A 57,516-nucleotide genomic window follows, 5' to 3' on the forward strand; every position below is an offset into this window, starting at 1 on the left:
GTCTACCATTTCGTCCCCTTCCTCGCCATCCACCATCGTTGCCATCGAGACGTCGTCCGAGGCGGCGTCGGTTGCCCTGTTGCATGGCGGTATCTTGACCAGCCGCGTGTCGGCGGGCGTGCGCACCCATTCGCAGTCGGTCTTGCCGATGATTCAGGAATTGCTGGCCGAAGCCGGCATCACGCTCAGGCAGTGCAGCGCGATTGCCTTCGGCGCCGGTCCCGGCTCGTTTACGGGCGTGCGCACTGCCTGCGGCGTGGCCCAGGGCCTCGCTTTCGGCGCCAGCCTGCCGGTGGTGCCGGTGGTGACGCTCGAGGCCATGGCGCTGGCCTGCCACCAGCATGGCGGCGCGGCCGACGTGCTGGCCGTGCTCGACGCCCGCATGGGCGAGGTGTACTGGGCGCAGTACCGGTTTGCTGCCGGCGCCGGGCTGGCCGCACCGCAACTGCTGCAAGCGGCCACCTTGTCGGCCCCGGCCGACGTGGCGGCGCAGGGCGCGCCTGTATTCTGCGGCAACGGTCTGACCGCGTATCCTGCGGCGTTTGCCGGCGTCGGCGAGCAATATGGCACGATCATGCCGCACGCCGAGCAGGTCGCCCAGCTGGCCAGCCTGGCGCTGGCCGCCGGCCGCACCGTGACCGCCGCCGAAGCGCAGCCGCTGTACCTGCGCAACAAGGTCGCCTACACCCAGGCCGAGCGGCGCGACATCAACGCTGCCAAGACGGCGGGGGGCGCATGAAGCAGGCCTGGGACCTGGCGCGCCTGCAGTACGGGCCGATGCAGCCGTCCGATCTCGACGACGTGGTGGCGCTCGAACAGCGCGTCTATCCGCATCCGTGGAGCATGGCCAATTTCGCCGACTCGCTGGCCGAACAGTATCCGGCCTGGGTGCTGCGCGACCAGGCCGGCGTGCTGCTCGGCTATTTTCTGTTGATGCCGGCCGTGCACGAGGCGCACCTGCTCAACGTGGCGGTGGCGGCCGAGCGCCAGGGACAGGGGCTCGGCTATCTGCTGCTGAACCAGTCGGTTGCCTGCGCGCGCGGGCTGGGCATGGAATCGGTGCTGCTCGAAGTGCGCCCTTCCAATACGCGGGCCTTGCAGATCTATGAACGCTATGGCTTCCAACACATCGGTCGCCGCAAGGGTTACTACCCGGCTGCGAACCAGTCACGCGAGGACGCCATCGTGATGCGTTACGACTTATGAGCGTCTCTGCCCGCCATGCGGCGTTTCTGCAGGAGATGGGCGTCGGCGTGCTGTGGCAGTTGCGCCATGCCGGCCCCGGCGCGACGTCTGCCGCACCGGAAGACCTCGCGGCGGACGCAGCGCTTGCTGCCGAGCCCTCTGGCGCGCAGCCCTTCGCTGCCCAACAAGCTGCTGCCGTGTACGACGTGCAGACGCCGGCGCCGGCATCGGCGGCAACGGTACCTGCATCAGCACCTGCACCAGCAGGCGCTGCAGTACCAGCAACAGCGGCAGCACCGGCACCGGCGCCACTCTCGGCGACAGCGGCAGCGGCAGCTGCAGCAGCCCCGGCGGCGGCCCCCGCAGCCCGGCCCCCCGAGCCGGCCCGGCCATCCGATCCTGCGCCGTCCCCGCTACCGGCCCGGCATCCGGCTACCGCGCCGGTGGTGGCTTCCGACGACGAATCGACAGCCTGGTTCGACGACGTGCCGGCTGCGCCGACCGCACGCGCGCGTCCGCTGCAGCCGGGGCACGCAGTGGCGGCGAACCTGGCAAGCCCGGTGAACCAAGCGAACCCGGGCAGCCCGGCGAACACGGCGAACTACGCGAACCATGCGAACCATGCGAACCCGGCCAGCCCGGCGAACGACGCGAACCATGCGAGCTCGGCGATCCCGGCAACGCCAGCTTCCCCGGCAACGCCGGCCATCAGCGACGACGCCATCGCCGCGATGGACTGGCCGGCCCTGCAGGAGGCTGTCTCGCACTGCACGCGCTGCCCGCTGGCTGCCACCCGCCGCCATGCGGTCAACGGTCGCGGTCCCGGGCAGGCGGCCTGGCTGGCGATTGCTGCCGCGCCATCGGCACTGGACGAGGCCGAGCAGCGCGCGCTGGCGGGCGAGGCCGGCCAGTTGCTCGACAATATGTTCAGGGCCATCGCGCTCAAGCCCGAGGCCGACGTGTATGTCACGCACCTGGTCAAGTGCCGGCCTCCGAGCAGCGACGGCGATGACGGCCGCCAGCGCAACCCGACCGCCGACGAGCTGACCGCCTGCCGGCCGTTCCTCGCGCGCGAACTGGCCTTGACCGGCGCCACCATGGCCATGACCTTCGGCCAGTTCGCCGCCAGGGGGCTGATGCTGGGGCCGGCCGCGCGCGGCAAGGTGATGCACTACGGCGACGCCGGCCTGCCGGTGGTGGCGACTTACCACCCGGACGACCTGCTGGCCCGTCCCGAAGACAAGGCCAAGGCCTGGGCCGACCTGTGCCTGGCCAGGACTGCCCGTGACTGACAGCCGCGCCCGCCCCAGCGCCGGCGCCGATGCCTATCAGCTGGGCTACGCGCAGCGCTGGGGCCATCTGCACCACCCGCCGGTACGTGCGCTGGCCTGGCTGCTCGACGCACCCGACCTGCTCGATCCGGCTGCGCCGCACTGGCAGGGCCGCATCGCCACGCTCGGTCCCGTAAAAGCGGACGTGGCCGACTGGCTGGCCGCGCTCGACCGCGATCCGGCGCCGCTCGATGCGGCGCTCGGCGCGCGCCATTATTCGCGCCTCGGCCTGTATGCGGAGAAGCTGCTGGCCTTTTATTTTTCGCAGCAGCACATCCTGGTCGCGCATGGCCTGCAGGTGCGCGCCAGCCGCAACGATACGGTGGGCGAATTCGATTTCCTGGTGCGCGCCGGTGCGGCGCTGCTGCACCTCGAGTTTGCCACCAAGTTCTACCTGCTGGACGCCGCCACGGCCGGTGCCGACTTCAACGGCCTGATCGGCCCCAACCTGGCCGATACGCTGGGCGCCAAGATGCGCAAGATCTTCGACAAGCAACTGGCGCTGGCCGCTCACCCGGCTGCCCAGCCGCTGCTGCCGCAGCCGGTGGACCGGGCCCAGGCGCTGGTCAAGGGCTGGCTGTTCTACCCGTTCGACCAGGCGCCGGCCGTGACCGAAGGCATTTCGCGCGAACACTGCCAGGGCTTCTGGACGCCGCTGGCGCAGCTGGACGCGTTGCCGGGCGAGCGCTTTTGCCTGATGCCGCGCCTGCAATGGCTGGCGCCCTTGAAAACCCCCGCGGGCACGGCCATGGACCGCCAGGAATTGCAAGCGGCATTGACCGAGCAGATGGCGCAGGTGGCGGCCCCGGTGATGGTGGCCGTGGTGCGGCAGGAGGGGGCGTGGTGGCTGGAACAGCGGCGCGGCTTCATCGTCCCGGACGACTGGCGCACGCGCGCCGCCCAGCATCGCCGGGACGGCACGCTGCCTGCGCTTTCCTAGTGCTTGGCTTCGCCGATCAGCGCGACCGAATCGAATTCGCGCTGGTTGGCATGATGGCGGCGCAGGATCATCAGCATGGTGCCGGCCAGGAACAGGCCGAAGATCAGGATGATGGCATTGAGGTTCAGGTGGCCGCGCAACATCAGCGAGTACGCCGCCAGCATGGTCAGGATCGACAGGTTTTCATTGAAGTTCTGCACGGCGATCGAGTGGCCGGCGCTCATCAGCACGTGGCCCCGGTGTTGCAGCAAGGCATTCATCGGCACCAGGAAGAAGCCGCCGAGCAGGCCGACCAGCACCAGCAGCGGATAGGCCAGTGCCACCGACGTCACCATGGTCATGCCCATCACGATCACGCCCATGGCGATGCCGACCGGGATGACCGTGAGCGACTTGCGCAGGCTGATGCAGCGCGCCGACAGCACCGCGCCGACCGCCACGCCGATCGCCACCACGCCCACCAGGCTGGTGGCTTGCTCGTAGGACAGCTTGAGCGTGCGGTTGGCCCATTCGAGCACGATGAATTGCAGCGTTTGCGCAGCGCCCCAGAACAGCGTGGTCACGGCCAGCGAGATCTGGCCCAGCTTGTCGCGCCAGAGCAGGCCGCAGCAGGTGGCGAATTCGCTGATCAGCTTGATCGGGTTGTGTTGCTGGTGCCCATACACACAGCCGGTGTCCGGGATGCGGGTATTGAACAGGGCTGCCAGCGCATAGATGCCTGTCACCACGCACAGCGCCGCTTCGGTCGGGGTCTTGATGCCGGTATCGATGAACGGGAAGTCGAAGCCGAGCAGCACCGACGACAGCCGGTCGCCGACCAGCGCGCCGCCGAGCACGGTGCCGAAGATGATCGACATCACGGTCAGGCCCTCGACCCAGCCGTTGGCGGCCACCAGCTTTTCAGCCGGCAGCAGTTCGGTCAGGATGCCGTACTTGGCCGGCGAATACACGGCTGCGCCGAAGCCGACGACCGCGTACGCCACCAGCGGGTGGACGTGGGCGAACAACAGCAGGCAGCCGCCAACCTTGATGAGGTTGGAGACGAACATGACTTTGCCTTTTGGCATGGAATCAGCGAAAGCGCCGACAAATGCCGCCAGCAGGACGTAGAACAGCGTAAAGGACAGTTTCAGCAGCGGCGTGATCCAGCCGGGCGAATTCATGTTGATTAACAGGTCAATCGCGACGAAGAGCAATGCGTTGTCGGCCAGCGAAGAAAAAAACTGCGCCGACATGATGGTATAAAAACCACGATTCATTCTGGACTGCCTGAAAGCTTGTATTGGCTTGCTTTATACCACGCTTTGTTCGTAAGCCCAAGAATTGAGCCGTGCGCCGGGAGCCGCTCCAGCCCCCGGTTTGCCCGCAGTTGGTAAAATACCGGTTTCACCGACAGAGCAGAGAATACCCCATGCCCAGGCCGATCCTTGCCACCATCCATATCGCCGCCATGCAGCACAATCTGGCCGTGGTCAGGGCGCGTACGCCCGGCGCCCGCGTCTGGGGCGTGGTCAAGGCGTTCGGTTACGGTCACGGCCTGGAGCGCGCCATGCGCGGTTTTGCCGAGGCCGACGGCCTGGCGCTGGTCGAACTCGACAACGCGATCCGCCTGCGCGAACTGGGCTGGAAGAAGCCGATCATGTTATTGGAGGGTTTCTTCGGTTTCGACGATCTCCACACCATGGCCGGTTACCGCCTGCAGTCGGCCGTCCATTGCGAAGAGCAGCTGGCCTGGCTCGAAGCGGCCGACGCCGACCTGGGCCAGCGCGGCATCAGGTTCGACCTGCACCTGAAAATGAACACCGGCATGAACCGGCTCGGCTTCAAGCCCGAGGCCTACGCTGGCGCCCACGCACGGCTGGTCGCCCTCGCATGCGTCGGCAACATCACGCTGATGACGCACTTCGCCAACGCCGACGAGGCCGCGCATCCGCTGCTGCCGGTTGCCGAGCAGATCCGCCGCTTCGAGGCGGGCGCGGCCGGCCTGCCCGGCATGCGCAGCCTGTCCAACTCGGCCGGCGTGCTGCGCCAGGATGAACTGGACGGCGTGTTGCGCAACGACTGGGTGCGTCCCGGCATCATGCTCTACGGCGCCACGCCCGGCACAACGCCGGCAGCCGACTACGGCCTGCGGCCGGCGATGACGCTGTCGAGCGAGATCATCGGCGTGCAGGACATCGCCGCCGGCGAGGCGGTCGGCTACGGCAGCCGCTTCACGGCCGACGGCCCGATGCGCATCGGCGTGGTGGCGTGCGGCTATGCCGACGGCTATCCGCGCCACGCGCCGCTGGGCACGCCGGTGCTGGTCGATGGCGTGCGCACGCGCGTGGTCGGCCGGGTCTCGATGGACATGCTGACGGTGGACCTCACGCAGATCGCCACGGCCAGGGTCGGCAGCCGCGTGGTGCTGTGGGGCGAGGGCTTGCCGATCGACGAGGTGGCGCAGGCCGCCGGCACCATCGGCTACGAGCTGATGTGCGCGCTGGCGCCGCGCGTGGCCGTGGTGGAAGGCTGACCGGATGGCCAAGGCAAAAACCCATTACGTCTGCACCGAGTGCGGCAACACGGCCACCAAGTGGACCGGCCAGTGCTCGGCCTGCCACCAGTGGAATACCATGGTGGAAACCGTGGTCGAGCAGGGCGGCAACAACCGCTATTCGCAACCGCAGCACCTGGCGCTGGCGCAGACGGCGCCGGTGCTGTCGCTGGCCGATATCGACGCCATCGACGTGCCGCGTTTCGGCACCGGCATCGAGGAATTCGACCGCGTGCTCGGCGGCGGCCTGGTCAGCGGTGGCGTGGTGCTGATCGGCGGCGATCCCGGCATCGGCAAATCGACGCTGCTGCTGCAGGCGCTGGCTAATGTCTCGCACCTGAAAAAAGTGTTGTATGTCAGTGGCGAAGAGTCGGGCGCGCAGATCGCGCTGCGCGCCAAGCGCCTGATGATCGACGCCCGCGACCTCAAGCTGCAGGCCGAGATCCAGCTGGAAAAAATCCTCGGCACGCTGGCCGACCTGAAACCCGAGGTGGCGGTGATCGACTCGATCCAGACCGTGTATTCCGATGCGCTCAGTTCGGCGCCGGGCTCGGTGGCCCAGGTGCGCGAGTGCGCGGCGCAGCTCACCCGCGCCGCCAAGCAGACCGGTGTCACCATCATCCTGGTCGGCCACGTGACCAAGGAGGGCGCGCTGGCCGGCCCGCGCGTGCTCGAACACATCGTCGATACGGTGCTGTATTTCGAAGGCGATAACCACTCGAGCTTCCGGCTGGTGCGGGCGATCAAGAACCGCTTCGGCGCCGTCAACGAACTCGGCGTGTTTGCCATGACGGAAAAAGGCCTGAAGGGCGTGTCGAACCCGTCGGCCCTGTTTTTATCGCAGCACGACAACCAGGTGCCCGGCTCGTGCGTGATGGTGACGCAGGAAGGCACGCGGCCGCTGCTGGTGGAAATCCAGGCGCTGGTGGACGCCAGCCACCTGCCCAATGCGCGCCGGCTGTCGGTCGGCCTCGAGCAAAACCGCCTGGCCATGCTGCTGGCCGTGCTGCACCGCCACGCCGGCATTGCCGCCTTCGACCAGGACGTGTTCATCAACGCCGTCGGCGGCGTGAAAATCACCGAACCGGCAGCCGACCTGGCCGTGCTGCTGGCGATTAATTCGTCGATGCGCAACAAGCCGCTGCCGCGCGGTTTCGTGGTGTTCGGCGAAGTGGGGCTGGCCGGCGAAATCCGGCCCGCGCCGCGCGGCCAGGAGCGCTTGCGCGAAGCGGCCAAGCTCGGCTTCTCGATTGCCATGATCCCGAGCGGCAATGCGCCCAAGCAGCCGATCGAGGGCATGACGATCATTGCGGTAGATCGCATCGACGACGCTTTCAACAAGCTGCGCGAAATCCAATAACGTTGTATTGTTACGTGTTTGAAAGAGCAACCATGCTCTTTACGTAATAAAGGACAACAAATTGTTAGTCGATCAACGCTCCGGCGCACGCAAGATCGTGCGCGCCAAGGCCGTCGTGGCTATGGACGGTTTGCCGCCTCAGCAGGGTCGAACCATCGATCTCAGCAGCACCGGCGTCTCGCTGACCTTCGACCACAAGCTGGCGGTCGGCCACATGGGCCAGGTCACGTTCGAGCTGTTCGTCGATGGCCGCGGCCAGCTGGTAAGCAGCCGCAGCAAGGTCAATTACTGCATCTTCAGCGGCGACCAGTTCAAGATCGGTTTCACCTTCGTCAACCCCGACGCTGCGACCATGGCGATCGTCAACAAGTTCGTGCGCTGAGGAAGGAACGGGCGACTTTCCGATGAGAAGTTTCGCGCAACCGCACACCGTTTTCATCTAGAATGATGAAACTGGTTTCATATTTAGGCCAGTGGAGTATCCCAGGTATGTTTTCACCAACCATCACCAGGAGAAGCCATTGTTTAAAACATTCCTCGCCGGTGTCGCCATCGGCTGCGCCGCACCCGCGGCGCTGGCAGCGAGCGCCACGCCGCTGACCACCGTCAACGCGGTCGAAAATGCGCTGCTCGGCGGCGCCGACGTCACGGTGACCCTCGATTTGGCCAAGTGCCGCAACAACGATCCTGCCGCAGCGCCTTCCAGCACCCGCGGCGGCTTGCAGATCTCGGCATTTCGCATCACGGCGGACGGCGTGATCGCCTTCTCGGACCAGCGCCAGACCGTGGACCGCAACGGCCTGCCCATCCTGCAGGTACTGCGCTACCAGGTGAAAAAGGACGGCAGCGTGGCGTTCACCTCGCATATGTTTTCGCTGCCTGCCTACACCGCAGCGCCGGTGGTCAGCTACGCGTGCGCGGTCAACCAGGGTGTGTATTTCTTCGAGAACGGCGCCCGCTATGGAGGGCGCTAACTGACCGGCGTGAGGGGGCTCTGGCCGGCCTCGCTTTCTGTGATTGACGTCTGCCCTGCAGGCGGTCTAAGCTCGGGCATCGCTACCAGGAGCCTGCCATGTCCACCATTGCCCATCAACTGCTCGGCGCCGCCTGGTCTGCGCTGGACATGCCGTCCGCGGCGCTGGAGAAGCTGACGTTCGGCGGCGCCGGCGCGCTGCCGTCGTGCTATGCCGTGACCGACCTGGCCGCCGCCTCGGTCGGTGCAGCAGCGCTGGCGGTGCGCGAACTAGCGCTGGCGCAGGGGACCGGTACGGCACCGGCACCGGTCCAGGTGGACCGGCGGCTGGCGTCGCTGTGGTTCGGCTGGTCGCTCGATCCGGTGGGCTGGCAGGCGCCGGCGCCCTGGGACGCCATCGCGGGCGACTACGCCTGCGCCGATGGCTGGATACGCCTGCACACCAACGCCAGCCACCACCGCGACGCAGCGCTGGCGCTGCTCGGCTGCGCGGCCGACCGCGCGGCGGTGGCGCGCGCGGTGGCGCAGTGGGACGGCGCCGCGCTGGAGACGGCGCTGGTGGCCGCCGGCGGTTGTGCCGCGCAGATGCGCTCGAGCGAACAGTGGCGCGTCCATCCGCAAGGGCGGTCGGTGGCAGCCGAGCCGCTGATCGCGCTGGCGCTGCAGCCGGCGCCCGCGCGGGGCGACTGGCGCCGCGACCGCGCAGTGGCGCAGCGCCCGCTGGCGGGACTGAAAGTGCTCGATCTGACGCGCGTGCTGGCCGGCCCGGTCGCCACGCGCTTTTTGGCCGGCTACGGCGCCGACGTGCTGCGTATCGATGCGCCGCACTGGGAGGAACCGGGCGTGATTCCCGAAGTCACGCCCGGCAAGCGCTGCGCCCGGCTGGATCTGCACCAGGCGCCCGATCGCGCCATCTTCGAGCAACTGCTGGCCGAGGCCGACGTGCTGGTGCACGGCTACCGGCCGCAGGCGCTGGTCCGGCTCGGCTATGACGACGCGTCCCGGCGCCAGATCAATCCCGGTCTGGTCGATGTCTGCCTCGACGCCTATGGCTGGACCGGGCCATGGGCTGGCCGGCGCGGCTTCGACAGCCTGGTGCAGATGAGTTGCGGCATCGCCGAGCACGGCATGCGCGCCAGCGGCGCCGACAAGCCGGTGCCGCTGCCGGTGCAGGCGCTCGACCATGCCACCGGCTACCTGATGGCCGCTGCCGTGGTGCGCGGCCTGATCGCCAGGGTGACCGGCCAACAGGCAGTGCAGGCACGGCTGTCGCTGGCGCGCACGGCGGCATTGCTGATGACGACGGTTGCCGAGCACGACGCACTGCGGCTGGCGCCGGTGGGCGCGGACGACTATGGGCCGGTACTGGAAAACACGGACTGGGGACCGGCGCGGCGCCTGCGCCCGCCGGTGACGATCGGCGACATGGCCATGGCATGGCAGCACGGCGCCAGCGCGCTCGGTTCTGCGCCGGCGCGCTGGCACGCGCCATGAAAAAAGCCGGCGCACCAGGCGCCGGCTCGTGATCGTCAGGCTGGTCGGCGCACTGCCGCAGCCTGCGCGCGGTGAAGCCGGGTCAGGTCATCCGGACGCTGCGCCTGGTGGTTCAGACCCTCAGAACCGGTACTTGAGGGTACCGCTGATGCTGCGCGGCGCCTGGAAGTTCAGCTGGTTGAACGCAGCGGACATGCCGAAGTGGCGCTTGTCGGTCACGTTGTCGAGGTTGAGCTGCGCCGACCAGTTCGGGTTGATCTCGTAACGCGCCATCAGGTTGACCAGCGCATAGGAGTCCTGCTGCAGGCGGTTGCCGGTGGTGTTGCCGGCCGGCGCGCTCGACGTGATCGTGTAGGTCTGGCCTTGCCAGTTGACGCCGCCGCCCACCGTCAGCCCTGCCAGTGCCCCGCCCAGCTTGTACGTGGTGAACACGCGGAACAGGTCGCGCGGGTAGTTGCTGTTGAACGGATCGCCGCTGGCGGTCTTGGCGCTGTAATGGGTGTAGCCGGCGTTGGCGTTCCAGCCGCGCGCCAGTTCGCCTGCCACTTCCATCTCAAAGCCCTCGCTGGTGGCGCCCTTGACCGCTTCGGAATAGGTATCGGCAGTGCCGGGGATGACGCCGACCGCCTGCGCCAGGTTGTCCTGGCGAATCTTGAACAGCGCGAACGAGCCATTGACGCGGCCGTCGAGGAACTCGCCTTTGACACCGGCTTCGACATTCTTGCCACGGATCGGATCGAGCGTGACGCGGTTGATGTCGACCGCGTTTTGCGGCTGGAAGATTTCCGTGTAGCTGGTGTAGACCGAGTAATTCTTGCTGATGTCGTAGATCAGGCCGGCATATGGCGTGACTTCGTCGTCGAACTTGAGGCGGTATGGCGTGACGCCGGCCAGGTTGCCGGTTTTTTCATAGCGGGTCACGCGGGCGCCGACGATCAGCTTGAGCGGATCGGCCAGCGAGAAGCGGCCCACGCCGTACAGGCCGTCCTGCGTGGTTTCCGCGCGCTGGTAGAAGGTGCGCGCGCCCCAGGTCGGCGGTGCGTAGGCGGACGGATTCCAGTTGTTGAAGTCGGCAGGTGCTGGCGCGACGAACTGGCCCAGACCATAGTCGGCCGGCCGCGTATCCGAGTTGAATTTCTGCTTGGCATGCATGTAGCCGAACGCCGCCTCGTGCTGGCGGCCGCCGAGTTCGAAGGCGCCGTCGAGGTGCAGGCCCGCGTCTTCCTGTTTGGTCTCGGTGATGTACCAGCCGGCCGAGGCGCCCATGCCGGCGCCGGTGGCGCGGTCCGGGTTGCCGTACAGGTAGAGCAGGACCGAGTCCGCCTTGCGCCGGCCGTTGGCGTAGGTGGCGCGCACCTTCCAGCCGTTGTCGAACGTGTGTTCGAGGTTGGCAAAGGCGTTGTTATACGAGGTATTCCAGCGCGACCAGTCGACGCTCGAGGTTTTCGACTCGTCCCAGTCGGTGCGCGAACCATCGGCGTACCAGTAGGGCAGGCCGCCCCACATCGGGTGGTCGGTGTCGGACTTCTGGCGGCTGAAGCCGACGGCCAGCAGCGTGCGCGGGGTCAGGTCCGCTTCGACGGTGCCGTAGAAGGTGCTGTTGTCCTTGCTGAGGCGGTCGGTGAAGCTGTCGCTTTTCTCGACTTCGCCGACCACGCGCGCGCGCACATTGCCGGCCTGGGTCAGCGGGGTCGAGACATCGACGGTGGCGCGGCGATCGCTCCAGCTGCCGAGCGCCACTTCGGCCGAACCGGTCAGCTGCTTGCTGGTGGCGCGCTTGCGCACCAGGTTGATCGCGGCGGACGGGTTGCCGGCGCCGGTCATCAGGCCGGTGGCGCCGCGCACGATTTCCACGCGGTCGTACATGGCCAGGCTGCTGAGGATTTCACCGCCGCTCCATTGCTGTTCCCAGGTGGTGGGAATGCCGTCGATCTGCAGGTTGTCGATGTCGAAACCGCGTGCGTTGAAGTCGGCGCGGTTGGTTTCGTACTGGTTGACCGCCACGCCGGTGGCGTTGTTGATCACGTCCGACACGGTTTTCAGGCCCTGGTCTTCGATGCGCTGCTGGGTGATCACTGTCACCGATTGCGGCGTTTCGCGCAGCGACAGGTCGAGCGGGGTGGCAGTGCGGGCATTGCGCACGGTGTAGGTACCGTTGGTATCGTCGGACTTGATGCCGGACACGGTCACCTGCGGCAGTACCGCGTCCGCGCTGGCCGATCCGACTTCGGCGTTGGCCTGCGCCAGCACCGGTAGGGCAAGCGCAACAGCGACCGCGAGACGATTGAGGGTGAGCGCCTTGCGGGCGGTTGCTTGTTGATTCATGGTTATGCCGGTTCCGGTGGGATGAAAACCATAATGATAACGATTCTCATTACAAAGTCAATGATACTACTTTAACCGGGCCATGAAGTGCCATGCCGCGTGCGCGGATAAAGACGGGTTTGTCAGTCTGTTCATGACTTTGACATATCGTTTCTGTAGCATACTATTGGGATTACCATTGATATCTCACAGCCGGGACCCCGCTATGGCCATCAATCCGCTTGCCAGCTCAACCACCAACCTTGCCAGCCTTGGCACTGCCGCCACCGCTGCCGGCAGCAGCGCCGGCAATACCGGCGCCTCCGGCATCAGCGCCGACGTCTACAAGCGCGTCGAGCAGACCATGATGTCGCAGAACAATGGCGCCACCAGGCTCAACGCTGCGCTGGCCAGCAGCCAGACCAAGCTGTCGGGCCTGGGCCAACTGCAAAGCGCGCTGGCCAGCTTCCAGGCGACCGCCACCGCACTGACCGGCAGCGGCCTGTCCACGGCAGCTGCCAGTTCCGACAAAACCGTGCTGACCGCCAGCGCCACCGGCGCGGCCAAGGCCGGCACCTACGCGCTCAACGTCCAGCAGCTGGCGCAGGGCCAGTTCCTGACCAGCGCCGCGTTCAGCGCCGCCACCACCAGCATCGGCAGCGGCGTGCCGACCACGGTCAAGATCGATTTCGGCACCGCCGGCGACAAAGGTTTTACCACCAACGGCACGGCCACCAGCAAGACCATCACGCTCGACAGCAGCAACAACACGCTCGACGGCATTGCCGCCGCCTTCAAGGCAGCCGGGGTGGACGTCAAGGTGGAGAAGGGCGACGATGGCAAGGTGTCACTGGCGATCGCCGGCCAGAGCGGCGCGGCCAACAGCATGCGCATCAGCGTCAGCGGCGACGCCGCCCTGAAAAGCCTGCTCGGCTTCGACCCCGACAGCAAACAGAACGGGCTGAAACAGACGGCCGCCGCCCAGGACGCCATCCTCACGGTCGACGGCAAGACGGTCACCAGCGCCAGCAACACCCTGGACAAGGACAAGGCCATTCCCGGCGCGGCGTTGACGCTGACCGGCAAGGGCAAGGCCGACGTCACGATCACGCAAGATGCCAGCAAGATCGGCGACAACCTGAAAACCTTCGTGGCCGCCTACAACGACCTGAACGCCAAGCTCAAGACCCTGTCGGCCGGCGCCCTGAAAGGCGATACGGCGCTGGGCCAGGTCACCATGCAGATGGACATGCTGCTCAAGACCGGCGGCGGCAGCGTCTCGGTCTCGGCGCTGGCGGCAGCGGGCGTCAGCCAGGGCAAGGATGGCAACCTGGTCATCGACGACAAGAAGCTGCAGGCGGCCCTTGGCGCCGATTCGTCGCAGGTGGCCAGGCTGTTTACCGGCGACGGCAAGGGCCTGGCAGACCTGATGAACGCCAAGGCCACGGCGTTTACCGACAAGAACAGCGTGATCGGCCGCGAAACCAGCCAGGTCAACCGCGAACTCGACACCACCAATACCAAGCGGGCGGCGCTGACCAAGGCGCTCACCGCCCAGGCCACGGCGCTGGCAGCGCTGTATTCTGCCCAGGCGCAGACCGGCAGCGGCGGCGGTCTCTTCGGTACCGGTGCCGGCGGCAGCAGTGGCACCGGTACGCTGTTCGATTTGCTCGGTTAAGGGCACCTCGAAAAGCCGGAGCAGGCGGCCCGATACCGTCTGGCGTAGCGCAAGCGTAGGAGGCACGCCGAGCAATGGAGCGGCGCTGGCCGGTCGCGCAGCAGGTGTGACGGGCTTCCCTTTGTGCACACTCGGTCAAACGAAGCGCTTGCACGCGAGCCGCCGATGCCCGATCATCACGGGTTATGAACGAAAACCCACTCGGAGGTGTTATGGCAGGAAAGTTCGTTGGCGTGCTGGCGGTGACCGGTCTGATGGTTGCTGGCCTGGGGCAGGTCCACGCCCAGGCGCAGGAGGAAAAAGTCCTCAACATCTATAACTGGTCCGACTACATCGCGGAAGATACGGTCAAGAATTTCGAGAAAGAGACCGGCATCAAGGTGCGTTATGATGTATTCGATAACAACGAAATCCTGAACTCCAAGCTCGTGGCCGGCAAATCGGGCTACGACATCGTGGTGCCCACCGCGCAATGGGCGCGCCTGCAGATCGACGGCAAGCTGCTGCGCAAGCTCGACAAGTCCAAGCTGCCCAACCTGAAAAACCTCGACCCGGCGATCCAGGCCAAGCTGGCCAGCATCGATCCCAATAACGACTACCTGGTGGACTGGTTGTGGGGATACACCACGGTCGGCATCAACGTCAACAAGGTGAAAGCGGCGCTGGGCGGCATGCCGATGCCGGCCAATGCCTGGGACCTGGTGTTCGATCCCAAGTATGCGGCCAAGGTCAAGTCGTGCGGCGTATCGTTCCTCGACTCGCCGTCCGAAGTGCTGCCGGCGGCACTGATGTACCTGGGCAAACCGGCATACTCGAAGAACGCTGCCGACTATGCCGAGGCGGGCAAGCTGCTGCAGACCATCCGCCCCAATGTCACCCTGTTCAGTTCGTCGGGCTACATCAACGACATGGCCAACGGCGCCGTCTGCGTGGCGCTGGGCTGGTCCGGCGACATCAACATCGCCCGCCAGCGCGCCATCGACGCCAAGAACGGCAACGTGATCGAAGTGCTGGTGCCCAAGACCCCGGCCGCGCTGGTGTTCGACACCATGGCCATCCCGGCCGACGCCCCGCACCCGAACAACGCCCACCTGTGGATCAACTACATCCTGCGCCCGGAAGTGCACGCCAGCCTGACCAACAAGGTGTTTTACGCCAACCCGAACACGGCCAGCGTGAAATTCGTGCGCAAGGATATCGCCGGCAACAAGACCGTGTTCCTGTCCGACGCCGACAAGCAGCGCATGGCGGCGCCTGAAGCGGTGCCGGCCGATATCCGGCGCCTGGTGACGCGCACTTACACCAAGTTCAAGACCGGACGCTAAGGGCACCTCGAAAAACCTGTTGCGCGACGCAAGACGATATCGGGCCGCTCGCTACGGTTTTCGCGGTCCCCCTACGCTGGGCCGAGCCGCCGCCTGGCGGCGCTACTTGGCCAGGTCCGCGCTCATCACCGCTTTCAGGTACACGCTGCCCGGATCGCCCGGCGTGCGCTGGCAGAACCACCATGCGCTGGCCTTGCGGATGTCCCAGTCCAGGTCTTCGCCGGCCAGCAGCAGGGCGGCGACCTGGCCCAGCGTCGGCTGGTGGCCGACCACCAGCACCGTATCCTTGTTGCCGGGCCAGTTGACCGCCTTGAGCACGTCGGCCGGATCGACGCCGGGCGCCAGGTCGTTGTGCAGCTTGAACTTGCGGCCCAGCGCTTCCACCGTCTGCAGCGTGCGCAGGGCCGGGCTGCTGAGGATGCGGCAGCTGTCGGGCAGCTGCGAGTCGAGCCACTGGCCCATGCGGCGTGCCTGCTTGAGGCCCTTGCCGGTCAGTGCGCGTTCCAGGTCGGTCATGCCGGGCGCCGGGTCTTCGGCTTCCGCGTGCCGCCACAAGATGAGATCCATGCGTTTCTCCTATCCTCACTATCGGTTGATCACATCGGATCCCGCTGGTGCGCCTTCCGGCGCACGCCGTCAGTCGAGCCGTGCGCCGGGCGTGCCCAGCGTGTCCATCAAATGCTGCTGGGCTGAAAAACCGCCCTGCTTGCCGCGCACTTTGCGGCGCTGGTAGTGGCCGTCCGGCTCCAGTTCCCAGGCGTTGCGGTTGTCTTTCAGGTAGGGATTGAGTCCCTCCGAGATCACGCGCCGCTTGAGCGACTTGTCCAGCACCGGGAACGCCACTTCGATGCGGCGGAACAGGTTGCGGCTCATCCAGTCCGCGCTCGACAGCATGACATCGTGCGCCAGGTCGTTGCGGAAATAATAGATCCGGCTGTGTTCGAGGAAACGGCCGATGATCGAGCGCACCTTGATGTTGTCCGACAGTCCCGGCACGCCCGGCTTCAGGGTGCAGGCGCCGCGCACGATCAGGTCGATCTTGACGCCATCCTTGGACGCCGCGTACAGCGCGCGGATCACCGATTCGTCCACCAGGGCGTTCATCTTGCAGATGATACGCCCGGGACGCCCGGCGCGCGCAATCCGCGCCTCGTTGCGGATCGCCTTGATCACCTCGTTCTGCAGCGCGAACGGCGCCAGCCATAGATGGGTGAGGCGGTTCGGCTTGGTCAGGCTGGTCAGGTGGATGAACACCTCGTTGACCTCCTGGCTGATGCCGGGATGGCAGGTCAGCAGGCCGAAGTCGGTGTAGAACTTGGTGGTGGTCGGATGGTAGTTGCCGGTGCCCAGGTGGGCGTAGTAGCGCAGCTTGCCTTCTTCGCGGCGGATCACCAGCGCCACCTTGGCATGGGTTTTCAGGCCGACCACGCCGTACACGACCTGCGCCCCGGCCTGCTCGAGCTTGTCGGCCCAGTTGATATTGGCTTCCTCGTCGAAGCGCGCCTTGAGCTCGACGATCACCGTCACTTCCTTGCCGGCGCGGGCTGCCGCGATCAGCGCTTCCATCAGGTCCGAATTCATGCCGGTGCGGTAGATCGTCTGCTTGATCGCCACCACGGCCGGGTCATGGGCGGCGCTGCGGATGAAATCGATGACGGTCTGGAACGACTGGTACGGGTGGTGCAGCAGGATGTCGTGGGCGCGCAGGGCGGCAAAGATGTCGGCGCTGCCCGGCTTTTGCGCGCTGCCGGGGAAGAACGGCGTGAAGCGCAGTGCCGGGTTGTCCACGTGGTCCATGATTTCGGTGAGCCGCACCAGGTTGACCGGGCCGTTGACCGCGTACAGCCGGCTTTGCTGCAGGCCGAACTGGTCGAGCAGGAACTGCGACAGCTCGGGCGGGCAGTTGATCGCCACTTCCAGCCGCACCGAGGTGCCGAACTGGCGGCCCTGCAGCTCGCCCTTGAGCGCCTGGCGCAGGTTTTTCACTTCGTCCTCGTCCACCCACAGGTCGCTGTCGCGCGTGACGCGGAACTGCGAGTAGGCGATCACCTCGCGCCCGGCAAACAGGTCCGAGATGTGGGCGTGAATGATCGACGACAGCAGGCAGAACGAGATGCCGCCGCGCTCGGACAGCTCGTCCGGCAGGCGGATCACGCGCGGCAGCACGCGCGGCGCTTTCAGAATGGCGATCGCCGTACCGCGCCCGAACGCATCCTTGCCCGACAGCGAGACGATGAAATTGAGGCTCTTGTTGACCACCTGCGGAAACGGGTGCGCGGGGTCCAGCCCGATCGGCGTGAGCAGCGGTCGCACCTCGGTATCGAAATAGTTCTTGACCCAGGCGCGCTCGGCCTCGGTGCGCTCGTTGTGGCGCACCAGGTGCACGCCGTTGGCGGCCAGCTGCGGCAGGACTTCTTCGTTGAGAATATTGTATTGGTGGGTGACCAGTGCATGGCATTCGTCGCTGATGCGCGAGAGCGTGGCCAGCAGGGCGGGGTGGGTGGCCAGCACGCCGTCGGTGCCGGCGGCAGCCAGCAGGCTGGCAACGCGCACTTCAAAAAACTCGTCGAGGTTGCTGCTGGCGATACATAAATAGCGCAAGCGCTCGAGCAGCGGAATACTCTTGTCTTCGGCTTGCGCCAGCACCCGGCGGTTGAACATCAGTTGCGACAGTTCGCGGTCGAGGAACGCGGAATTCTTGCCGGCTTCGGTATGCACATCAGGCTTCATGTCTCTTTGATCACTTTGCAATTGAAATAATTCTAGCCTGTAATTCCACAGAAGAACGATGCAACAGTGTAAAGACCAATTATGACAAGTCCGTGACGCACGTTGTCATAATCGGTCCGTGGGCCCTGTCATATATGACATGAGGCCGTCATAATCGGTATATTACCCGATGATATACAACTGTTTTCATAGGGGAGAGTGGTGTCACGGCGCTCAACAATTCTTTTTGGACATTTTTTTGCCATGTCATAAACCTGTCATATTCGGCCGGTAGACTGCGCAGCATCCTAACCTGTCATAACAAAGGACTTTGAAATGCGAATCAAACATCTGATCTCTTCCCTGGTCGTCGGTGCCTGCGCCATGATGGCCTTGTCCTCCGCTGCCAATGCCGCCGATATGACGGGCGCCGGCGCCACGTTCCCCTATCCGATCTATGCGAAATGGGCGGAGACCTACAAAGCCGCCACCGGCAACGGCCTGAACTACCAGTCGGTCGGCTCGGGCGCCGGCATCAAGCAAATCAAAGCCAAGACCGTCGATTTCGGCGCCTCGGACGCGCCGCTGAAAGCGGAAGACCTGGACGCCGAAGGCCTGATGCAGTTCCCGGCCATCATGGGCGGCGTGGTCACCGTGGTCAACGTGCCCGGCCTGGCCCCCGGCCAGCTAAAACTGACCGGCCCGATCGTGGCTGACATCTACCTGGGCAAGATCACCAAGTGGAACGACGCCGGCATCGCCGCCATCAACCCGGGCGTCAAGCTGCCGGCCGAAGACATCACCGTGGTGCACCGCGCCGACGGTTCGGGCACCTCGTTCCTGTTCACCGACTACCTGTCGAAAACCAGCCCGGACTTCAAGGCCAAGATCGGCGCCGGCACGGCCGTGAAATGGATCGTCGGCGTGGGCGGCAAGGGTAACGAAGGCGTTGCCGCCAACGTCCAGCGCATCAAGGGCGCGATCGGCTACGTCGAGTGGGCTTACGCCAAGAAAAACAAGATGCAGCACACCCAGCTGAAGAACAAGGACGGCAACTTCCTGCAACCTGACGACGAGTTCTTCAAGGCCGCTGCCGCCAGCGCCGAGTGGACCAAGACCCCGGGCTTCGGCGTGGTGCTGACCGACCAGGCCGGCAAGAACTCGTGGCCGATCACCGGCGTGTCCTTCATCCTGATGCACAAGGTGCAGCCGAACGCAGAGAAGGGCAAGGAAGTCATCAAGTTCTTCGACTGGGCCTTCAAGAACGGCGGCAAGGCTGCGGTGGAACTGGACTACGTGCCACTGCCTGACTCGGTCGTGAAACTGGTGCAGGATTCCTGGAAAACCAACCTGAAAGATGCTTCGGGCAAGGCGCTCTACTAAGACCTGACGCCCTTCACCGCGCCGCGCACGACCGGCGGCGCGGTGAGGGGGTTAGCCTGCGAAGTTATCCGACCTCGCAGGCTAGCTTACTTTTCCGAGACAACAATATGAGCGCTGACATCACTTCCACGCCAATTCCCACCCCGGAGCCGGCCTCGCAATTTTCTACTGCGCAAGCCACTGCCGCCGAGCAAGCCGCCATGCAATCGATGCTGCGCACCATGCGCAAGCAGCGCATCCAGGATTTCTTCTTCCACAAGACCACGATGCTGTTCGCCCTGTCGGTGCTGCTGGTACTGCTGGGTATTATCATTTCGCTCATGGTCGGCGCCTGGCCGGCGTTCAAGGAATTCGGCCCCGCCTTCATCACCCGCGTCGAATGGGATCCGGTCAACGACCAGTATGGCGCCATGATCGCCATCGTCGGCACCCTGGCCACGTCCGGCATCGCGCTGCTGATCGCGTTTCCGATCAGCTTTGGCATCGCCCTGTTCCTGACCGAGATCTGCCCGGCCGCGCTGCGCCGCCCGCTGGGCACGGCAGTCGAGCTGCTGGCCGGCGTGCCGTCGATCATCTACGGCATGTGGGGCCTGTTCGTGTTCGCACCGCTGTTCGGCGACTACGTCCAGCCGCTGCTGAAAAGCACGCTGGGCGTGCTGCCGATCATCGGACCGTTCTTCAGCGGCCCCACCATGGGCATCGGGGTGCTGACCGCCGCCCTGATCCTGGCCGTGATGATCATCCCGTTCATCTCGTCGGTGATGCGCGACGTGTTCGAAATCGTGCCGGCCGTGCTCAAGGAATCGGCCTACGGCCTCGGCTGCACGCGCTGGGAAGTGGTGCGCAAGATCGTGCTGCCTTACACCAAGACCGGCGTGGTCGGCGGCGTGATGCTGGGCCTGGGCCGCGCGCTCGGCGAAACCATGGCCGTCACCTTCGTCATCGGTAACGCCAACAAGCTGTCGTTCTCGCTGTTCGCTGCCGGTAACTCGATCGCCTCGACCCTGGCCAACGAATTTGCCGAATCGGATACCGTGCTGCACACATCGTCGCTGTTCGCGCTGGCGCTGATCCTGTTCGTCATCACCTTTATCGTCCTGTCCGCCGCCAAACTGATGTTGGTCGGCATGTCCCGCAAGGAAGGCCTCAAATGAACCAAGCTGCCATCAACCCGCCGGAAGCCCTCGCGCCGGTGAACAAGGTGTACCGCAAGCGCCTGCTGCGGCACCGCGTGGGCATTGCCCTGTCGGTGCTGGCCATGTCGCTGGGCCTGGCCGTGCTGGCCTGGATTTTGATCACGCTGGTGATCAACGGTTTCTCCGCGCTGTCGGTCAACATGTTCACCGAAAGCACGCCGGCGCCGGGCAGCGACGGCGGCGGCCTGGCCAACGCCATCCTCGGCACCGTGATGATCGTCGGCCTGTCCACCCTGGTCAGCACGCCGATCGGCATCCTGGCCGGCATGTACCTGGCCGAGTACGGCAACGAGAACAAGCTGGCGGCCGTCACCCGGTTCGTCACCGACATCATGCTGTCGGCGCCGTCGATCGTGATCGGCATGTTCGTCTGGGCCGCCTACGTGGCCACCACCAAGCACTATTCCGGCTATGCCGGGTCGATTGCGCTGGCGCTGATCGCGGTGCCGGTCGTGGTGCGCACCACCGACAACATGCTGCGCCTGGTGCCGAGCAGCCTGCTCGAAGCGGCGTTCGCGCTCGGCGCGCCGCGCTGGAAGGTGGCGATGACGGTGCGCCTGCGCGCGGTCAAGGCCGGCGTGATCACCGGCGTGCTGCTGGCCGTGGCCCGCATCTCGGGCGAGACCGCGCCGCTGCTGTTTACCGCCCTGAACAACCAGTTCTTCAGCAAGGACATGAACGGCCCGATGGCCAACCTGCCGGTGGTGATCTACGGCTTCGCCATGAGCCCGTACGACAACTGGCGCGAACTGGCCTGGGGCGGCGCGCTGCTGGTCACCTTCAGTGTGCTGGCGCTGAACATCATTTCGCGCACCATGTTCTCCCAGAAAATTCCGAATTGACTGACCGTTTAGACCAAACAACTAGCGACCACCGACATAAAGCGATCCTATGAACACCCCATTGACCCCGGAATTGACGGCCGCGCCCGCTGGCAGCGGCAAGCGCACGACCATCGCCATCTCGAACCTGAATTTTTTCTACGGCAAAACCCAGAGCCTGACCAACGTCAACCTCAACATCCACGAGCGCCAGGTGACGGCCTTCATCGGTCCGTCGGGCTGCGGCAAGTCGACGCTGCTGCGCACGCTCAACCGCATGTACGACCTGTACCCGGGCCAGCGCGCCGAGGGTTCGATCATGTACCGCGGCCGTAACATCCTCGAGGCCGGCCAGGACCTGAACATGTTGCGCGCCAAGATAGGCATGGTGTTCCAGAAGCCGACGCCGTTTCCGATGTCGATCTACGACAACATCGCCTTCGGCGTGCGCCTGTACGAAGACCTGTCCAAAGGCGAGATGGACGAGCGCGTGGAATGGGCGCTGAAAAAGGCCGCGCTGTGGGGCGAAGTGAAGGACAAGCTGAGCAAGAGCGGCCTGTCGCTGTCGGGCGGCCAGCAGCAGCGCCTGTGCATCGCGCGCGGCGTGGCGGTGAAGCCGGACGTGCTGCTGCTCGATGAGCCGACCTCGGCGCTGGACCCGATCTCGACTTCGAAGGTGGAAGAGCTGATCAGCGAACTGAAGCAGGACTACACGATCGCCATCGTCACCCACAACATGCAGCAGGCGGCGCGCTGCTCGGACTACACCGCCTATATGTACCTGGGCGAGCTGGTCGAGTTCGGCGAGACCGACCAGATCTTCATGAATCCTGCGCGCAAGGAAACCCAGGATTACATCACCGGCCGTTTCGGCTGATCGCACCTGTCGCACCTATAATACGCATTACGGAGAATCAGCATGATCGGTGAACACTCATCCAAACAATACGATAACGAACTCGAAGCGATCCGCTCCAAGGTGCTGCTGATGGGCGGCATCGTCGAGACCCAGTTCCTCGACGCCATGACGTGTTTTCGCATCGGTAATCCCGAGCGCGCCGACCGCGTGATGCGCGAGGACGACACCGTCAACCAGCTCGAAGTGTCGCTCGACGACGCCTGCAGCCACCTGATCGTGCGGCGCCAGCCGGCCGCCAACGACCTGCGCACCATCATGGCGACCATCAAGGTGATCACCGACCTCGAGCGCATCGGCGACGAGGCCACCAAGATCGCCCGCACCGCCAAGGCGCTGCATTCGCGCGGCACGGTCACGGTCAACCACTACGAGATGGTGCGCAATATCGCCAACAACACCAGCGACATGCTGCACGACGCGCTCGACGCGTTTGCCCGCAACGACGGCGTGCAGGCGCTCAAGCTGATCGCCCAGGACGCCGTGATCGACCATGAGTTCCGCTCGATCATGCGCAACCTGATCACCTTCATGATGGAAGATCCGCGCACGATTTCGGCCGCCCTGGACACGCTGTGGGTGGCCAAGGCCATCGAGCGCATCGGCGACCATGCCAAGAACATCGCCGAGTACGTGATCTACGTGGTCGAAGGCAAGGATATCCGCCACACCCGGGCTGCGCCGCTGGCCGACGACAACCTCGACGCTGAATAAAGAACGACGAATACTATGGCATCCGATAAAACCACCGTACTGATCGTGGAGGACGAACCGGCGATTGTCGAGCTGGTGACTTTTTCGCTGCGCGAGGCAGGCTGGAACTGCTGCGCGGTACAAAGCGTGGGCGAGGCCTGGGACTTCATCCAGACCCGCACCCCGCAGCTGATCTTGCTCGACTGGATGTTGCCCGACCAGACCGGCCTGCGCCTGCTGGCGCGCATCCGTTCCGACCGCCAGTTCAACGAAATTCCGGTCATCATGCTCACCGCTAAGAGCATGGAAGAAGACAAGCTGGCGGGCCTGAACACGGGCGCCGACGACTACGTCACCAAGCCGTTCTCGCCGCGCGAACTGCTGGCCCGCTCGCGCGCGCTGCTGCGCCGCAAGAGCCCCGAGCACGCGCAATCGACCATGCGCGCCGCCAATATCGCGCTCGACCCGGTCAGCTGCACGGTGTCGATGGACGACCAGAAGATCGACATTGGCCACGCCGAATACAAACTGCTGAAATTCCTGCTGGCCCACCCCGAGCGCGTGTTTTCGCGCAGCCAGCTGCTCGACAAGGTGTGGGGCGACCATGTGGTGATCGAGGAGCGCACGGTGGACGTGCACGTGCTGCGCCTGCGCAAGGCGCTGAAGGAAGCCGAACACCTGATCAAGACCGTGCGCAGCGTCGGTTATATGTTGTCGGAGAAAACCTAGTCACATGAATCCAAAACTGCTGTTCTGGGTGCCTGCCGCCTTGCGCACCGCGCTGGTGGCGGCCGGCTGTGCCTTGCTGGGCTGGATGTTCGGCTGGATGACCGGCGTGGTCGTGGCCTTGCTGGCGACCATCGTGATGGTGTTCGTGCAGCTGTCGTACCTGTACCAGCTGAGCAACTGGATGGACGACCCGCAGAGCGCCAAGCTGCCCGATGGCTGGGGCGCCTGGACCAATATCTTCTCGCGCCTGTACCGCATGCGCCGCGACGACGAAAAGAACCAGGCCGAGCTGACCGAGTGGCTGGCGCGCTTCCGCCAGGCCATGCACCTGCTGCCCGACGGCGTGGTGATCATGGACGACGTGCTGTTCCTCGAATGGTGCAACCCGGCTGCCGAAAAACACCTGGGTCTCACCCACGAGCGCGACAAGGGCATGCGCGTGACCAACCTGGTGCGCAACCCGGACTTCATGGATTACATCATCCTCGGCCGCTACGAGCAGCCGCTGACGATCAGCTTCCGCGAGCGCAAGCTGATCGTGCACATCATCCCGTTCGAGAACCGGCGCCAGATCCTGGTCACCCACGACGCCACCGAGACCGAGCGCATCGAGGAAATGCGGCGCGACTTCATCGCCAACGCCTCGCACGAGCTGCGCACGCCGCTGACGGTGATCGTCGGCTTCCTGGAGATCGCCGCCACCGAGGGGCTGGACGCGGCCACCCGCAACGCCCACCTCAAGCTGATGACCGAGCAGGGCCACCGCATGCAGCACCTGATCGAGGACATGCTGACGCTGTCGCGGCTGGAATCGGTCGATTATCCGATGCGGCCCGAGACGGTCGATGTGCGGCGCCTGATGGAGCAGGTGGCCAGCGACGCCCGCGCGCTGTCGGCCGGCAAGCACGACATCACGCTGCAGATCGACGGCCCGGACGTGGTCGGCAGCTACGAGGAATTGCACAGCGCCTTCGGCAACCTGGCCTCGAACGCGGTGCGCTACACGCCGGCCGGCGGGCGCATCAACCTGGTCTGGCGCGAATTCGAGGCGGGCGTGAAATTCAAGGTCGAGGATACCGGCATCGGCATCAGCCCCGAGCACATCTCGCGCCTGACCGAGCGCTTCTACCGGGTCGATAAGAGCCGGTCGCGCGAAACCCAGGGCACGGGCCTGGGCCTGGCCATCGTCAAGCACGTGCTGCTGCGCCACGGCGGCACGCTGCAGATCAAGTCGGAAGCAGGCAAGGGCAGCACCTTCATCGTCTGCCTGCCGAAGAGCGCGATCGTGCCGAAGCAGGCCGAACTGCTGCTGGGCGCCACCCCGGCCTGATCATCGTGCCGGCGCCGGCAGGCGCTAGCCCTTGCGCGGCATGGCCCGCAGGCAGGTGGTGAGCGCATCCTCGAACGAATCGGACACGTGGTCGGCCTGCGGAAAATCGCAGTCATGCAGGCTGCGGTTCTGGAACGGGCTCGGCAGCAGCACCACCAGCTGCTTGGCGTGCGGCAGCCGCACCCGCAGCTCGGCCATCAGCTCGCGCATCTGCGGCGTGTCGTTGACCGGATCGACCGTCACCAGGCACACGATGGACACCAGCTCGGCGGTCGCTTCGGGCGGCAGCGGCTCGTCGATGTCTTCGCTGCTCATGCTGCGCGCATCGAGCTTGCGGTCGCGCATGATGCGCACCAGGATTTCGGTGGCCAGCTCGTCGTAGGACGAGGTCAGGCCCACGCTCAGGATCAGGCTGCCGGGCGGGATGTCGAATGAACCCTGCCATTCGCCGGTGGCCGAGATGCGGCGCTCGCGCAGCTGGCGGCCGATGCCCATGCTGGCCAGCGCCGAATTGGCTTGCATGGCCTTGGCCACGCGGCGCCGGTGCCACCAGTTGCGGCTGCCGCTGAGCGCTTCGATCACCGTGATGATGGCGCTCCTGACCTTGGCCTGTTCCTCGGGCGTGATGGTCTGGCCGCGCAAATCGAAGCTGGCCAGGTGCAGCGCCGGCACCAGCACGCTGTCGCAATACTGGACCAGGGTTTTCTTGCGCATGTAGCGGCGCGCGGCGGCAATGATCTCGTGGGCGTCGCCCGACAGCGCGCGCTGGTAGAAATTCTGCGGCAGGGTCAGCGCCGGCAATTCGCCGAACATGATTTCCAGCACCTTCAGGGCGCGGATGTAACGGCCCGCCACCACCAGGCACAGCGTGAGCGGCGTGGACAGCACCAGCCCGACCGGGCCCCAGATCCAGCTCCAGAAAATCGCCGCCACCACCACCGACAACGGCGACAGCCCCGCCGTGTGACCGTACAGCTTGGGTTCCACGGTCTGCGCCACGACGATGTCCACGATCAGAAAGGTTCCCAGGGTCATCAATGCCAGCGACCAGCCCGGGTCGATGGCGGCCGCCAGCAGGGTCGCGCACAGTGCCGCGATCCAGAAACCCACGTACGGCACGTAGCGCAGCACGGCGGTCATGGTAGCCCACAGCAGCGCCTGCGACAGGCCGATGATCGACAGCCCGATCCAGATCACCAGCCCGGTGCAGGCATTGACCGCGAACTGCGAGATGAAAAAGCGCGACAGCCGCTCGCCCGCATCGTTGACGGCGATGGTGGTGGCGCGCAAGTCCTCGCCGCCGGCGAGCCGGATGAAGCGGTCGCGCAGCGATTCGTGCTCGAGCAACACGAAGATCAGCACGATGAAGACGATGCCGGCCGTCTCCAGCGGCGGCCACACCGAGGCGATCACCTTGCTCAGGATTTGCAGCGGTTTCAGCTCCGGTTCGTGGATTTCGACCAGTACCGGGGCATCGCTGCGGTTGTTATGCAGGCGCGGCCGGGGCGCGGTGCCGAATTCATCCACCGTGCCCTGGGTCAGGTGCTCGATCAGCTGTCCGGCCGGGCCGCCGATGCTGCCGACGGCGCCGCGCGTCATGTCGTTGAGTACCTCGAGCTTGGTGGCAATGGTGTCCTGGTACTGCGGCAGGCTGGCGCCCAGGCGCGTGACCTGGGTGACGATGACCGCACCGACCATCAGCACGGCGGCGGCGACCACCGCCACCCCGGTCAGCACCGAGGCGGTCGGCCCCAGCCCCACACGGCGCAGGGCCCGCACGAACGGGGCGATCAGGAAGCTGAGGATGAAGGCCAGCGTGATCGGAATCAGGACATCGCGGCCGAAGTACAGCAGCACCAGGACAGTGGCGGTGCCCACCAGGCCGATGACGGCGTTGGGCAGCGTGCGGGCGGGAGGGGAATCAGGCACCGTGAGCTTTCAGCAGCGATGGATAGGTGAAGAAAATAAAATGCACGGCATTGACCACGATGTGCAACAGGATGGCCGCCTCGATGCGGCGCGTCCACTGATAGACCACTGCATAACCGAGTCCCGCCACGCCCGCCATCAGCGCGAACAGCGGACCGCCGCCCAAGTGCACGGCGCCGAACAGCACGGCCGATACCGCCACCGCCAAGCATGCGCCGTAGCGCGTACCGTCCAGCGCTGCGGCCAACCGCTCCTGCAACAGGCCACGGAAAAACGCTTCCTCGGCCACCACCGTGAAAAACAGGTTGACGGCGATGAACTGCGTGGTCAGGCCCGACCATTTCACGTCCGGCCGCACCAGGCCCAGGCCCATGCCGAGGCCGAACACGGCTGCCAGCGTGACCAGCATCAGCGGCCATGCCGTCGCCAGCATAGCGCCAAACTCGCGCCAGGTGCGTGTTCGCTTGCACAGCAGCGCGACCAGTATGAGACCGGCCGCACCCTTGTCGAGATTGGCATATTGCGTGAAGGGCGTGGCGCCGTGCGACAGCACCACGCGGCGCAGCAGCAGCGGATTGTCGAAACCGGGCAGCCAGTGCGTGGCCAGGGCCAGCGCCAGCACGGCGGTAAATAGTCCGGCCACGATGCGCTTGGCCGGTTTGCGGCTGCCGGCCGCTGCCGAGGCGGTGGTCGCCAGCGCCGCCAGCGCCGCCACCCCTTGCCAGTGCAGCACGCCGGCCAGCACGCCACAGAGGAGGGCAGCCGGCGCTACGACAGTCCACGGCACTACCCGGATCTTGCCACCAGCGGGGGCGGGCAGCCACACGGCGCAGATGGCGGCGGCAAGCAGGAACAGGGTCAGGACGGTGGCGGGGGAGGTCGGGGGCATCTGGACGGGGTGGCGAAGGCAGGAAATGAACGCTTTCCTGCCATCATATCATCGGCCCGTGCCTCAGAACTTGTAGATCAGCCCGGTCGTGACCGAGGGCGTGGTCTTGCGGCGGGTCAGCGGGCTGTCGGCAGCGTCGCCCACCAGGCGCGTCAGGCCGGCTGCGCTGCTGACCGACCAGCGGGCGTCGATTGCGTGGTTCCAGTCCACGCCCACGGCGATGGTTTCGAAACCGCTTTCCGCCCGGTAGCTGCCATAGCCCGAGCGCGCGCTCTGGCCGGCCGTCACGCCGTAATAGGTTTGCGCGTGCTTGTTGTCGCCGTACACGGCCGAGGTGTTGAACGACCACTGGTCGCGCGGGCCGCGGTAAAACGGGGTGGAAGCGCCGATGGTGTAGGTGCTGCCGTTATCGCGCTCGGTCAGGGCCTGGGCCGTGCCCAGCGACAGGCCGATGGTGCCGAGCTGGTAGGTGGCGGTGAGCAGGGCCAGCGCGCCGCCATGGACCTTGCCCATCCCGCGCAGGTCGTCGGAGCCGGCGCCGAAGTTGCGCGCGTGTTCGTCGCGGCGTCCGCCGTAGCCGAGCGCGGCGGACAGGCCGAAGCCGGCGGCCGATGTCTGGTAACCGAGCCCGCGCCGGGTGCTGGCATAAAAGCCGTTGCCGAAACTGTGATCGAAAATCGGCAGCGCCACCAGGTGGTTGTCATCGGCGCCCGTGTATTCGGGCACGTAGCCGACGCCGACGCCGGCCAGCGTGCCTTCGGGCGCTGCCTGGGCGGCGGCATGGCCGGCGGCGCACAGCAGCAGGATGGAGGACAGTGAGTAGAGGGTACGACGCATAATAATTTCCTGTAATAAATGGATTCTTCCGGGATGCCCGGTGGATCGGACGCGGCCGGCGGTGGTGCACCGGCAGGCGCGGGTGGCAGTGTGTCACAAACTGCGCCGGACGCCGGCACCGCAGGTGCAGTATCATGCGGCGTATTGCTGGCATCGTCCGCCGATGCCGCGCACCTGGAGCTACCTGGAGCCGCCATGCCTGACACCCCCGCAGTCACCCCCGCAGTAATATCCACCACGCCGGCACTGACCCTGTACTACCATCCGCTGGCCTCGTTCTGCCACAAGGTGCTGATCGCGCTGTACGAAAACGGTACCGCGTTCGACAAGCGCATCATCAACGTCGGCGAGGACGCCGACCGCGCCGAGCTCACCGCCATGTGGCCGATCTGTAAATTCCCCGTGATCCGCGACCACCGGCGCCTGCGCGACATCCCCGAGACCTCGGTCATCATCGAATACCTGGACCGCCATTTCCCGGGGCCGCAGGCGATGATCCCGGCCGACTGGGACGCCGCGCTCGACGTGCGGCTGTGGGACCGCTTCTTCGACAATTACGTGCAGGGGCCGGTGCAGGCGATCGTCAACGGCCACCTGACCGGCATGCAGTGCGACCGCACCAAGGAGCGCACCAAGCTCAAGACCGCGTACAAGATGATCGAAAAGCGCATGGCCAGCCGCGCCTGGATGAGCGGCGAACACTTCAGCATGGCCGACTGCGCGGCCGCGCCGGCGCTGTTCTATGCCGCCACCTTGCTGCCGTTCCCCGAGGAATACACGCAGCTGCAGGCGTATTTCGAGCGGCTGGTGCTGCGCCCGAGCGTGCGCCGCGTGCTCGACGAAGCCAAACCGTATTTCAGCATGTATCCGTTCGTGGCCGGCATCCCCGAGCGTTTCCTGTAGCGGCGACCGGGCTTTGCCCGGCGCGGGTGTGGTGTGCCGCACGGTGGGACAGGCGATAAGTTGAAATCATGGCCGTTCACCTCACACAGAAAGGCACCCCATGCAAGCTGATAACCCCAATGCCTCGCGCCGGGCGATGGTCGGTGGCCTGGCCACCGGCCTGCTGGGCGCAGCCGTCGTGCCCGCTTCGGCCGCGACCGGTGCGCCGGGCGCCAGCGCCCTGGCCACGCCGGCGTCCGCGCCCGACGTGCCGCTGCGCGACCCGCGCACGGCCTACCACCAGCCGCCGTTCGAGAAACAGCAGCAACCGTGGCCCGGCATCACCGGCAAGATGACGCCGCGTCCCGACCATGGCGAAACCAGTTACAAGGGCAGCGGCCGACTCAAGGGCCGCAAGGCGCTGGTTACCGGCGGCGATTCCGGCATCGGCCGCGCCGCCGCCATCGCCTATGCGCGCGAGGGCGCCGACGTGGCCATCAACTACCTGCCGGCCGAGGAGGCCGATGCGCGCGAGGTGGCCGACCTGATCCGTGCTGCCGGCCGCAAGGCCGTGCTGATCCCGGGTGACCTCAAGGACGAAGCGTTCTGCCGTCGGCTGGTGGCCGATGCCGCGCGCGACCTCGGCGGCCTCGACATCGTGGTCAACAATGCGGCGCGCCAGTTCTCGCGCAAGTCGATCCTCGACCTGACCACCGCCGAATTCGACGAGACGTACAAGACCAATGTTTACGCCACCTTCTGGGTGACCAAGGCGGCGGTGCCGCTGCTCAAGCCGGGCGCCACCATCATCAACACCACCTCGGTGCAGGCCTACGATCCGAGCGAGAACCTGCTCGATTACGCGTCCACCAAGGCGGCGATCATGAACTTCAGCAAGGGCCTGGCCAAGCAGCTGGCGAGTAAAGGCATCCGCGTCAACGCGGTGGCGCCGGGACCGTTCTGGACGCCGCTGCAGGTGACCGGCGGCCAGCCGCCGGAAAAGCTGCCCGAGTTCGGCGCCGACGGGCCGCTGCAGCGTCCGGGCCAGCCGGCCGAGCTGGCAGGCGTCTACGTGCTGCTCGCGTCCAACGAGTCCAGCTATGCAACCGGCCAGGTGTATGCGGCGGTCGGCGGCGCCGGCGGACCTTGATGCCGGGTAGCTTGTAGCGAAGATCCAACATTGCTGCTGCGGCAGTGCGCGATGTTGCCAAACCGGTCAGACCAATCTAGAATGGTCTGACCGGTTTTTATTGGTATTTCACCATGCTCCGGTAGTCACCCCTGACCAACGTCGACCACGGCCACCTTCCAGCGCGCCGGCCTCGACGTGGCGCGGAACACGCGAGGTGTTCCATGGCGGCAGCCCCTGCTGCGCCAGCGACCATACAACAATCAAGAAAACCATCGGAGACAACGTGAAAACCATCGTCCATACCCTGGCGCTTGCCGCGCTCGGCATCGGCGCGGGCGCCGTCCAGGCCCGCGACCTGCCTGCTGCCATGATTGCCACCGCCACTGCGCCGCTGCAGCACGCGGTGATCAGCGCCACCTACAACGGCGACGCCGCCGGCATGCTGGCGCTCGACCATGACTTCGCCAGCGGTCTCGGCACCAACAGCACCCGGCTCGACCCCACCAGTACCGGCGTCGAGTTCCTGACCGCCGACTTCCTGTTCGGCGTCGATGTTTCCGCCGCCGGCGCACTGACCGTGATCGCCAACAGCGCCATCCCGGCCGGCGCTTACAGCATGCGCTTCGACTTCGGCGCCAGCCTGGGCGCGCCGATCGCCAGTTTCACCTACGTCGGCGCCGACGGCGCCAGCGGCGTGCCGGTATTGTCCCTCGTCAACGACCACACCATCGCGCTGGACCTGGGCGCCCTGCAATGGAGCGAGTTCGGCGCGTTCACGGCGCAGGTGGGCACGGCGTCGCCGGTGCCCGAGCCGGCGGGCGCTGCCATGATCGTGCTCGGCCTGACTGCGATCGGCGCCATGGGCCGGCTGCGGCGCTGGCGCCGGCAACCGCGGCGCACCTGACCCGCCGCGATCCCGTTGCGCGCGCACGCCTGCGGGCCGGCCGCGCGTTGCAACCACCTCCCACGACTCCAGCAGGAGAAGCACGATGCACGATTTCGCATGGAAGGCAGCGCTGTGCGCTGCATTATTGTCCGGCGCCGCGGTGGCCGGTATTGCCGGCGCCGCCGATGGGGCCGCTACCGATCCGGCGCGCCAGGCCGCGCCCGGCGACGGCTGGGCCAGCCAGGCTGGCGGCACGCAGGGCGGGGCGGCCGCCTCCGTCGAGCACATCTACACGGTCGGTAACCGCGCCCAGCTGCTCGCGGCGCTGTACAACGGCGGCGTCAATCCCAAGATCATCAAGCTGACCGCCATCATCGACATGAGCGAAGGCCAGCCTTACACCAGCAGCGCCGACCAGGCCGCGCGCGGCGCCGTGCGGCTCAGGAGCAATACCACGCTGATCGGCAACGGTGCAAATGCCGGGCTGGTCAACGGTCACATCGTGGTGGCCAATGTCTCGCAGGTCATCATCCGCAATCTCAAGCTGGTCAATCCCTGTGACGTCGGTCCGGTGTGGGACCCTGACGATGGCGCGACCGGCAACTGGAATTCGGCCTTCGACGCCATCGGTGTGTCCGGCGCCGACCATGTCTGGGTCGATCACGTGAGTTTTACCGACGCGCCGTTGACCGATGATTTCCTGCCCGTCGAAAACAACCACGTCAAGCAATGCCACGACGGTGCGCTCGACATCACCAACGGCGCCGACTACGTGACGGTGTCGTACAACGTGTTCAGCCAGCACAACAAGAACACCCTGGTCGGCGGCAGCGACGGCGCCGGCGGCGACGAGGGCAAGCTGCGTGTCACGTTCAGCAACAATGTGTTCCGCGACGTGACCAGCCGCGCGCCCCGGGTCCGCTACGGCCAGGTTCACCTGTTCAACAATTACTTCGTTGGCTCGCGCACGCACCCGGTGTACCCGGTCAGCTACAGCGTGGGCGTGGGTAACGCCGCCAAGATCTTATCGAACAACAATGTGTTCGAGGTGGCCGGCGCGCGCAGCTGCAAGGACGTGGTCAAGGACTTCGCCGGCAGCCTGCCCGGCGCCTTCCGCGACAGCGGGTCCCTGCTCAACGCCGCGCCGCTCACTGCCTGCGGCTATGCCACGGCGCCGGGCTGGACGCCGCCGTACGCGGCCACGGCGCGCCCGCCGTATCTGGTCAAGGCGAACGCGCTGGCGCAAGCGGGGGGCGGCAAGCTGTCCACCGCGATCAGCGGCAGCGGCAGCACCGTCATCGCCAGCGGCCCGAGCCTGGCGTGTCCGGCAAGCGGCCTGTATGTCTGTGACGATTTCCAGGGCGGTCATGCGGCCAAGTGGGACTTGCTGCCCGCGTCCGCCCCTGGTCCCAACGGCAGTTTCCGCGTGCAGGACGAGGTCGCGGGCAGCGCCAACAAGGTGCTCCAGTACACAGCCGCGTCGTCCGGCGGCGTGCTGGCGCTGCTCAAGCCGGCCGTGATGGCGGCCGTGCCTGGCGGCGACTACTTTGTCGAGGCACGCATCCGGCCCATGAGCAACGGCACGACCGGCAACAAGCAGCTGTACCTGCTCACGCGCTACGTCGATGCAGCCAACTGGTACGGCGCCGGCCTGAACGTGCAGAACAGCACGGCCAGTACCCAGGTCGAGATCGCCAAGATGCTGGCGGGCGCGCTCAGCCGTCCGCGCCAGGTGCGCAAGCCGATCGCCATGGACGGCCCGTTCTACACCGTGCGTTTCGAGCTGATCGGCACCACGCTGACCGTCTACCTCGATGGCGAAAACCTCGGCGCCATCGACGATGCGGCGTTTGCCGCGCGCGGCCTGGTCGGTTTGTACACGGCCAATAAATCGTTCCAGATCGACGATGTCCGCATCGGCAATCCGGCCCTGAAACCGGCCCAGCTCACGCTCGCGCCGGCGGCCGACCGCTACGTTGCCGAGGCCGGCGACGCGCCGTACCAGTTTGCTGTGCGCGCGGTTGCCAGCGACGGCAGCGCCGACAGCTTCACGGCCGTCTCGAGCAACCCGGCTGTCGCCAGCGTGACGGTGGACGGCGACCGCGCCACCGTGCGCGCGCTGGGCGCCGGCACTGCCACCATCGTGGTGCGCTCCGGCAGCGATGCGCAGCTGACGCGCACCATCGCCGCCACCATCGCGCCGCGCTTCGTGCAGCCCACGCACACCTATGCGCTGGCGGGGGCTGCCTGGCCGGCGGCCCACGCGGTCGATCAACCGGTCGACGTGTCGCTCAAGCTGGTGTTCGACCAGCCGCCCGCGCTGGGCAGCGGCGGCACCGTGCGCATCTTCCGCCAGCACGACGATGCGCTGGTGGACGTGATCCGGCTGAACGGCGAAACGGATGCGCTCGGCTACGCGGGCCAGGACCAGGTGCGCAAGGTCAACACCGTGCCCGTCACCATCAGCGGCAACGCCGTCAACGTCAAGCTCCACAGCAACAAGCTCGCGTATGGCGAAACCTACTACGTCGCCATCGCCGACGGTGTGCTGACCGGCGCCACGCTGGGCGGCAAGCCGTTCGCCGGCATCGGCAAGGCCGGCGACTGGACCTTTACCACCCGCGCCAGTGCACCGTCCGGCGACGTGCTGACGGTCGATGACGACGGCGCGGCCGACTTCCGCACGGTGCAGGGCGCGCTCAACCACGCGATGCAGCAGTTCTCGCGCGCGGCGCCGGTCACCATCGCGGTGCGCAACGGCGCATACGACGAGCTGCTTTTCTTGCGCAACAAGGACAATGTGCGCGTGGTCGGCGAGAGCCGCGACGGCGTGGTGATCAGCTACACCAACCACGACTCCCTCAACCCCGGCACCGGCGCCAGCGCACCGCCTGGCGCCGCTGACAGTGGCAGCCTCGGCGGCGGACGCGCCGTCTGGCTGGTGGAAGCGGCGGACATGCTGACCGTGGAAACGCTGAGCATCCGCAATACCACCTTGCGCTCGCCGGCCATCTCGGCCCAGGCCGAAACCCTGTATTTCAACAGCGATGGCGGCCGCCTGGTCGTGAAAGACGCCGCGTTCTACAGCGAGCAGGACACCCTGAACCTGAAAGGCTGGTCCTGGTTCTACCGCAGCCTGGTGGCGGGCAATGTGGACTTCATCTGGGGCGGCAGCCGCGCCGCCCTGTTCGAGGAGAGCGAAATCCGCTCGGTCAGCGACACCACCAGCGCCACCAGCGGCGGCTACGTGCTGCAGGCGCGGGTGCCGAACGCCAGCGACAAGGGCTACGTCTTCCTCAACAGCCGGCTGACCCACGGCCCCGGCCCGGGCGCACCGCAGCGCGACATCCCCGATGGCGCCACCTGGCTGGCCCGCAGCCCGGGCGGCACGGCCAGCTGGGACAATGTCGCCTTCATCCACTGCAAGATGGATCGCCACGTGGCGCCGCAGGGCTGGGCAGGGCAGGGCGTCAATGGCCAGCCTGCGCCGAACCCGGTGCAGGCCGACGCCCATGCCGGCTGGCGTGAATTCGGCACCACCGACCTGGCCGGCAACCCGCTCGACCTGTCGGCGCGGGTGGGCGGCTACCGCCTCAGCGCCGAGGACGTGGCGGCCGGCTACGCCACCCGCGCCCTGGTGTTTGGCGCTTACGGCAATGGCGCAGGCTGGGAGCCGCAGCCCTAGCACCCGCACGGCAGGCGCCGGTCCCGCGATGGCGTTGAACCGGCGTACCGGTCAACAGGCAAGTTCATCACCAGCGGCCCGCCGACTATAATGGTTTCTTCTGTCAGGAGAGCATCATGTCGGCACCTTCGGTATTGTATTTGCATGGCGGCCCGGGCCTGGGTCCTGTCTTCGAGCAGGCCCGCTACCCGGACGCCACCCATGTCCACTGGTGGCGCCAGCCGTTGGCCAAGCCGTGCGCGGCGCGGCCCTTCCTCGATCTGCAGGCAGCGGCGCTGGCGGAGCTGCACAGCGTGGCGCAGGCGCACGGCGCACCGGTGACGGTGGCGGCCAGCTCCTTCGGCGCCCACCTGGCCGTGCACCTGGCGCAGCACGCGCCGGAGCTGATCGCGCGCATCGTGCTGCTGGCCCCGACGTTCGATCCCGAGCAGGCGGCGCTGCGCCTGGCGCGGCGCGCCTTCCGCGTGCACACCGACCACCCGTGCGCCGGCCGGCTGGCGATTGCGCTGGCGGCCTACGAGGACGACCCGGGCCGGGCCCGTTTCTGGGATGTGTTCGGCGCGCTGTCGCTGCTGCCCGATGTGACGTCGCTGTATTTCGGTCCGGTGGGCGGCGCAGCGGCGGCACGCTCGTTCGCGGAGCTGATCGCGCAGCCGGGCGCGTTCGACGGCCCGACCTCGGTGGCCACGTCCGACGATTTTTCGGCCATCGACCGCCGCCCCGTGGCCAGTCCGTTTGCCGGGCCGGTGACGGTGCTGTTCGGCGCCCACGATCCGATGATCGATGCGGAGCAGGACCGCACCGTGTGGAGCACGATCTTCGCGCAGGCCGAATTCTTCAAGGTGGAGTCCGGCCATTTTCCCTTGCTGGAACTGACGCTCGACGATTGCGGCATGGCGGCGTAGGCGTCGTCTTCCGGCCGCGTGCGTTAGAATGTGCTGCGCCCATTTTTCATGCGACCATCCATGCCTTCACGCCGTCTTGCCCTTTTAGCCATTTCCTCCGTCATCGCTGCCGCCACCCTCGGCGGCTGTAAAACCGCCCCGGTGGCGGTGACGCCGGCGCCGGCCGTGCCGGTAGCCGCCGCCGAACCGAAAAAAATCCGGATCGGCCTGGCCCTGGGCGGCGGCGCCGCGCGCGGCTTCGCCCACATCGGCGTGATCAAGGCGCTCGAAGCGCAGGGCATCTACCCGGACGTGGTGGTGGGCACCAGCGCCGGCAGCGTGGTCGGCGCCCTGTACGCTGCCGGCAACAGCGGTTTCCAGCTGCAGAAGCTGGCCTTCGACATGGACGAAGCAGCCATCTCCGACTGGGCCATGCCACTGTTCGGCAAGAGCACCGGCGTATTGAAAGGCGAGGCGCTGCAGGCCTATGTCAACAAGGCGGTGAACAACCAGCCGATGGAAAAGCTGAAAACCCCGTTCGGCGCGGTGGCGACCGACCTGAAAACCGGCCAGCCGATCCTGTTCCAGCGCGGTAATACCGGGATGGCCGTGCGCGCCTCGTCGTCGGTGCCGGGCGTGTTCCAGCCGGTGACCATCAATGGTCGCACCTATGTCGATGGCGGCCTGGTGGCGCCGGTGCCGGTGCGCTTTGCGCGCGACATGGGTGCCGACTTCGTCATCGCCGTCAATATCTCGACCCAGGCCGACGTGCAGGCCACGGTCAGCTCGGTCGATGTGATCATGCAGACCTTTTCCATCATGGGCCAGCGCATCAACCAGTACGAACTGAAAGACGCCGACATCGTCATCACGCCCAGCCTGGGCAGGATGGCCGGCAACGACTTCAATAGCCGCAACCAGGCCATCCTGGCCGGCGAACAGGCGGCCGCCCAGGTGATGGCCCAGATCAAGCAAAAGCTCGATGCTCGCCGCCGTCCCTGAACCATCAACCAAAGGAGTGTCATGCAAAGCAAACCGTATTTGTCGCTGGCCGACGTCAAGAAGATCGCTGCCGCCGCCGAGGCCGAAGCCGTGGCCAACCACTGGCCGGTCGTGATCGCCATCGTCGATGACGGCGGCCACCTGCTGTGGCTGCAGCGCCAGGACGGCGCCAACGCGCTGGCCTCGCACATTGCGCCGTCCAAGGCGCGCGTGGCGGCGCTGGGCCGGCGCGAGTCGAAGATTTACGAAGACATCATCAACGGCGGCCGCACCGCCTTCCTGACCGCGCCGTCGCCGCAGGCCGACGGCATGCTCGAAGGCGGCGTGCCGATCGTCGTCGATGGCCACGTGGTGGGCGCGGTCGGCGTATCGGGCGTGAAGTCGAGCGAGGATGCGCAGATTGCCAAGGCAGGGATTGCGGCGGTGGTCTGATTGACACCGGATCCCCGCCCGCGCGGGGACGACGGCGCCGATCGGCGCCGATTCGCCCTTGTCAAAGGGTAGGTAACTGGTTATAATTCAAAGGTTTAGCCAACCATACCCTACCGTAGCGACTACCACTCACTCCATCATCAATTGACCTTCTCCCGCCAGCACGCGGGCCCAACGACGGTCGTCTGACGTGGCGCAGCTACGGTAACTTTATCAGGAGTTGCCCTTGCCGCCATTTTTTTCTGGCTCCACCGTTCCGGCCATCCTGGCCCTCGCTGACGGAACCATCTTCAAAGGTTTTTCGATCGGCGCGGCCGGTCACACGACCGGGGAAGTCGTTTTCAATACGTCGATGACCGGTTACCAGGAGATCCTGACCGATCCTTCCTACAGCCGCCAGATCGTCACCCTCACTTACCCGCACATCGGCAACTACGGCATCAATCCCGAGGACGTCGAAGCGTCCAAGGTCCATGCCGCCGGCCTGATCATCCGCGACCTGCCGCTGCTGGCGTCGAACTTCCGCTCCACCCAGTCGCTGGCCGACTACCTGAAGGCCGAGAACATCGTCGCCATCGCCGGCATCGATACCCGCAAGCTGACCCGCATCCTGCGCGAGAAGGGCGCCCAGTCCGGCGCCATCCTGGTCGGCACCCAGGGCAACGAGCCGTCGACGTCGCAGGCGCTGGACCTGGCCCGCTCGTTCCCCGGCCTGTCGGGCATGGACCTGGCCAAGGTGGTGTCGGTCACGACCCAGTATGAGACCGTGGAAACCGAGTGGACCCTGGGCCAGGGCTACGGCAAGCTGGCCGACGCCGACCAGAAGTTCCACGTCGTCGCCTACGACTTCGGCGTCAAGCGCAACATCCTGCGCATGCTGACCGCGCGCGGCTGCAAGGTCACCGTGGTGCCGGCGCAAACCCCGGCTGCCGACGTGCTGGCGCTGAACCCGGACGGCGTATTCCTGTCCAACGGCCCGGGCGACCCGCAGCCGTGCGACTACGCGATCGCTGCCGCGCGCGAATTCATGGCGAAAAAGATTCCGCTGTTCGGCATCTGCCTCGGTCACCAGATCATGGGGCTTGCTTCCGGCGCGACCACCCTGAAGATGAAATTCGGCCACCACGGCGCCAACCACCCTGTCCAGGACCTCGACAGCAAGCAGGTGCTGATCACGTCCCAGAACCACGGCTTCGCGGTCGATCCCGACACCTTGCCGGCTAACTGCCGCATTACCCACGTATCGCTGTTCGACGGTTCGCTGCAGGGCTTCGCCCGCACCGACACCCCGGCGTTCTGCTTCCAGGGTCACCCAGAAGCGTCGCCCGGCCCGACCGATGTCGCTTACCTGTTCGACCGCTTCATCGGCCTGATGGCAGCTACGGAGAAAAACTAATATGCCAAAACGTTCAGACATTAAAAGTATTTTGATTATTGGCGCCGGTCCGATCATTATCGGCCAGGCCTGCGAGTTCGATTATTCCGGCGCCCAGGCCTGCAAGGCCCTGCGCGAAGAAGGTTACAAGGTCATCCTGGTCAACAGCAATCCGGCCACCATCATGACCGACCCGGACATGGCCGATGTCACCTACATCGAGCCGATCACCTGGCAGATCGTCGAAAAGATCATCGCCAAGGAACGCCCGGACGCGATCCTGCCGACCATGGGCGGCCAGACCGCGCTCAACTGCGCGCTGGACCTGCACCGCCAGGGCATCCTCGACAAGTACAAGGTCGAGCTGATCGGCGCCACGCCGGAAGCGATCGACAAGGCCGAAGACCGCGCCAAGTTCAAGGATGCGATGACCAAGATCGGCCTCGGTTCGGCCCGTTCCGGCGTGGCGCACTCGCTCGACGAAGCGTGGGCGGTACAGCGCGAGGTAGGCTTCCCGACCATCATCCGGCCGTCGTTCACCATGGGCGGCAGCGGCGGCGGCATCGCCTACAACGAAGAAGAATTCGAAGCGATCTGCAAGCGCGGCCTGGAAGCGTCGCCGACCAACGAACTGCTGATCGAAGAGTCGCTGCTGGGCTGGAAAGAGTACGAGATGGAAGTGGTGCGCGACAAGGCGGACAACTGCATCATCATCTGCTCGATCGAAAACCTCGACCCGATGGGCGTGCACACCGGCGACTCGATCACCGTGGCGCCGGCGCAGACGCTGACCGACAAGGAATACCAGATCATGCGCAACGCTTCGCTGGCCGTGCTGCGCGAGATCGGCGTCGATACCGGCGGCTCCAACGTGCAGTTCTCGATCAACCCGGCCGACGGCCGCATGATCGTGATCGAGATGAACCCGCGCGTGTCGCGTTCGTCGGCGCTGGCCTCGAAGGCCACCGGCTTCCCGATCGCCAAGGTCGCGGCCAAGCTGGCCGTCGGCTTCACCCTCGACGAGCTGCGCAACGAGATCACCGGCGGCGCCACCCCGGCCTCGTTCGAGCCGTCGATCGACTACGTGGTCACCAAGATCCCGCGCTTCACGTTCGAGAAATTCCCGACCGCCGACCACCACCTGACCACGCAGATGAAATCGGTGGGCGAGGTGATGGCGATCGGCCGCACCTTCCAGGAATCGTTCCAGAAGGCGTTGCGCGGCCTCGAAGTCGGCGTCGATGGCCTCAACGAGAAGACCAAGGACCGCGAAAAGATCGAAGAGGAACTGGGCGAGCCCGGTCCCGAGCGCATCTGGTACGTGGGCGATGCGTTCGCCCAGGGCTTCACGCTCGACGAAGTGCACGCCCTGACCAAGATCGATCCGTGGTTCCTCATCCAGATCAAGGAAATCGTCGACATCGAACTGTGGCTCGATACGCAGAAGCTCGAACTGCTGGACAAGCCCACGCTGTACAAGCTCAAGCAAAAAGGCTTCTCGGACCGCCGCCTGGCCTTCCTGCTGCAGACCGATGCCAAATCGGTGCGCGCGCGCCGTCACGAGCTGGCGATCCGTCCCGTGTACAAGCGGGTCGATACCTGCGCGGCCGAATTTGCCACCAACACCGCGTACATGTATTCGACGTACGACGAAGAGTGCGAATCGAATCCGACCGACAAGAAGAAGATCATGGTGCTGGGCGGCGGCCCGAACCGGATCGGCCAGGGTATCGAATTCGACTACTGCTGCGTGCACGCGGCGCTGGCGATGCGCGAAGACGGCTACGAGACCATCATGGTCAACTGCAACCCTGAAACCGTCTCGACCGACTACGACACGTCCGACCGCCTGTACTTCGAATCGCTGACGCTGGAAGACGTGCTGGAAATCGTCGAGCTGGAAAAACCGGTCGGCGTGATCGTCCAGTACGGCGGCCAGACCCCGCTGAAACTGGCGCTGGACCTGGAAGCGAACGGCGTGCCGATCGTCGGTACCTCGCCCGACATGATCGACGCCGCCGAAGACCGCGAGCGTTTCCAGCAGCTGCTGCACAAGCTGAACCTGCGCCAGCCGCCGAACCGCACCGCCCGCACCGAAGCGGACGCCCTGGCGCTGGCCCAGGAGATCGGCTACCCGCTGGTCGTGCGTCCGTCGTACGTGCTCGGTGGCCGCGCCATGGAAATCGTCCACGAGCAGCGTGACCTCGAGCGCTACATGCGCGAAGCGGTCAAGGTCTCGCACGATTCGCCGGTGCTGCTCGACCGCTTCCTGAACGACGCCATCGAGTGCGACGTCGACTGCATCAGCGACGGCGAGACCACCTTCATCGGCGGCGTGATGGAACACATCGAACAAGCTGGCGTGCACTCGGGCGACTCGGCCTGCTCGCTGCCGCCTTACTCGCTGTCGCAAGCGACCATCGACGAACTCAAGCGCCAGACCGCGCTGATGGCCAAGGGCCTGAACGTGGTCGGCCTGATGAACGTCCAGTTCGCGATCCAGAAGCAGGAGATCGACGGCGTGGCGCAGGACGTGGTGTACGTGCTCGAAGTGAACCCGCGCGCCTCGCGCACGGTGCCGTACGTGTCCAAGGCGACCGGCCTGCAGCTGGCCAAGATCGCCGCGCGCTGCATGGTCGGCCAGACCCTGGCAGCGCAGGGCGTGACCGACGAGGTGGTGCCACCGTACTACAGCGTCAAGGAAGCCGTGTTCCCGTTCGTGAAGTTCCCGGGTGTCGATACCATCCTCGGACCGGAAATGAAATCGACGGGCGAGGTGATGGGTGTCGGCAAGACCTTCGGCGAAGCGTTCGTCAAGTCGCAGCTGGGCGCCGGCGTCAAGCTGCCCAAGTCGGGCAAGGTGTTCCTGTCGGTGAAATCGTCGGACAAGCCGCGCGCGGTCAAGGTGGCGCGCGACCTGGTCGATGCCGGCTTCTCGCTGGTGGCCACCAAGGGCACGGCTGCCGTGATCTCCACGGCCGGCATCCCGGTCACGGCCGTGAACAAGGTGGCCGAAGGCCGTCCGCACATCGTCGACATGATCAAGAACCACGAGATCGTGCTGGTGATTAATACGGTGGAAGAAAAGCGCAGCGCCATCAACGATTCGCGCGCGATCCGTACCTCGTCGCTGGCCGCGCGCGTGACCACGTACACGACCATCGCCGGCGCCGAAGCGGCGGTGGAAGGCATCCGCCATCTCGACGAATTGCAAGTGTACGATTTACAAGGGCTGCATACTGCCTTACACTAAGGTTATCGGTCACCCCGAAGCAAGACCCAATTAACCACAGAGCTCACGCTGCAGTTGGCGTGGCCTCTGTGGTTTTCCATTGTAAAAACAGAGTAAACAGATATGACTTCAGTTCCACTTACCAAGTTCGGCGCAGAGCTCCTCAAAGAAGAGCTGCACCAGTTGAAGACCAAAGAACGCCGTATCGTGATCGACGCGATTGCCGAAGCGCGCTCGCACGGCGACCTGTCCGAAAACGCCGAGTACGACGCTGCCAAGGAGCGTCAGGCGTTCGTGGAAGGCCGTATCGCCGAACTCGAAGGCAAACTCAGCACGGCCCAGATCATCGACCCGACCACGCTCGACGCCGAAGGCCGCGTGGTGTTCGCGTCCACCGTCGATCTCGAAGACCTCGAGTCCGGCGCCAAGGTGACGTACCAGATCGTCGGCATCGACGAAGCCGACCTCAAGCTGAGCAAGGTGTCGGTGACGTCGCCGATCGCCCGTGCGCTGATCGGCAAGTCGGCCGGCGACGTGGTGGAAGTGCAGGCGCCGTCGGGCCCGCGCGAATACGAAATCCTGGAAGTGCGTTACATCTGATGCTGCTGGCGCGCACCCGTTTGCTCGTTGCCACGCTGTGGGCCGGCAGCCTGTGGGGCATCGGCTATATCGCCGCCCCCACGCTGTTTGCCACGCTGAGCGACCGCGTGCTGGCCGGCACCATTGCCGGCAGCCTGTTCAATACCCAGGCCTGGGTCTCGATCGCCTGTGGCGTGCTGATGCTGCTGCTGTTGTGGGCGACCCGGCCCGGCACCGAAGGCATCTTTGCCGGCCCGGCCGTGAATATGGCAGCCAAGGGACGGCGCACGGTGATGATCATCGTGGTGGTGATGCTGGCGGGAACGCTGGTGTCGCACTTCGGCCTGCAGCCGATGATGGCGGCCTTGCGCGCGAGCGCGGGACCGGGCGGGGTGATGGAATCGGCCGCGCGCAATGAATTCGGCATCCTGCACGGCGTGTCGAGCGCCATCTTCCTGGTGCAGAGCCTGCTGGCGGCGTGGCTGGTGGTGAAGCAGTAGCGATGACTGCCTGCCGATCATCACTTGCGCCTGCGCGCGCGTGACGACCGGCAGAGCGCCAGCTTTATTTCGAGCCCAGCGCGCTTTTCTTGGTGGACTTCTGCAGCGGCTTGGCGCGCTTGATGTTGCCGCCCTGGGTCACGCGCTCATTCCCTTTAAGCAATACCTTGGTCACCGATGGGCGCTTGGTGCCGCTCGGGCTGGGCTTGACGATGGTCACCTCGCGCAAGCCCTTGCCGGACGTGGCGCGTTCCTTGGTGGTTTCCACTTTCGGGCGGTACAGCACCAGCAGCTTGCCGATGTGCTGCACCGGCGCGGCGTCCAGCTCCTGGCAGATGGTGTCGTACATGGCGATGCGCGCTTCGCGGTCGTCGCCGAATACGCGGACCTTGATCAGGCCGTGCGAATCGAGGCCCAGGGAAATTTCCTTGAGGACGTTGGCGGTCAGTCCCGCTTCGCCGATCAGGACGATGGGCTTGAGCGCATGAGCTTCGGCACGCAGGGCGCTGCGCTCGACGGGGGTAAGTTTGATCATAATAATTTCTGGTAGTTCTCTTAAAGGCAGTATTCTACGCGAATGGCTAAGAACAAAATAAACAAAAACTGGATTCACGACCACATTAACGACCCGTACGTGAAATTGGCCCAGAAGGAGGGCTACCGCGCCCGTGCGGCTTTCAAGCTGAAAGAGATCGACGAGGAAGAAAAGTTGATCAAGCCGGGACAGGTGATCGTCGATCTGGGCTGCACGCCCGGCAGCTGGGCCCAGTACACGCGCCGCAAGCTGGCCGGCAAGGACGGCGGCGGCATCAACGGTACGCTGATCGGGCTCGATATCCTGCCGATGGAGCCGGTCGCCGATTTCCATTTCATCCAGGGCGACTTCCGCGAAGTGGAAGTGTTGCAAAAACTGGAAGAGGTGGTGCAGGGCCAGAAAGTGGACCTGGTGCTGTCCGACATGGCGCCCAACCTGTCCGGCATTGCCGACAGCGACGCGGCGCGCATGGAACATTTGATCGACCTGGCCATCGAATTTTCTCAGGCCCACATGAAACCGGGCGGTGCACTGCTGGTCAAATGTTTTAAAGACATGGGTTTTAATGACATCGTGCTCAAATTCCGCAGGGAATTTAAAACCGTGACCCAGAAAAAGCCCAAGGCCAGCCGCGACAAATCGTCCGAGATTTTCCTGCTGGGCCGCGGCCTGAAAAATCCGACCGACAGCATGGCCTCGGCCGTGCCCTTCGACAACGATGACGTGGCCCCGGCCCGCCCCGAGCTCGACTGAAGCACGTGCATCGGCAGTCAAAAGCGCCGATGCAGCCTTGATATTCGTGCTGCAGGCCGCATATCGGCCGAGGTGAGGCATTTTTATCTTGATCGGCCAGCAATTCTGGTCAAATAATGTGTGCTGATGCCGGGTTTGCGCCCGGTAGAGGAGTGGGCTTCTGGCACCGCCTGCTTATTGCGAGTAAAATCGGGTTTCTAGCTATAGGTTAAGAGATGCGCCCTGCATCCAAGGAGTCTTCGTGAATAACATGTTTTCCAAATCAGCCATTTGGGTAGTCGTCGTCCTGCTCCTGCTCATGTTGTACAAGCAGTTCGATAGCCATGGCGTTGCAGCTGGCGCCCGACCTATTCCATACTCCGAGCTGCTCGACGCAGTCAAAGCCAAGAATATCAAGGAAGTCGTCATCGAGGGCACCAGCATCACTGCCATCAAGAGCGACGACACCAAGGTGCGCACCACCGCCTCGCTGCTCGACCGCGGCCTGATCGGCGACCTGCGCGACAACGGCGTCAAGTTCGACATCCGTCCGCCGGAAGAACCAGGCTTCCTGCAGCAGATCTTCGTGTCGTGGTTCCCGATGCTGCTGCTGATCGGCGTGTGGATCTTCTTCATGCGCCAGATGCAGGGCGGCGGCAAGGGCGGCGCCTTCTCCTTCGGTAAATCGAAGGCGCGCATGCTCGACGACACCAATAATACCGTTACCTTTGCCGACGTTGCCGGCTGCGACGAAGCCAAGGAAGAAGTGACCGAGATCGTCGACTTCCTGCGCGATCCGAGCAAGTTCCAGAAGCTCGGCGGCCGTATCCCGCGCGGCGTGCTGATGGTCGGTCCGCCAGGCACCGGTAAAACCCTGCTGGCCCGGGCCATCGCCGGCGAAGCCAAGGTGCCGTTCTTCTCGATTTCGGGTTCCGACTTCGTCGAGATGTTCGTCGGCGTGGGCGCCTCGCGCGTGCGCGACATGTTCGAGAACGCCAAGAAGCATTCGCCGTGCATCATCTTTATCGACGAGATCGACGCGGTCGGCCGCCACCGTGGCGCCGGCATGGGCGGCGGTAACGACGAGCGCGAACAGACGCTGAACCAGCTGCTGGTCGAAATGGACGGCTTCGAAGCCCAGTCCGGCGTGATCGTGATTGCCGCCACCAACCGCGCCGACGTGCTGGACAAGGCGCTGCTGCGTCCGGGCCGCTTCGACCGCCAGGTGTCGGTCGGCCTGCCCGATATCCGTGGCCGCGAGCAGATCCTCAACGTCCACATGCGCAAAGTGCCGATCGGCACCGACGTCAAGGCCGATATCCTGGCCCGTGGCACGCCCGGCTTCTCGGGCGCCGACCTGGCCAACCTGGTCAACGAAGCAGCGCTGTTTGCCGCGCGCCGCGCCAAGCGCCTGGTGGACATGGCCGACTTCGAAGACGCGAAAGACAAGATCTTCATGGGTCCCGAGCGCAAGTCGATGGTGATCCGCGAGGAAGAGCGCCGCAACACCGCGTACCACGAGTCGGGCCACGCCGTGGTGGCCAAGCTGCTGCCGAAGGCCGATCCGGTCCATAAGGTCACCATCATGCCGCGCGGCTGGGCGCTGGGCCTGACCTGGCAGCTGCCGGAACACGACCGCATCTCCGGTTACAAGGACAAGATGCTGGAAGAAATTTCCATCCTGTTCGGTGGCCGTATCGCCGAAGAGATTTTCGTCGGCCAGATGTCCACCGGCGCTTCGAACGACTTCCAGCGCGCTACCAAGCTGGCCCGCTCGATGGTGACCAAGTTCGGCATGTCCGATTCGCTGGGCGTGATGGTGTACGAGGACGAACAGAACGACGGCTTCATGGGCGGCAGCAACAAGACCATTTCGGAAGCCACCCAGCAAAAGGTCGATGCGGAAATCCGCAACATCCTCGACCAGCAATATGCGCTGGCGCGCCAGCTGCTGGAAGACAACCGCGAAAAAGTCGAAGTCATGACCAAGGCGCTGCTCGACTGGGAAACCATCGATGCCGACCAGATCAACGACATCATGGCCGGCCTGGAGCCGCGTCCGCCCAAGCCGGGCGTGACCATCCGCAAACAGCCGCCTAGCGACGGCGGTTCGGGCGTATCGCCCACGGTGACTGCACCCGCCTAAGCGCCGGTCTGGTCGTCGGCACCCAAGGGTGAGGAGCAATCCTCGCCCTTTTTCTTTACTACAGCTTTTTTTGGCTTGCGCATGCGTTCCACCTTCCAGTTTGGCCGTTTCAACTATCCCTTGCAGGGCGCGGGCCGGCGCCCGCGCGTGATGGGCATCCTCAACGTCACGCCCGATTCCTTTTCCGATGGCGGCAACTACCAGGCGCTCGAGTTCGCCATCGGCCATGCCGAAGCGATAATCGAAGAGGGCGTCGATATCATCGACATCGGCGGCGAGTCCACCCGGCCCGGTGCGCCGCCGGTCGCACTCGACGACGAGCTGCAGCGCGTGATGCCGGTGGTCTATGCCGTGCGCGACCTGGGCACGGCCATATCGGTCGACACCTGCAAGCCGCAGGTGATGCGCGAAGCAGTTATCGCCGGCGTGGACATGATCAACGATATCAACGGTTTTCGCGCAGCAGGCGCCATCGACGCCGTGCGCGACAGCGATTGCGCCCTGTGCATCATGCACATGCAGTCCGATCCCCAGCATATGCAGCTGGCACCCCGCTATGGCGACGTGGTAGGAGAGGTCATCGCTTTCTTGCGTGAACGCATCGACGCGCTGACCGGCGCCGGCATTGATCCGCGTCGATTGTGCATCGATCCCGGTTTTGGTTTCGGTAAGACGGTAGAGCATAATTACGCCTTGCTTAAGGCGACTGGCCGGATCATCGACGAGACTGCGATGCCGCTGCTGGCGGGCTTGTCGCGCAAGTCGATGATCGGCGCGGTGACGGGCAAGTCGGTCGCGCAGCGCGCGGCCGGCAGCGTCGGCGGCGCGCTGGCCGCCGTGGCGCAAGGCGCGTTCATCGTGCGCGTGCACGACGTGGCCGACACGGTCGATGCGCTCAAGGTATGGCAAGCGGCGCAATAAAACACAACAGACAGAGAAAAGAGCACAACATGGCACGACAATATTTCGGCACCGATGGTATCCGCGGCCTGGTGGGCGTTTCGCCCATCACGCCCGACTTCGTGCTGCGCCTGGGCTACGCTGCCGGCAAGGTGTTGGCTGGTGCCGACTGCGGTACGGGCGGCAAGCGCCCCACCGTGTTGATCGGCAAGGACACGCGCATTTCCGGCTACATGCTCGAAGCAGCGCTGGAAGCCGGCCTGGCTGCTGCCGGCGTGGACGTAATGCTGGCCGGCCCGATGCCGACGCCGGCCATCGCCTACCTGACGCGCGCGCTGCGCCTGTCGGCCGGCGTCGTGATTTCGGCGTCGCACAACCCGTTCCAGGACAATGGCATCAAGTTCTTCTCGGACCAGGGTACCAAGCTGCCCGATGCGGTCGAACTGGAGATCGAAGCCGCGCTCGCGCATCCGATGGAATGCGTGGCGCCCGAGAAACTGGGTCGCGCCAAGCGTCTCGATGACGCCCAGGGCCGCTACATCGAATTTTGCAAGAGCACCTTCCCTAACGAACTCGACCTGCGTGGTCTGAAGGTGGTGGTCGATTGCGCCCATGGCGCTGCCTACAATATCGCCCCGCACGTGTTCCACGAGCTTGGCGCCGAAGTGATTGCCATCGGTAACAAGCCGGACGGCTTCAACATCAACAAGGACCACGGCGCCACCGCGCCGGACGCGATGGCTGCCGCCGTGCGCGCCCACGGCGCCGACCTTGGCATCGCCCTCGACGGCGACGCCGACCGCCTGATCATGTGCGACGCCAATGGCCGCCTCTACAACGGCGACCAGTTGCTGTACCTGATGGTGACCGACCGCCTGGCCACCGGCCCGGTCGCCGGTGCGGTCGGCACCTTGATGACCAATATGGCGGTGGAGGTGGCGATCAAGCAGAAGGGCGTCGGTTTCGCGCGCGCCAAGGTGGGCGACCGCTACGTGCTTGAAGTGATGCAGGAAAAGGGCTGGCTGCTCGGCGGCGAAGGCTCGGGCCACCTGCTGTGCATCGACAAGCACACGACCGGCGACGGCATCATCTCGGCGCTGCAGGTGCTGTCTGCGCTCAAGCGCGCCGGCCGCTCGCTGGAAGAGGCGACGGCCGACCTGGTGCTGTTCCCGCAAACCCTGATCAATGTGCGCGTGGCGCCCGGCTTCGACTGGACCCAGAATGCCGCCATGGTAGCCGAGAAAGAGCAGGTCGAACGGGAGCTGGGCGACACCGGCCGCGTCCTGATCCGCGCCTCCGGCACCGAGCCCCTGATCCGCGTGATGGTGGAAGCGCGCAGTGCCGACGACGCGAAGTCGATGGCGCAGCGCATCGCCGACAAGATCGACGTCAAGCTGGCGGCATAACGGCTGCTCGCATTGCGCGTGCTTCAAGATTGCAAGATACTTCGGGGCGTCCATTGACGGCGGCGCCCCGGCCGATTAGAATGCTGTCTTCGGAGTGTAGCGCAGCCCGGTAGCGCACCTGGTTTGGGACCAGGGGGTCCAAGGTTCGAATCCTTGTACTCCGACCAAAAACACTAAACGGGTTGTCTTAGACAACCCGTTTTTCATTTCTGCGGCGAATTCTCGCTGCGATAAAAGCTGCCCATAGCTCAGTTGGATAGAGCATCAGCCTTCTAAGCTGAGGGTCGCAGGTTCGATTCCTGCTGGGCAGGCCAAAAAATCAACGATTTATTTGACTGTTTCTCTGGGCCGCGTTCTGCACGGCACAGTCCTCGGTGTAGTTCCCGCCGAGCGCGTTCGCCAGCTTGTATTGTCATCGGAAAGAGTCGCGTGCTATATTGCGCGTGCTGCTTTTGCAGTCGTAAGCGTTTACGTCAACCAACGCCTTGTGAATCACGCCCATTGAACGATGGGGAGCGTGTCCGAGGCTTGCGTTCGACTGTCATCTGCACTCGGTTGCGCTGGTCGCGGCAACTCGCTCCCATTCATCGTACACAGGCATGCTTCCTTCATTCTTCTGGAGCAATGCAATGTTTACCCTCAATCGAACGATGAAATTTAACCACATCAGTTTTCCTTCAAGCGATGTGGACGCAACCGCCGCATTTTTTGTGAATTATCTCGGCTGTACCGTTTCCGCCTTTGGGCCGTCGCGTATCGTCAAGCGTCACGATTTTGACATCGTTATCGATGGAAGTACTGGCTGCAACGCGGTGTCATGGCCTCAGAATTTCCATATCGGATTCGAAGTGCCAAGCGTGAATGATGTGACTGCATTATTCGCGCAAGTGCAAGCTGGCGGCGGAGAATGTGCCACCGGTGTTCTCCGGCACGTACGGGGATCACGCTTTTTCTGTGTCATTCCCGGGGGCGTGCAGGTTGAGATCAATACGCGGGAAGACGCAGCTGAAGCATTCCGCACGTCGTTCAAACCTTTAGCGTAATTCTCGACACTTGAAAATGGGCGTGCCCGCACGCCCAGCAGGTTCGATGTGAGGTAGCCGCGAACAATGCATTTATTAAACGAGTCGGCTAAGTCTCATCAACGAGATGGACTTGCGGTGCACCATCGAGATTCCACGAAAACAAAACCAGATGCCACAAGCCCGGTGCTTTTCTCGACGGATCAATCAAGCCATTTGCTCCGCATGCTACGAGACGATCACGAACTTCCCACGACCGTGGGGCGGCCCCTCTTGCTGCAAGCTCCTGCCACGGCGCGATGGCATCGGCAATGCTGAGGCCGATTTCTGCCAATGCTGACGAATTGCGTAGATCGACAATTCTCTTTGCCACGACATGAACACTGACGATCTCTAACGTAGGACTGCGGTCCCCCTTATGAGCTTGCATCGCCGCGTCTACGCCCTCGCGCGACGAGCTCAAATAAAGTGTAGCTTGTGTGCTACGAGAATAGCGCCCCGCGTTACGGGAGCCGGACAACGCATGCGCGCGGTAGTCAGGGTCGATCGCGCGAAAGAAAATACCGTCAACTTCCGTAAAAATCATCTCAAAGCGTCCGTGCTGAAAATTCAAATATGCCGTAACCCCAAGCACTCTTGCTCAGATGAAGAGCGCCCAAACCGAGGAGTTTATCTTATCGGCGTACGCGAAACCTACAATGTCGCCGTCGATTTCCGCCAGCCAGCCGCGCGCCAGCAATTCGAGGTGGTCTTCGTACATTTGCCGATTCATAAGCGCCGGTATGGCAGTGACGCTGGTTTATGGCGTCACAGGTCTGGGCCGTTGGTATTGCGCCAGGCGCTTCGCCGATGGATCGTATTCGATCTCGGCGGCGGGGACGGTGAAGGTGGCCCAGCATCGGGTCGGGGCGGCGCACAGCATCTGGATGATGGCGTCCTTGTGGACCCATCGTGCGGTGCGGCCATCGTCGGCAACGGGCGCGCCGAAGCGGGCCGAGATCGACTGCAAGATGGTCTCGCGCTCGGTACCGTCGGCCAGCACCTTGATACGGGTGACGGTCAGATCTTTTTTGACCGCCAGTTCGTACCAGCCGCGTGCCGCCCACAGCGGACGCGCTTCCGGGTCCGGCAGGTGCACGCTGCCCCAGCGCCCGCCCACGTCATCGGCGCGCGGGCTGCTGCGCCAGCAGATTTGTTCGGCTTTGTCGTTGTTGAGCGGACAGATGCCGGGCGAATAATTGAGCTTGCCATTGAACGGGATGCCCAGCACTTGCGTCGGTGCGGCCGCGGCAGCGAGGGGCAGGGCAGTTATCAGCAGGGCTAAGACGGTTTTCATGGCGTTCGTTCTGAAGTAGGGGTCTTCAAGCCGGCGCAACGACCGGTTAGCAGGCAATTCTACGTGGCTTCAGGTTTGCCAAAAGCTGCCCGAGCAGCGGAAATCCCGTTCTGATCGGTCGATTGACCGCCTTTTACGGCGGCGTCAGCATCTGCCGCGCATACCGCAGTCCGATACCGTTGCCGCCGCCGTTTTTCTCGACCACGGCCCTCGCGGCGTCGTAGCTGTCGCGGCGGGTCCAGTCGCGTTGCAGTTCGAGCAGCACCTGCAGCCAGCTGGTCGGCTGCGCGCCTTGGGCTGTCATGCGCTGCAGGGCAAGGTGGTGGCCGGCGTCGGTCAGGCCGCCGCAGGCGTCGCCGACCACGTAGCAGTCGTGACCCGCTGCGAGGGCGCTCAGCACGGCAAAGCTGATGCATGCCTCGGTCAGCATGCCCGAAAAAATCAGTTTCCTGCGCCCGGTGGCGACGATCGCTGCTTGCACGGCCGGGTCTTTCCACGAATTCATGTTGCGCCGCTCTCGTAGCGGATGGTCGGGGATCCGGGCTTGCAGGTCGGGCAGCAGGGGGCCGCTGTCCACCTTGCTGGCAGAAGTGCTGGCGACGATCGGCAACGAGAACGCCATGGCTGCCGGTTTCCGATTGGCAGATGGCGCGCCGCGCTGTATGCTGCGGCGGCTGACAACCATCCCGAAAGATCATCCATGAAACTGCTGTCCTCCGCCGTCCTCGGCCTGACCCTCACCCTGTCTCTCACTGCCTGTAACAAGGACAAGCCCGCGCCTGCGGCCGACGCGCCCGCAGCGACGGCAAGCGCACCGGCGCCGGCAACTCCGGCTGCCGATGCGCCAGCCGCGGCGCCGGACGCCATCACTGCACTGCAAAAAATCGATACCGTGGTTGGTACCGGCAAGGAAGCGGTCGCCGGCGTGACGGCGGTGGTCAACTACACCGGCTGGCTGTACGTGCCGTCGGCGCCGTCCAAGCATGGCGAACAGTTCGACTCGTCGGTCGGCCGCGAGCCGTTCAGTTTCCAGCTCGGCGGTGGACAGGTCATCAAGGGGTGGGACGAGGGCGTACAAGGCATGAAGGTGGGCGGCAAGCGCACCCTGATCGTTCCGGCCAGCTATGGCTACGGCGAGCGCGGCGTCGGTCCGATTCCGCCGAACTCGAACCTGATTTTCGAGGTCGAACTGCTCGACGTGAAATGAGGTCGGGCCACCGCGACCGAATGCGGTGGCCACAGCGCTGCCATTCCTGAGCGCTGCCAGTAGATCTTATGACGCGCGGGGCAACAGGCGCTGGCGGCCGGCCGCAACTGCTGCCGGCGCGCCCTGGTGCTCGCCCGCGCGCGCGGTCTTGAATACGCCCACCGCGTTGTTGAGCAGCGCGGCCTGGTCTTGCAAGGTATCGACGGTGCCCAGCGCTTCCTCGACCAGCGCCGCATTCTGCTGCGTGACCTGGTCCATGCGCGCGATGGCGCGGTCGACTTCCTCGATGCCGGCGCGCTGCTCGGCGCTGGCGCTGGCAATCGATTCCACCACGTCGGACACGCGTTTGACGCTGTGCACGATGTCCTGCATGGTGCTGCCCGCGTGTTCGGCCAGCGTGGTGCCGGCATGCACCCGCTCCACCGATTCGTCGATCAGGGCCTTCACTTCGCGCGCGGCGGTGGAGCTGCGCTGGGCCAGGTTGCGTACTTCGGTGGCCACGACCGCAAAGCCGCGTCCCTGTTCGCCGGCCCGGGCCGCTTCGACGGCCGCGTTCAGGGCCAGGATATTGGTCTGGAAGGCGATGCCGTCGATGACGCTGATGATTTCCTCGATCTTGCGCGACGAGGCGTCGATCGCGTTCATGGTCTGCACCACCTGGCCGACGATCTCGCCGCCCTTGCTGGCAACGCCCGAGGCTTCGTGGGCAAGCTGGTTGGCGTCGCGCGCGCTGTCGGCATTCTGCTTGACGGTGCCGGTCAGCTCTTTCATGGCAGATGCCGTTTCTCTCAGCGAACTGGCCTGGTCTTCGGTGCGGCTGGACAGGTCCTGGTTGCCGGCCGAGATCTGGCTGCCGATGCTGGTGACGGCATGGGCCGCGCCGTGTACCTCGGTGACGGTGGCGCGCAGGTTGCTGCTCATCTTGACCAGCACCGCCATGATGCTGTCGGTGTCGCCGTCGCGCAGGCTGACCTGGTGATACAGCTCGCCGCGATCGACCGCATTGGCCAGCGCCTTGACCTGGGCCGGCTCGGCGCCGAGGGCGCGCAGCAGGTGCTGCGAAATGCGCCACGCCACCAGGGCGCCGATCGCCACCGCGATCGCGACTGCCAGCAGGGCCAGCGACTGGAAGTCGTGGGCGCCATCGCGCGCCAGCGCCGATTCGGCCTCGGTCATTTTCTGTTCCTGGTCGATGAAACCGTTGATGCTGGCCAGCCAGTCGATGAACGCCGGCTTGGCCTGGCGCAGCAGCAGCTCGCGCGCGTCGTCGATCTGGCCCGCGCGGCGCAGGGCGATGATCTGCTTGACCAGCGGCGTGGTGCGCGCCTCGTTCTGCTTGATCTTGTCGAGCCAGGCGCGCTCCTCGGCAATGACTTTGCCCTCGGCGCGTCCCAGCAGCTCGTCCATCGGCCGCGCCGATTGCTGGTAATCGCCGTCGAGCTTATCGATCAGGGCCACCACGGCCGCCACGTCGGCGTCGGGCACCAGGGTCACATCGCGCACGGCAATCGCGCGGTCGTGCACGCTGCCACGGAAGTTGATCGCGTAGCGCTGCTTGACGTTGTTGACCGCGCTGATGTGCTGCAGGCTGCTGTCGATGGCGTTGACTTTGACAACGCTGAGGGCGGTGAGTGCCAGCATCATCGCCAGAACGACGCCGAAGCCGAGGCGCAGGCGGGCGGCAACGCCGAAACCTTGAGGGGGATGTTCCATGGATTTCCTTGAATGATGACGACAATGGACTGCCGCCATCATATTTCCAAAATCCAATTCTGTTAAGTTGAAAAGTTAAATAACTTCAATAGTGATTTACGAAATGCAATTATTTCGTTGCCACTTCGCTGCATTTACCGGAAGTTGCTGCTTGGTGTAACGGGCAATAGCGGGCATTTGCAGTCCGCTCGAGCGTGGCGACCTGATCTGACGCTGTCTTCTCGCTCGGCATGGCGAACCGCCGCGTCGTGTGCCGGTTTGGGCATTCCCGAGGCGGAGAAGTTCACCATGCCGACTGCAGCGACTATTTAATGCGGCGCCGGCATCACCTGTACTTCGATGCCCGAGAACATCGACGGTGCGTGGTACACGCGCTGGGTCGCTTTTTTGAAATCCTCGGGTTTGGCGGTGGGAATATCGACAAAGGTCTGCGGGTTCAGGTCCACCAGCGGGAACCACGAGCTCTGGATCTGCACCATGATGCGGTGGCCGCGGCGGAAAGTGTGGTTGATGTCGGCCATGCTGTAGTTGACCGCTTCCACCTTGCCTGGCACGAACGGCTCCGGTTGCTCGAAGCTGTGACGGAACTTGCCGCGCAGCGGGTCGCCGCGGACCAGCTGCTGATAGCCGGCCATCGGGATGGCCGGCTTGGCCACGTCGGTGCGCGGGCTGTCGGGCTTGTCTGCCGACGGATAGTCGTCGGGATAGACGTCGATCAGTTTTACGACCCAGTCGGCATCGGTGCCGGTGGTGGACACGAACAGGCGCGGCTTGACCGGGCCGCTCAGGGTCACGTCCTGCTCGAGCGGCTCGCTGCGGTAGGTCAGCACGTCGGTGCGGGTCGCGGCGAAGCGCTGGTCGCCCACCATGTATTCCTTGGGCACGCCGATGGTCGGATATCCGGTGTACGGCACCGGCTTGCGCGGGTCGGCCACGTATTCATCATAGCCGTCGCCGCTGCCGGCTGGTTGTTGCCAGCCCAGTGTGCCGTTGGCGCCCAGGTACAGCGTGCGCGGCTGCGCCTGTCTGGGCGGCCAGGCCGCATACTCGCGCCAGACATTGCTGCCGGTTTCGAAGACATGGACTTCCGCCTGCCTGGGGTTGGCCACGCCTTTCAGGTGCTGTTCGAAGAACGGGAACTCGATGTTTTTGCGGAAGTATTCGCCGGTCTTGGCGCCGAACTGCACGCTGCCCAGGCTCTGACCGTCGTAGCGGCGCCAGCCGCCATGCGACCATGGTCCCATCACCAGCCCGCTATAAATGGACGGGTTGTTGCGCTTGATCGCGTGGTAGGTCGTCAGCGGTCCCTGCAAGTCTTCGGCGTCGTACCAGCCGCCCACGGTCAGCACGGCGGCCTTGATGTTTTTCAGGTGTGCGGCAATGTTGCGGCTTTTCCAGAAATCGTTATAGGTGCTGTTGGCGATGGTCGGCATCAGCAGGGCGCGCTGGGCGGCTGTCATGGTGTTGGTGATGTCGGACAGCGTCAGGTGGGACAGGAAGAACTGGTAGCCGTCCGAGGTGCCGTAATCGAAGCTGTTCCAGGATTTGGGCAGCGGGCTCGGATTTTGCGCTTCCACGAAAGCGGCGTAGAAGTCGAAGTTGGCCGCCAGCATGAAGGCGCCGCCATGGTAGGAGTCATCGTTCATGTACAGGTCGGTCACCGGCGCCTGTGGCGACGCGGCCTTGATGGCCGGGTGCGAATCGATGATGCTGGCCGAGGTATAAAAGCCCGGGTAGGAAATGCCGAGGATGCCGACCTTGCCGTTGTTGTTGGGAACATTCTTCAGCAGCCACTCGACCGTGTCGTACATGTCCTCGCTTTCGTTGCCTTCTCCCTTGGCGCGGTGAGGATTCACGTGGGGCGTTGCTTCCTGCCACTTGCCCTCGGACATGTAGCGGCCGCGCACGTCCTGCTGCACGAAGATATAGCCGCTGCGCTGGAATTCCGGCGACGGGCCCAGTCGCGCCGGGTAGAAATCGACGCCATAGTGCAGTTCGTCGTCGGACTGCACGCCGGCGCTGTACGGCGTGCGTTCCATCAGGAACGGGTAGCGGCGGCTGGCGTCCTTGGGCACATACACGGCCGTGAACAGGCGGGTGCCGTCGCGCATCGGGATGCGGTATTCGTACTTGGTGTACTGCGCGCGCACGCTGGCGGCGCCGGACATGGCGGGCGCGTCGTCAGCATGGGTGAATGGCGCGGTGAGGCTGGCCACGCCAAGGACAATGGCGCAGGCGAGGGGACGGAGGCGGAGGGTCATGGCATTCCTGTGGTGGATCGGCAAACTTGCATAGTCGTACTTAGTTTACTGCAGTGGATAACTTTCGCTGCGATAAATTTGCGCAGGCATGCTTTTCCCTTTCTAAACAATGGTTTGGCAAACGCCGTTCGTGCTTGTTAACAGCCTTATCCACAGAAAGTGTTAACAAGATGCGAAAACGACAGTTGCTCCTTTCCTAAGTAATTCTTAATAAACAGCCCGGTTATGTTATCTACCGCACAGTTGGCTTTTGCACAAAAATGTATGCTTTATGTTATCGAATGAATGCATTCGGTAAGGGTCATTGCCAACAAGGCAAATTTACTAAAATACGGAAAAAACCAAATGAAAATCAAACAAGTACTGTTCGCTTCCCTGATCGCTGGCGCATCGCTGGTCGCCTCGTCTGCCTACGCAGCACAAGTTGGTAAAACCGTCTCCATCAATCTGGAAGCGGATGGCGAAGGCGGCTTCAACGCCTACTTCGGTAACACCTTCTACAAGGCTGATCAAAACAATACCTTCAGCGACAAATTCATGTTCAACCTGGGTACCGGCTTCGACTCGACCTCGTCGCTGACCTCGAGCTACCTGAAATCGGCGACCACCAAGGATCTGGTCATCACCAGCTACAACCTGGTCAAATACGATCCAACCACCAACAATGTGCTGACCACCTACACCGGTATCAACACCCTGGGCAACGGCCTGAACGCCAAAGACGCATGGGAAATCACCACCATGGGTCTGACCGCTGGTTCGTACTACTTCCAGGTAGGCGGTCTGGTCAACGGTAACGGCGGCGGTTCGTACGCTTCCGACCTGAACATCGCCGTGGCACCAGTGCCAGAAGCAGAAACCTACGCCATGATGGTTGCCGGCCTGGGCCTGTTGGGCGTGGTTGCACGTCGTCGCAAGGCTGCCAAGCAAGCCTAAGCTTCGCTGCACCTGACTTTCCGCGGGGCGGACGCGCAAGCGTCCGCCCCGCGATCGTTTACGGGCATGACGCGTGTTACGTGCGCGCGCGCGGCCCGACCAGGGCCCTGTGCCACAATGAACCCCCGGCGCCGCTGGCGCCTTCTACCCGGAGCATCATGGACGACCGTCATTT

Annotated in this window: 50 protein-coding genes and 2 tRNA genes (2 of these 52 only partly in view); 39 read left to right on the top strand and 13 right to left on the bottom strand. The window is 64.8% G+C overall.

Annotated elements, in window-relative coordinates; genetic code table 11:
* The 4 genes in view from tsaB to ASF61_RS05060 are tightly spaced (each overlapping or abutting the next) and all read left to right on the top strand, a layout consistent with a single transcriptional unit that may run on beyond the window.
* Positions 1-739, top strand: the 3' portion of a protein-coding gene (tsaB, locus tag ASF61_RS05045; protein ID WP_056151907.1) for a tRNA (adenosine(37)-N6)-threonylcarbamoyltransferase complex dimerization subunit type 1 TsaB. It extends 2 nt beyond the left edge of the window; the window shows 739 of its 741 coding nt (coding positions 3-741); its start codon straddles the left edge of the window (only 1 of its three bases is visible, at position 1); its stop codon occupies positions 737-739.
* Entirely contained in the window at positions 736-1,206 is a 471-nt protein-coding gene (gene rimI / locus ASF61_RS05050; protein WP_056151910.1) for a ribosomal protein S18-alanine N-acetyltransferase, read from the top strand. Before tsaB ends, rimI begins: the two co-directional genes overlap by 4 nt.
* The gene (locus tag ASF61_RS05055) at positions 1,203-2,477 is read left to right on the top strand and encodes a uracil-DNA glycosylase (protein WP_229205717.1); all 1,275 of its coding nucleotides are present in this window, start codon (positions 1,203-1,205) and stop codon (positions 2,475-2,477) included. The genes rimI and ASF61_RS05055 overlap by 4 nt, the downstream gene beginning before the upstream one ends.
* A complete protein-coding gene (locus tag ASF61_RS05060; RefSeq protein ID WP_156369454.1) occupies positions 2,470-3,456 on the top strand; it encodes a DUF1853 family protein in 987 nt (328 codons plus the stop codon). Before ASF61_RS05055 ends, ASF61_RS05060 begins: the two co-directional genes overlap by 8 nt.
* On the opposite strand, the gene lplT is transcribed toward ASF61_RS05060, so the two are convergent.
* The gene (gene lplT / locus ASF61_RS05065; protein WP_056151919.1) at positions 3,453-4,715 is read right to left on the bottom strand and encodes a lysophospholipid transporter LplT; all 1,263 of its coding nucleotides are present in this window, start codon (positions 4,713-4,715) and stop codon (positions 3,453-3,455) included. The genes ASF61_RS05060 and lplT overlap by 4 nt on opposite strands.
* Before the next feature lie 152 nt (positions 4,716-4,867).
* Here lplT and alr point away from each other — a divergent pair, with 152 nt between their 5' ends.
* The 5 genes from alr to ASF61_RS05090 all read left to right on the top strand — a co-directional run bounded on the left by alr (position 4,868) and on the right by ASF61_RS05090 (position 9,819).
* Positions 4,868-5,971: an alanine racemase gene (alr, locus tag ASF61_RS05070; protein ID WP_056151922.1), complete on the top strand. Its 1,104-nt coding sequence runs from the start codon at positions 4,868-4,870 to the stop codon at positions 5,969-5,971.
* A gap of 4 nt (positions 5,972-5,975) precedes the next feature.
* A complete protein-coding gene (gene radA / locus ASF61_RS05075; protein ID WP_056151924.1) occupies positions 5,976-7,352 on the top strand; it encodes a DNA repair protein RadA in 1,377 nt (458 codons plus the stop codon).
* A 61-nt stretch (positions 7,353-7,413) separates the two neighbouring features.
* Complete coding sequence (locus tag ASF61_RS05080) at positions 7,414-7,734, top strand: PilZ domain-containing protein (protein WP_082491213.1); 321 nt, start codon at positions 7,414-7,416, stop codon at positions 7,732-7,734.
* Between the two features lie 139 nt (positions 7,735-7,873).
* The gene (locus tag ASF61_RS05085; RefSeq protein ID WP_056151927.1) at positions 7,874-8,326 is read left to right on the top strand and encodes a VirK family protein; all 453 of its coding nucleotides are present in this window, start codon (positions 7,874-7,876) and stop codon (positions 8,324-8,326) included.
* A gap of 98 nt (positions 8,327-8,424) precedes the next feature.
* Positions 8,425-9,819: a CoA transferase gene (locus ASF61_RS05090; protein ID WP_056151930.1), complete on the top strand. Its 1,395-nt coding sequence runs from the start codon at positions 8,425-8,427 to the stop codon at positions 9,817-9,819.
* A 120-nt stretch (positions 9,820-9,939) separates the two neighbouring features.
* Here ASF61_RS05090 and ASF61_RS05095 read toward each other — a convergent pair whose 3' ends face one another.
* A complete protein-coding gene (locus tag ASF61_RS05095; RefSeq protein WP_056151933.1) occupies positions 9,940-12,144 on the bottom strand; it encodes a TonB-dependent siderophore receptor in 2,205 nt (734 codons plus the stop codon).
* Positions 12,145-12,349: 205 nt separating this feature from the next.
* Here ASF61_RS05095 and fliD point away from each other — a divergent pair, with 205 nt between their 5' ends.
* Both fliD and ASF61_RS05105 read left to right on the top strand, forming a co-directional pair.
* Positions 12,350-13,801 (top strand): flagellar filament capping protein FliD, encoded by a 1,452-nt coding sequence (fliD, locus tag ASF61_RS05100; RefSeq protein WP_056151936.1) that lies wholly within the window; start codon positions 12,350-12,352, stop codon positions 13,799-13,801.
* Between the two features lie 212 nt (positions 13,802-14,013).
* Positions 14,014-15,126: a polyamine ABC transporter substrate-binding protein gene (locus ASF61_RS05105; protein WP_056151940.1), complete on the top strand. Its 1,113-nt coding sequence runs from the start codon at positions 14,014-14,016 to the stop codon at positions 15,124-15,126.
* Positions 15,127-15,228: 102 nt separating this feature from the next.
* Here the strand turns inward: ASF61_RS05105 and ASF61_RS05110 are convergent, their stop codons facing one another.
* A complete protein-coding gene (locus ASF61_RS05110; RefSeq protein WP_056151944.1) occupies positions 15,229-15,693 on the bottom strand; it encodes a histidine phosphatase family protein in 465 nt (154 codons plus the stop codon).
* 69 nt (positions 15,694-15,762) lie between these two features.
* Positions 15,763-17,856, bottom strand: a complete 2,094-nt coding sequence (gene ppk1, locus ASF61_RS05115) for a polyphosphate kinase 1 (RefSeq protein ID WP_056151947.1) — start codon at positions 17,854-17,856, stop codon at positions 15,763-15,765.
* Between the two features lie 315 nt (positions 17,857-18,171).
* Here ppk1 and pstS point away from each other — a divergent pair, with 315 nt between their 5' ends.
* From pstS to phoR, 7 genes are all read left to right on the top strand, one after another.
* Positions 18,172-19,218: a phosphate ABC transporter substrate-binding protein PstS gene (gene pstS / locus ASF61_RS05120; protein WP_056151950.1), complete on the top strand. Its 1,047-nt coding sequence runs from the start codon at positions 18,172-18,174 to the stop codon at positions 19,216-19,218.
* 200 nt (positions 19,219-19,418) lie between these two features.
* Complete coding sequence (gene pstC / locus ASF61_RS05125) at positions 19,419-20,372, top strand: phosphate ABC transporter permease subunit PstC (protein ID WP_056151952.1); 954 nt, start codon at positions 19,419-19,421, stop codon at positions 20,370-20,372.
* On the top strand, positions 20,369-21,256 hold the full coding sequence (pstA, locus tag ASF61_RS05130) for a phosphate ABC transporter permease PstA (protein ID WP_056151955.1): 888 nt from the start codon (positions 20,369-20,371) through the stop codon (positions 21,254-21,256). The genes pstC and pstA overlap by 4 nt, the downstream gene beginning before the upstream one ends.
* 49 nt (positions 21,257-21,305) lie before the next feature.
* Complete coding sequence (gene pstB / locus ASF61_RS05135; protein ID WP_056151957.1) at positions 21,306-22,112, top strand: phosphate ABC transporter ATP-binding protein PstB; 807 nt, start codon at positions 21,306-21,308, stop codon at positions 22,110-22,112.
* Positions 22,113-22,154: 42 nt separating this feature from the next.
* Positions 22,155-22,865, top strand: a complete 711-nt coding sequence (phoU, locus tag ASF61_RS05140) for a phosphate signaling complex protein PhoU (RefSeq protein ID WP_056151960.1) — start codon at positions 22,155-22,157, stop codon at positions 22,863-22,865.
* 15 nt (positions 22,866-22,880) lie between these two features.
* Positions 22,881-23,573, top strand: a complete 693-nt coding sequence (locus ASF61_RS05145; protein ID WP_056151963.1) for a response regulator — start codon at positions 22,881-22,883, stop codon at positions 23,571-23,573.
* 4 nt (positions 23,574-23,577) lie between these two features.
* A complete protein-coding gene (gene phoR, locus ASF61_RS05150) occupies positions 23,578-24,903 on the top strand; it encodes a phosphate regulon sensor histidine kinase PhoR (protein ID WP_056151965.1) in 1,326 nt (441 codons plus the stop codon).
* Positions 24,904-24,927: 24 nt separating this feature from the next.
* Here phoR and ASF61_RS05155 read toward each other — a convergent pair whose 3' ends face one another.
* The 3 genes from ASF61_RS05155 to ASF61_RS05165 form a co-directional block, all read right to left on the bottom strand.
* Positions 24,928-26,832 carry an AI-2E family transporter gene (locus ASF61_RS05155; protein WP_229205718.1) on the bottom strand — a complete coding sequence of 635 codons (1,905 nt, stop codon included), beginning with the start codon at positions 26,830-26,832 and terminating at the stop codon, positions 24,928-24,930.
* Positions 26,825-27,721 (bottom strand): CPBP family intramembrane glutamic endopeptidase, encoded by an 897-nt coding sequence (locus ASF61_RS05160; protein ID WP_056151968.1) that lies wholly within the window; start codon positions 27,719-27,721, stop codon positions 26,825-26,827. The genes ASF61_RS05155 and ASF61_RS05160 overlap by 8 nt, the downstream gene beginning before the upstream one ends.
* 63 nt (positions 27,722-27,784) lie before the next feature.
* The gene (locus tag ASF61_RS05165) at positions 27,785-28,558 is read right to left on the bottom strand and encodes a MipA/OmpV family protein (protein WP_056151970.1); all 774 of its coding nucleotides are present in this window, start codon (positions 28,556-28,558) and stop codon (positions 27,785-27,787) included.
* Between the two features lie 195 nt (positions 28,559-28,753).
* Here ASF61_RS05165 and ASF61_RS05170 point away from each other — a divergent pair, with 195 nt between their 5' ends.
* The 11 genes from ASF61_RS05170 to ASF61_RS05220 all read left to right on the top strand — a co-directional run bounded on the left by ASF61_RS05170 (position 28,754) and on the right by ASF61_RS05220 (position 43,147).
* Complete coding sequence (locus ASF61_RS05170; RefSeq protein ID WP_056151975.1) at positions 28,754-29,461, top strand: glutathione S-transferase family protein; 708 nt, start codon at positions 28,754-28,756, stop codon at positions 29,459-29,461.
* A 100-nt stretch (positions 29,462-29,561) separates the two neighbouring features.
* Complete coding sequence (locus ASF61_RS05175; RefSeq protein ID WP_056151978.1) at positions 29,562-30,590, top strand: SDR family oxidoreductase; 1,029 nt, start codon at positions 29,562-29,564, stop codon at positions 30,588-30,590.
* A gap of 265 nt (positions 30,591-30,855) precedes the next feature.
* Entirely contained in the window at positions 30,856-31,476 is a 621-nt protein-coding gene (locus tag ASF61_RS05180; RefSeq protein ID WP_156369455.1) for a hypothetical protein, read from the top strand.
* A gap of 85 nt (positions 31,477-31,561) precedes the next feature.
* Positions 31,562-35,143 (top strand): pectinesterase family protein, encoded by a 3,582-nt coding sequence (locus ASF61_RS05185; RefSeq protein ID WP_056151984.1) that lies wholly within the window; start codon positions 31,562-31,564, stop codon positions 35,141-35,143.
* A 116-nt stretch (positions 35,144-35,259) separates the two neighbouring features.
* Positions 35,260-36,048, top strand: a complete 789-nt coding sequence (locus ASF61_RS05190; RefSeq protein ID WP_229205719.1) for an alpha/beta fold hydrolase — start codon at positions 35,260-35,262, stop codon at positions 36,046-36,048.
* A gap of 60 nt (positions 36,049-36,108) precedes the next feature.
* Positions 36,109-37,029 carry a patatin-like phospholipase family protein gene (locus ASF61_RS05195; protein WP_056151987.1) on the top strand — a complete coding sequence of 307 codons (921 nt, stop codon included), beginning with the start codon at positions 36,109-36,111 and terminating at the stop codon, positions 37,027-37,029.
* 21 nt (positions 37,030-37,050) lie between these two features.
* Complete coding sequence (locus ASF61_RS05200) at positions 37,051-37,461, top strand: heme-binding protein (protein ID WP_056151991.1); 411 nt, start codon at positions 37,051-37,053, stop codon at positions 37,459-37,461.
* Positions 37,462-37,687: 226 nt separating this feature from the next.
* Positions 37,688-38,857: a glutamine-hydrolyzing carbamoyl-phosphate synthase small subunit gene (gene carA, locus ASF61_RS05205; RefSeq protein ID WP_056151994.1), complete on the top strand. Its 1,170-nt coding sequence runs from the start codon at positions 37,688-37,690 to the stop codon at positions 38,855-38,857.
* A gap of 1 nt (position 38,858) precedes the next feature.
* Positions 38,859-42,089 carry a carbamoyl-phosphate synthase large subunit gene (gene carB / locus ASF61_RS05210; RefSeq protein ID WP_056151997.1) on the top strand — a complete coding sequence of 1,077 codons (3,231 nt, stop codon included), beginning with the start codon at positions 38,859-38,861 and terminating at the stop codon, positions 42,087-42,089.
* Positions 42,090-42,191: 102 nt separating this feature from the next.
* Entirely contained in the window at positions 42,192-42,668 is a 477-nt protein-coding gene (greA, locus tag ASF61_RS05215) for a transcription elongation factor GreA (RefSeq protein ID WP_056152001.1), read from the top strand.
* Positions 42,668-43,147, top strand: coding sequence for a DUF4149 domain-containing protein (locus ASF61_RS05220; protein ID WP_056152003.1), 480 nt, complete (start codon positions 42,668-42,670; stop codon positions 43,145-43,147). The genes greA and ASF61_RS05220 overlap by 1 nt, the downstream gene beginning before the upstream one ends.
* A gap of 64 nt (positions 43,148-43,211) precedes the next feature.
* Here the strand turns inward: ASF61_RS05220 and ASF61_RS05225 are convergent, their stop codons facing one another.
* Positions 43,212-43,682, bottom strand: coding sequence for a YhbY family RNA-binding protein (locus tag ASF61_RS05225; protein ID WP_056152006.1), 471 nt, complete (start codon positions 43,680-43,682; stop codon positions 43,212-43,214).
* A gap of 42 nt (positions 43,683-43,724) precedes the next feature.
* Here ASF61_RS05225 and ASF61_RS05230 point away from each other — a divergent pair, with 42 nt between their 5' ends.
* The 7 genes from ASF61_RS05230 to ASF61_RS22575 all read left to right on the top strand — a co-directional run bounded on the left by ASF61_RS05230 (position 43,725) and on the right by ASF61_RS22575 (position 49,909).
* Positions 43,725-44,435, top strand: coding sequence for an RlmE family RNA methyltransferase (locus ASF61_RS05230; RefSeq protein WP_056152010.1), 711 nt, complete (start codon positions 43,725-43,727; stop codon positions 44,433-44,435).
* Positions 44,436-44,676: 241 nt separating this feature from the next.
* Entirely contained in the window at positions 44,677-46,560 is a 1,884-nt protein-coding gene (gene ftsH, locus ASF61_RS05235; RefSeq protein ID WP_056152015.1) for an ATP-dependent zinc metalloprotease FtsH, read from the top strand.
* Between the two features lie 81 nt (positions 46,561-46,641).
* The gene (gene folP / locus ASF61_RS05240) at positions 46,642-47,481 is read left to right on the top strand and encodes a dihydropteroate synthase (RefSeq protein ID WP_056152238.1); all 840 of its coding nucleotides are present in this window, start codon (positions 46,642-46,644) and stop codon (positions 47,479-47,481) included.
* 29 nt (positions 47,482-47,510) lie between these two features.
* Entirely contained in the window at positions 47,511-48,866 is a 1,356-nt protein-coding gene (gene glmM / locus ASF61_RS05245) for a phosphoglucosamine mutase (RefSeq protein WP_056152017.1), read from the top strand.
* 90 nt (positions 48,867-48,956) lie between these two features.
* A tRNA-Pro gene (locus ASF61_RS05250) sits at positions 48,957-49,033 on the top strand.
* A gap of 70 nt (positions 49,034-49,103) precedes the next feature.
* Positions 49,104-49,180 (top strand) — tRNA-Arg (locus ASF61_RS05255).
* Between the two features lie 315 nt (positions 49,181-49,495).
* A complete protein-coding gene (locus ASF61_RS22575; protein ID WP_082491215.1) occupies positions 49,496-49,909 on the top strand; it encodes a VOC family protein in 414 nt (137 codons plus the stop codon).
* Positions 49,910-49,997: 88 nt separating this feature from the next.
* Here ASF61_RS22575 and ASF61_RS22580 read toward each other — a convergent pair whose 3' ends face one another.
* From ASF61_RS22580 to ASF61_RS05265, 3 genes are all read right to left on the bottom strand, one after another.
* Positions 49,998-50,474: an RES family NAD+ phosphorylase gene (locus ASF61_RS22580; protein ID WP_082491216.1), complete on the bottom strand. Its 477-nt coding sequence runs from the start codon at positions 50,472-50,474 to the stop codon at positions 49,998-50,000.
* Between the two features lie 213 nt (positions 50,475-50,687).
* Positions 50,688-51,224, bottom strand: a complete 537-nt coding sequence (locus ASF61_RS05260; protein WP_056152020.1) for a hypothetical protein — start codon at positions 51,222-51,224, stop codon at positions 50,688-50,690.
* A gap of 133 nt (positions 51,225-51,357) precedes the next feature.
* Positions 51,358-51,846: an isochorismatase family protein gene (locus ASF61_RS05265; RefSeq protein ID WP_229205720.1), complete on the bottom strand. Its 489-nt coding sequence runs from the start codon at positions 51,844-51,846 to the stop codon at positions 51,358-51,360.
* Positions 51,847-51,924: 78 nt separating this feature from the next.
* Here ASF61_RS05265 and ASF61_RS05270 point away from each other — a divergent pair, with 78 nt between their 5' ends.
* Complete coding sequence (locus tag ASF61_RS05270; RefSeq protein WP_056152023.1) at positions 51,925-52,431, top strand: FKBP-type peptidyl-prolyl cis-trans isomerase; 507 nt, start codon at positions 51,925-51,927, stop codon at positions 52,429-52,431.
* Positions 52,432-52,497: 66 nt separating this feature from the next.
* Here ASF61_RS05270 and ASF61_RS05275 read toward each other — a convergent pair whose 3' ends face one another.
* Both ASF61_RS05275 and ASF61_RS05280 read right to left on the bottom strand, forming a co-directional pair.
* Positions 52,498-54,144 (bottom strand): methyl-accepting chemotaxis protein, encoded by a 1,647-nt coding sequence (locus tag ASF61_RS05275; RefSeq protein WP_056152026.1) that lies wholly within the window; start codon positions 54,142-54,144, stop codon positions 52,498-52,500.
* A 308-nt stretch (positions 54,145-54,452) separates the two neighbouring features.
* Positions 54,453-56,405 carry a CocE/NonD family hydrolase gene (locus ASF61_RS05280; protein WP_056152029.1) on the bottom strand — a complete coding sequence of 651 codons (1,953 nt, stop codon included), beginning with the start codon at positions 56,403-56,405 and terminating at the stop codon, positions 54,453-54,455.
* Positions 56,406-56,750: 345 nt separating this feature from the next.
* Here ASF61_RS05280 and ASF61_RS05285 point away from each other — a divergent pair, with 345 nt between their 5' ends.
* Entirely contained in the window at positions 56,751-57,341 is a 591-nt protein-coding gene (locus tag ASF61_RS05285) for an FxDxF family PEP-CTERM protein (RefSeq protein ID WP_056152032.1), read from the top strand.
* 158 nt (positions 57,342-57,499) lie between these two features.
* Positions 57,500-57,516 carry the 5' end (the start) of a flavin reductase family protein gene (locus ASF61_RS05290; protein ID WP_056152037.1) on the top strand. The gene runs 607 nt beyond the window's last position, so only the first 17 of its 624 coding nucleotides appear in the window; its start codon is at positions 57,500-57,502; the stop codon falls past the right edge of the window.

Origin of the sequence: Duganella sp. Leaf126, from assembly GCF_001423125.1 — a bacterium.
Lineage (GTDB): Bacteria > Pseudomonadota > Gammaproteobacteria > Burkholderiales > Burkholderiaceae_D > Rugamonas.

What these genes read in the sequence shown, in the direction of transcription:
- rimI (WP_056151910.1), top strand. Translation starts at nt 736, where the DNA reads ATGAAGCAGGCCTGGGACCTGGCGCGCCTGCAGTACGGGCCGATGCAG.
- ASF61_RS05055 (WP_229205717.1), top strand. Translation starts at nt 1,203, where the DNA reads ATGAGCGTCTCTGCCCGCCATGCGGCGTTTCTGCAGGAGATGGGCGTC.
- lplT (WP_056151919.1), bottom strand. Translation starts at nt 4,715, where the DNA reads ATGAATCGTGGTTTTTATACCATCATGTCGGCGCAGTTTTTTTCTTCG.
- alr (WP_056151922.1), top strand. Translation starts at nt 4,868, where the DNA reads ATGCCCAGGCCGATCCTTGCCACCATCCATATCGCCGCCATGCAGCAC.
- radA (WP_056151924.1), top strand. Translation starts at nt 5,976, where the DNA reads ATGGCCAAGGCAAAAACCCATTACGTCTGCACCGAGTGCGGCAACACG.
- ASF61_RS05090 (WP_056151930.1), top strand. Translation starts at nt 8,425, where the DNA reads ATGTCCACCATTGCCCATCAACTGCTCGGCGCCGCCTGGTCTGCGCTG.
- ASF61_RS05095 (WP_056151933.1), bottom strand. Translation starts at nt 12,144, where the DNA reads ATGAATCAACAAGCAACCGCCCGCAAGGCGCTCACCCTCAATCGTCTC.
- fliD (WP_056151936.1), top strand. Translation starts at nt 12,350, where the DNA reads ATGGCCATCAATCCGCTTGCCAGCTCAACCACCAACCTTGCCAGCCTT.
- ASF61_RS05105 (WP_056151940.1), top strand. Translation starts at nt 14,014, where the DNA reads ATGGCAGGAAAGTTCGTTGGCGTGCTGGCGGTGACCGGTCTGATGGTT.
- ASF61_RS05110 (WP_056151944.1), bottom strand. Translation starts at nt 15,693, where the DNA reads ATGGATCTCATCTTGTGGCGGCACGCGGAAGCCGAAGACCCGGCGCCC.
- ppk1 (WP_056151947.1), bottom strand. Translation starts at nt 17,856, where the DNA reads ATGAAGCCTGATGTGCATACCGAAGCCGGCAAGAATTCCGCGTTCCTC.
- pstS (WP_056151950.1), top strand. Translation starts at nt 18,172, where the DNA reads ATGCGAATCAAACATCTGATCTCTTCCCTGGTCGTCGGTGCCTGCGCC.
- pstC (WP_056151952.1), top strand. Translation starts at nt 19,419, where the DNA reads ATGCAATCGATGCTGCGCACCATGCGCAAGCAGCGCATCCAGGATTTC.
- pstA (WP_056151955.1), top strand. Translation starts at nt 20,369, where the DNA reads ATGAACCAAGCTGCCATCAACCCGCCGGAAGCCCTCGCGCCGGTGAAC.
- pstB (WP_056151957.1), top strand. Translation starts at nt 21,306, where the DNA reads ATGAACACCCCATTGACCCCGGAATTGACGGCCGCGCCCGCTGGCAGC.
- phoU (WP_056151960.1), top strand. Translation starts at nt 22,155, where the DNA reads ATGATCGGTGAACACTCATCCAAACAATACGATAACGAACTCGAAGCG.
- ASF61_RS05145 (WP_056151963.1), top strand. Translation starts at nt 22,881, where the DNA reads ATGGCATCCGATAAAACCACCGTACTGATCGTGGAGGACGAACCGGCG.
- phoR (WP_056151965.1), top strand. Translation starts at nt 23,578, where the DNA reads ATGAATCCAAAACTGCTGTTCTGGGTGCCTGCCGCCTTGCGCACCGCG.
- ASF61_RS05160 (WP_056151968.1), bottom strand. Translation starts at nt 27,721, where the DNA reads ATGCCCCCGACCTCCCCCGCCACCGTCCTGACCCTGTTCCTGCTTGCC.
- ASF61_RS05165 (WP_056151970.1), bottom strand. Translation starts at nt 28,558, where the DNA reads ATGCGTCGTACCCTCTACTCACTGTCCTCCATCCTGCTGCTGTGCGCC.
- ASF61_RS05170 (WP_056151975.1), top strand. Translation starts at nt 28,754, where the DNA reads ATGCCTGACACCCCCGCAGTCACCCCCGCAGTAATATCCACCACGCCG.
- ASF61_RS05175 (WP_056151978.1), top strand. Translation starts at nt 29,562, where the DNA reads ATGCAAGCTGATAACCCCAATGCCTCGCGCCGGGCGATGGTCGGTGGC.
- ASF61_RS05185 (WP_056151984.1), top strand. Translation starts at nt 31,562, where the DNA reads ATGCACGATTTCGCATGGAAGGCAGCGCTGTGCGCTGCATTATTGTCC.
- ASF61_RS05190 (WP_229205719.1), top strand. Translation starts at nt 35,260, where the DNA reads ATGTCGGCACCTTCGGTATTGTATTTGCATGGCGGCCCGGGCCTGGGT.
- ASF61_RS05195 (WP_056151987.1), top strand. Translation starts at nt 36,109, where the DNA reads ATGCCTTCACGCCGTCTTGCCCTTTTAGCCATTTCCTCCGTCATCGCT.
- ASF61_RS05200 (WP_056151991.1), top strand. Translation starts at nt 37,051, where the DNA reads ATGCAAAGCAAACCGTATTTGTCGCTGGCCGACGTCAAGAAGATCGCT.
- carB (WP_056151997.1), top strand. Translation starts at nt 38,859, where the DNA reads ATGCCAAAACGTTCAGACATTAAAAGTATTTTGATTATTGGCGCCGGT.
- greA (WP_056152001.1), top strand. Translation starts at nt 42,192, where the DNA reads ATGACTTCAGTTCCACTTACCAAGTTCGGCGCAGAGCTCCTCAAAGAA.
- ASF61_RS05220 (WP_056152003.1), top strand. Translation starts at nt 42,668, where the DNA reads ATGCTGCTGGCGCGCACCCGTTTGCTCGTTGCCACGCTGTGGGCCGGC.
- ASF61_RS05225 (WP_056152006.1), bottom strand. Translation starts at nt 43,682, where the DNA reads ATGATCAAACTTACCCCCGTCGAGCGCAGCGCCCTGCGTGCCGAAGCT.
- ASF61_RS05230 (WP_056152010.1), top strand. Translation starts at nt 43,725, where the DNA reads ATGGCTAAGAACAAAATAAACAAAAACTGGATTCACGACCACATTAAC.
- folP (WP_056152238.1), top strand. Translation starts at nt 46,642, where the DNA reads ATGCGTTCCACCTTCCAGTTTGGCCGTTTCAACTATCCCTTGCAGGGC.
- glmM (WP_056152017.1), top strand. Translation starts at nt 47,511, where the DNA reads ATGGCACGACAATATTTCGGCACCGATGGTATCCGCGGCCTGGTGGGC.
- ASF61_RS22575 (WP_082491215.1), top strand. Translation starts at nt 49,496, where the DNA reads ATGTTTACCCTCAATCGAACGATGAAATTTAACCACATCAGTTTTCCT.
- ASF61_RS22580 (WP_082491216.1), bottom strand. Translation starts at nt 50,474, where the DNA reads ATGATTTTTACGGAAGTTGACGGTATTTTCTTTCGCGCGATCGACCCT.
- ASF61_RS05260 (WP_056152020.1), bottom strand. Translation starts at nt 51,224, where the DNA reads ATGAAAACCGTCTTAGCCCTGCTGATAACTGCCCTGCCCCTCGCTGCC.
- ASF61_RS05265 (WP_229205720.1), bottom strand. Translation starts at nt 51,846, where the DNA reads ATGGCGTTCTCGTTGCCGATCGTCGCCAGCACTTCTGCCAGCAAGGTG.
- ASF61_RS05270 (WP_056152023.1), top strand. Translation starts at nt 51,925, where the DNA reads ATGAAACTGCTGTCCTCCGCCGTCCTCGGCCTGACCCTCACCCTGTCT.
- ASF61_RS05275 (WP_056152026.1), bottom strand. Translation starts at nt 54,144, where the DNA reads ATGGAACATCCCCCTCAAGGTTTCGGCGTTGCCGCCCGCCTGCGCCTC.
- ASF61_RS05280 (WP_056152029.1), bottom strand. Translation starts at nt 56,405, where the DNA reads ATGACCCTCCGCCTCCGTCCCCTCGCCTGCGCCATTGTCCTTGGCGTG.
- ASF61_RS05285 (WP_056152032.1), top strand. Translation starts at nt 56,751, where the DNA reads ATGAAAATCAAACAAGTACTGTTCGCTTCCCTGATCGCTGGCGCATCG.